Raw genomic sequence first — 55353 nt, forward strand, 5'->3', positions numbered from 1 at the left:
CTCGTGTTACGAAGGAAGCTTCTCCACTCATCGAATATAACGATCTCCAACCAGCACATTCTTTAAAATCTTGGTTGGAATCTCAAACTCTACGGGCCCCATTACACCAGGAGCTACCTCGTATTCATTGAACGAAATCATAAGCTTGTGATCCTTTGTAATATAAAATGATTGATCCGACTTAATCTTCTTAAACGGGTCCATATCTTCATCCGTAATAAAATACATTTTACCAGGCTCTGTTTCCATTTGATGCTTCATTTGCTGGATGATGTTTTGGCTAATCACGTCAACGTACTGATCGTTTTTAAACAAACTTTTCAGCGTAATGAATACCTCATTCTTCTTATCAATTGTATCAAATCGCTTTTGAATGTAGCCGGATGCCTGCGTTTCCTGAATGGTACGCTGTACGGATAGAATCGTATCCGTATTTGTCATAACCTTATACGTGCTGTCAACTGAGTAGTAGCCTTTATTATCCGCTTTGGCTGCATCAGAGCTGGCAAACTTCTCATAAAGCTTTTTCGATTCCGCCGCGTACTTACTATTTAAACTGTTTTGGAGATCTTTATTTTTTAACCCTGAAATAGACGGCGTTTTAGCGTCTATGCTTGCATGGTGACGCTCTTCCTTCACTTCTGTAAACGTAACGATGTCGACAATTTTATCTACGACTGGAATTTTCGACATCGCATGAGCCGCCTGTGGGCTGACATTTACCGTTCCAATAAATAAGACAGCAGCGGCCGCAACCGAAGCAGGCCAAATATAAAACCGCTTCTTTCTTACTGGCTTAGGCTTTTGCTGAAGTGCTTTTTCAATCACATCATCTAACTCTTTTGGGATCGGTACGCTTTTGTAAGCTTCCCTTAACGTTTCTAACTTTTTATCCATTCTCATTGTTCCTCCTCGGTCATGTTAATACGTAATAACTTTAATCCACGATATAATCTTGTTTTGACCGTACTTAAATGTTCATCCATAATATCCGCAATTTCTTCTAGCTTTAAATCCTCAAAGTAACGCAGCACGATAATGGTTCTATACGTAAGCGGCAACTCATCAAGCGCCTCATGAAGATCCATATCCGTGTACGTGTCTTCTTGTCCCGATGATAAAAATTCAAGCGTTTCATCATCCGTTACGCTCACTCGCTTATGCTTTCGTAGAAAATCGATGGAGGTGCGGACAATAATTTTATACATCCAGCTTTTAATCGACCCGGGATCTTGAATTCGATCGAGTGATACAAGCGCTTTTTGAATAGATTCTTGAATAATATCCAGCGCGTCCTCTTGATTTTTGACGTAGCTATACGCCAGTCGATAAAAATCTTCTTTATGTTCAGTTATGCACGTGACTAATATGGCCTGTAAATCTTTGTTTTTCATTGCATTAAAGAGCTCCTTTAAAATAGTAAAATACGTATTTTTACTTGTTACATAGGATAGACGTGGTAGAAATTCAAATAGTTTGCGCTTTAATGATTTTTTTACATCATTCAACGAAAAAAAACTTGAGGAACTCCCTCAAGCTTTTTTCTATGGCTTATACAAATCTTGACGATTTACCGTTTGTGGAGGTTGCTCCATCCAGCCACGCTTGATGATAATTTCAAGCCCTTCCCCACCATAACTCATAATCTCAGTCAGCAAAATGGAGTAGTGTACCGCTAAATCTTTGCGAAGCGATGTAGAAAGAGCGTAGGACAGCATGTAAATTCCCGTTGTCGTTGTAGCAGAAATCAAAAACATAATGAGCCGGTCCGAAAATGGTGACGTAGTCGAAGAAGTTACTTCCATACTCACTGGAATATTTCCTAGCTGCTCTTCTTTTCGTAAAATTTTATTAAACGTATCAATCTGCTTTTCAGACAGCCTCTTTCCTTTTAATAGATACGCTCTAATTTCTTGGTCTTTTGTTACTTGGATGAGCCCCATCATTAACAAAAGCCCTATGTAATTTCGCTCGATAGTCGAAAAGATTTCACTCAGCTCCATTGAATTGAGCGGTCTTTTCTCCCCAAAAAACGCGCCGAACAACGTTTGCTGCTTTTCCATGTATTCCACTTCTTTTGGATACATCATTTTCGGTGGACGATCATAAATTCCTTTCGACAGCATGAGTTCCAACGATTTTTTATACAACGCCTTACTAGACATTAATCCCTCGTCATAGTATGCCACAACATCTTCTCTCGCTACCTTCGTGAGCACCGTGGCATAGTACGGGACGGTCATCTGTCCCACACGGTACACAAAGCTCAGCGCAAATAAATCCGTAAACAGTGCAGGCGCGGTTAAATCCACGTCTTTATCTGTGAACGCCTTCGGGATAGGAAATGATTCTGTTACAAAAATTTGTTCAATTTTTTGCAAATAGGACGTCTCGAGTGCAAGCATTTCCTCAACAATTGGCTTAATCTCCTGATCTTTTAAGTGCTGTAAAAAATGCTTATAAAAGCAGGTAGTTGCGCTGTGCTGTAAATAACTCGTCCATAAAGCAGCAATTTCTGGGCTTGTAAGTGGTATGTTATGTTCTTGTTCTGTCATCCGTCTGCTCCCTACCAAACCATTGATTTGGTCATAGCTTTTGTTGAATGGCTCACACTTATTCTTTGTCTTGCAAAAATGATATACAGAGTATTGATTTTACGCCCTCTATTTAATCCGGAAAATGGTATTAGCAGGAATATTGAATGTACAATACGAGTTCTTTCCTCTATCTCTTTATTTTAATACGTGATGGAAAAACTCTTTTAAGATCGCCAACTAATCATAAAAAAGCTTTCGAAATATGATGCCAAGCAAAAAAATAGCCAATTTCATTGAAATTAGCTAAATTAAATCCCCTTGATAAGGAATGCGGGGCATTTTCATAAAATTATAAGTCGCAAGCTCTTCAACCCGAGTAAAATAGGCGTAAGCACTCTCTACAAGCATTAAGTTCGGAACGCTTTCTTTCTCCTTAACCAAAATAATTGGCTTTTGAAACGCATACGCATATCCCACTTCAAACGCCGTTCCACTATCAACGGACATTCCTTCATAATCGTGAATCACAACCACAACATCCGCTCTGCGCAAAAAGCGAAGATCATTATTAAAGACGACTTTTCGCCACTGCTCGGAGGCAAAGGGAAGCTCTTTATGCTGATGAAGACGAGCTGAGAAAATATCGGCGACATACGGGTTCTGACTTAGTGCATTCTCTAATCGCTTCACCCGATCAAGCTGTTCCTCATCAAAAAAAGGACTTGCAATAAATACACGTATAACCCCTACTGCTGCTGCATCCATCTGATCATTCCTTTCTGACACCCAATACTAGTGTATTTTGATGGACAAACGAATTATGACTGAGAGACAAAAACGACCAAGTTCCTTTCAAAATGGGAACTTGGCCGTTACATCTGATGCAGTCGCTTTAGGTTGTTTGAAACGGAAGGTGCGAGACTCCTGCGGGATTAACGTGACAGGTGAGACCCCCCAGAGGAGTGAGGAGGCTCACCGCACGACCCGCGGAAAGCGAAGCGACCTGGAGTGGAAATCAACTGAATCCGTTATGAACGCAATCCTCTAAGGACTTTTTCAATGACCTCCAGCACTCTCACACCGTCCCCCTTCATTCATTACTGTAGATTTTTAAATCCGTATTTTTCGAAAATCTTCATCGCTTGATCTGTTTGTAGGTAGCGATAGAATGCTTTCGCTTCTTTTTTGTGTTTACTATCTTTAATCACTCCGACCGGATACACGATCGGATCATGCGTATCATCTGTTGCTGTTGCCGAAATTCGCACCTTTTTCGATGTTAACGCATCGGTTTTATATACGATTCCCGCATCTACATTTCCTGTTTCAACATATGTAAGTACTTGACGCACATCTTTGGCATACACAACGTTTGACTGAACGTTATCCCACAGCTTTAGAGCGGTTAACGTGTCTTTCGCGTATTGCCCTGCAGGAACCGATTCGGGTGTTCCAATGGATAGCTTCTTCGCTTTTGGCAAGTCTTCGAACGTCTGAATATCGCCTTTTGCTTGCTTCGGTTCCACGAGCACGATATCGTTTCCGAGAAGGTTTGTTCCTTCCTTTTTATCAATCTTATTTTGTTTCACTAAGGTTTCATACTTATCCTCTGCTGCTGAGAAGAAAAGATCGGCTGGTGCACCTTGAGAAATTTGCTGCTGAAGAGCACCTGAAGCCCCAAAATTGTAGTTCAGCGTGACATGATTATGTTCTTTTTCATACTCTTTTTTGATCTCCTGTAGCGCATCTTGAAGGCTAGCTGCTGCGGAGATGGTTAAATCAACGTTTTTCGTTTCGTTCCCCTTCTCATTGCTTGATGAGCATCCTGTCATAATGAGAAGGACGCATACTAAAGAGGTAATAATGGCTGTAAGTTGTTTCATTTTTTCTCCTTTTTATAGCTAATTATATTTAGATATAACTAATTATAATCAATTATAACGAATTATGAAATAACAAAATGATTGGTCGATGATTTTTTAATCTTCATAAGCTACAATAAAGAAAGGAGGGGAACAAAATGTCCAACGAACTATCTTATACAATTGAAGAAGTCGCAAAGCTTCTTAAAGTCTCAAAACTGACGGTTTATGACCTCGTAAAAAAAGGTGACCTACCTGTTTTTCGTGTGGGGCGTCAAATGCGAATGACCGCTTCAGATTTAAATGACTACATTCAATCTCAAACTGCACGTCCTACACCTTCTATCTCAGCGGCTGAGCCAATCGCAAAGCCTATTGTTATTAGCGGTCAGGACATGGTGTTGGATATTTTGAGCAATCATATTGAGGAGAACCTGCAGCAGAAAACGCTTCGCTCCTACTCTGGAAGCTTGAATAGCTTAATTGCGATGTACAACGGTGAATGTGATGTGGTTAGTTTACATATGTTTGATGGTGATACAGGAGAATATAATCTACCCTTCACGAAAAAGATTCTCGTTGGTCATCCTCATATCGTCATTCGCCTTTTATCTCGAAGAGCAGGATTTTACGTTCAAAAAGGAAATCCACAAAAGCTTTCGTCTTGGGAAGATTTGGCGAATGCTGAGCTCAGACTTGTCAACCGTGAAAAAGGTTCTGGTGCACGGATCTTACTTGATGAACAGCTCCGTCTTCATCATATTCCTTCACGTACTATAAACGGGTATGACCATGAGGAATCTAGTCATCTAAGCGTCGCATCAGCAGTCGCCTCTCACTCCGCAGATGTGGGAATTGGAATTGAAAAAGCCGCAACGATGGTCGGCATTGATTTTATTCCTCTGATTAACGAATGCTATGACTTAGTCATCTTAAAAAACGCGCAAAATCGCGCGCTCATTGAGTACGTAACAGAGCTCTTATGTACGTCGTCTTTTCAGTCTAAAATTAAAGCACTTGGAAATTATGATGTTTCTGAAATGGGTACCATCGTATATGAATCACACTAAAAAAGCCCGTCTGTTCGAATGGACTAGACGGGCTTTTTACTATGATTATCCGCGACCAGCTTGGAATGATGGATACTGCGTCATTCCGCCGTCTGCAAATAGCGTAATTCCGGTTACATAGCTTGCTTCCGATGATGCGAGCCAAGCCGCAACTGCCGCAATTTCTTCTGGCTTTCCGATATATCCCATTGGAATCATGCTTTCGACATCTGCGCGCTGCTCAGGATCATTAAATTTTTCTGCGTTGATCGGTGTGTCGATGGCACCTGGGCCGATGTTGTTCACACGAATTCCTTTTGGTGCATACTCAAGCGCTAATGTTTCCGTCATCAGCTTCATTCCGCCCTTACTTGCTGCATAATGCACGAATAATGGCCAAGGAATCATCTCATGCACGCTTGACATATTAATAACGGTTCCTTTAATATCATTTTCCACGAAATACTTGATCGCCTCGCGGCTACCTAAAAAGGCACCTGTTAAGTTAATCGTAATAACACGGTTCCAATCCTCAAGGGGCATTTCGTGTGACGCTACAGGATTTTCAAGTCCTGCATTGTTGATCATCACGTCAAGCGTACCAAATTTTTCGATCGCTGATTTCACGAGGTTTTTTACGTCCTCTTCTTTCGAAACGTCACCATGAACGATATAGCCTTCTCCACCTGCTTGTTCAACTTCCTTCAATACTTCTTTTGCTTCATCTTCATTTGAGCGATAGTTAATGACTACCTTTGCTTGTTCTTTTCCAAAACGAACAGCCATGGCACGACCAATTCCTTTTGATGCGCCTGTGATGACCACTACTTTTCCTTTTAGATCTTGATACATCATTCATTCCTCCTCAAATTCTTATGCTTTTGCTTTCCCTAGTAGCACAGCTGCGATGATGATGAGAATAATCCCAATCGCAATTCCGATGAGCTGTTTCTTCGTTTTCTTTTCACCGAGAATAAAAATTCCACCTAGCGTTGAAATAACGATTCCCATTTGTGATAACGAGAAGCTTGTCGCAACCCCAACACGCGGCTGTGAAATGAATAAGAATAGGTTACCTGCTGCCCAAATAAGACCAGGAATAATGTTTCGAATGGCATATTTATTAAATGGTTTGTATTTGGCCGTTAAGATAACACCACCAATTACCATACCCACTGCTTGAGGTAACAATGCGTCCCATCCGCTGACGTTAAAGAAGCGTGCGATCACAACGTAGACAAGATAACCAATCGTTGAAATGATTAAAATAATAATCCCTTTTTTAAAGTCGCCTGACTCCTCTTTTTCACCTGATTTCTTGTCGCGTAATGAGGTGAGAACAATCCCGACAATGATTAAAATAAGCGCGGTTGTTCCTAAAATAATACTTGTCGTTGTTGACCATTCATGAAAGACAATTACTCCAAATAACGTTGTTGCCACGAGCTGCATGCCAGTTGAGATTGGCATCGTTTTTGATACACCCATTAAATCAATACTTTTCAGCTGATTACTTTGTCCAACCGCCCAGAAAATACCGGAAACGGCTCCGACGATAAAAATCGTGGGTGACAGATGGGGATGAACAAATAAGTAGACGACAATCGAGAAGATGAGGGCTCCAATCGTTGTCCCAAGTGTTTGACTATACGGTCCCCCACCTAGCTTTACGTTGAAAAGTACAATACTTCCCCAGAAAATGGCGGGTAAAATCGCTAATAGAATATCCATGATTTCAAAAACCTTTCTCTAGATGATTTAGTTGAGATGAGTTGCTAACCTTGACAAAAACAGTCAGCATCTTCTTTTCAGTTAGTATCTTGCTCAAATTTTAAAATATGTATTAAATTCCTCCGAGGAAGAAAAAACAATTCGTGCAAAATACCGCTTAAAAAGCCGACTTGAGTTAAATACCCCATTCTTTTTTCTTTAATCATGAAATTGCACGCCTTAGAGTTAAAAGTCGTATTAGTCATCTGCCGGTCTTGGTCCTGGATCTCCTCCTAAGCTGTTCGCTGTCATAATGGGTCTAACAATCAAATCGTGGGTGACTCGTATTTGACACGATAGCCGCAAGTTATCGTCAATCCCTCCGTTTATAGAATTAGTCGTCATCATTAAATCATCAAACTCTCCGTCTAAAAGCTCTACTCGACATGATGTACACCTTCCGTGTCCACCACATCGATGCATAATCGGAACACCGTTGTCTTCAAGCGCCAATACAAGCTTTTTTCCATACTCTACTTCAAAAGTGTCATATCCAATCACCGTTACTTCAGGCATTGTATACCCTCCTTTATCTATAAGTAGTTATCTGCAATCGAGTCGATTTATAAACATAAAAAGAGGCTAGCGTCTGCTAACCTCTTTCGATTTATTCCATTTCCTTTTGAATGTCCTTTGTACTTCTTACTGTATCAATCGGTCTAACCATTTTCTCGATTTGCTCACGCTTAGGCTCTAAAAATGGCGGTAGAGACAATTTCTCTCCAAGCGTTTCGTACGGTTCATCTCCCATGAACCCTGGACCGTCTGTCGCAAGCTCAAATAATATTTGTGGTGCGACGCGCGTATAAAGCGATTGGAAGAAGAAGCGATCCACAAAACCTGATGTTTGAAGACCAAATCCTTCAATGCGCGTAATCCATTGATTAAGTACATCCTGATCTTCAACGCGGAACGCCGCATGGTGAACCGTTCCGTATCCTTGTCTTGCCTGTGGGAATACGGTATTATGCTCGACAACCATCTGTGCTCCGTTTCCACCTTCTCCTACTTCAAACAAGTGAAAATCGCCTTCTTGCGCAATTTCCTTAAACTCAAAGACCATTTCTGACACTTGTTTAAAAAAGTCAAATTGTGCGACACGAACAAAAATTGGGCCTAGTCCTGTAATTGCGTATTCTAATGGAATAGGACCGTTCTGCCACGGCGTTCCAGACTGAACCCCTTTGTTATGCTCATCTGAGATAAGCTGATAGTGCTGATCATCAAAATCGACAAACGATAGCGTCTTTTTCCCGAACTGCTCTTGAATGCCAGTATGCGTAACTTCTAGTCGATCAAAGCGCTTTACCCAATAAGCAAGAGCCTCATCTGACGGTACGCGAAATGATGTTTTCGAAATCTCATTTGTTCCGTGTACCCCTTGTGGAATGCCAGGAAAGTCAAAGAACGTCATGTCTGTTCCTGCGCTTCCCTTATCATCGGCAAAAAATAGATGATACGTTTGAATGTCATCTTGGTTTACCGTTTTTTTCACTAGACGCATGCCTAACACATACGTAAAAAATTCATAGTTCTTTTCGGCACTGCTCGTAATAGCGGTTACGTGATGAATCCCTTTTAGTCCTTGCATTGTTTATTCCTCCCTGTTCTCTTCACATTTCATTTTTATTATTGGCTTTTATCATCATCTTTAAATAAAATATCTTGAATTAAAGATATCATACAAAAAAACAATCTGTCAACGTTATTTAGACAGATTGTGCAGTCTTCATTTTTTTCTCTTTGGAATAGTTAGCGTTGTCCAGCTTTTTTGCACTTGCTTTGCTGCATAGACAATTTGTCCAACGTGGTACGAATAGTGATACATTTGCCGCTCAATTGCTTCCATAACGGTGTGGGCTTCACCGCGAATGTAGACAGGTCGTAAAAGGTCGTCTTCTCCTATTCCGTCAAGAGCGTTTAGAAAAACGGTCCATCCTCTATTCCATCGTGCGTCCAATTCTTCTCGCGTTGTGATCGTCCCTTCAAACTCATCATCACGATCCCGATTTGGCTTTTCCCCATCTGAATGAAAGAAATCGGTCCAGCGCGACACCATATTTCCACTCATATGCTTAACGATGATGCCAATGCTGTTTGACTCTTCGTTCGGTGACCACCCAATCATCTCATCGTCTATCTGATCAAACGCCCGCTCAGCGGTTTTTTTCATGTCTAGAAAACGTGCTTTAACAACCCTTATGTACTCAGCAGCAAACTGTGATGAACTCATTGAATTCCTCTCCTTCGAAAAAAACATTGTTATATATATTCGCTAGGGAGATTCGTTATCCTTTTCGTTTCGTGTATCGCTCTACGTTTCTACCATCTGTGCTAATTAGCAACTCGTACTTCACTTACTTATCAAACATAAAACTACACTAAATCATGCCAAAAGAAGAAATTCTCTTATGAATTTCTTCTTTTTATATAAAAAAACATTGAAAAAACTTATAAAATAAATTAATATACATAAATACTTAATAAAAAAAGGTGATAAAAGATGGATTCTTTCGATTCGAAGATTATATATTTATTAACGAATGATGCGCGTATGCGCTGGGCAGACCTTGCTTCTCAAATCGGATTGTCTGCGCCTGCGACGGCAGACAGAGTGAATCGCTTGATTGACCAAGGCGTCATCAAAGGATTTCGTGCGAGCATTGAGCCTGAAACAGTCGGCTGTGAATGCACGGCGTTTGTGGCGGTTTCTTTGGATCGACCACAGCACAGGACAGCATTTTTAGAGCTTGTGAACAACAAAAAAGAAATACAGGAATGTCATCATATCGCAGGAGAGGATGATTACTTGTTAAAAATTCGCTGTCGTAATACAAAGGATTTAGACCGGGTGATTAGTCACGAGATTAAAGGTGTAGAAGGCGTCACCAGAACCAAAACAACGATCGTGATGGATACGACAAAAGAATCATCAGAGCTTGCTCTTCAGCCGCACGTCTTTTCTGAGGAGTGACTGCCGTGAACGAATCCTACATTCTAAAAGGCATACTGATCGGGCTGTCCATCGCCGCACCCGTTGGTCCTATTGGATTATTGTGCATACAACGAACGCTCACACAAGGAAAAGCAGTTGGACTCGTATCAGGGCTTGGTGCTGCAACGGCCGATGCGCTGTACGGCACCATTGCAGCTCTTGGACTGACGGCACTCTCGCACTTCCTTCTTGGCCAGCAGCAGTTGTTGCACCTAGTAGGTGGCGTGTTCCTCCCCTATTTAGGGATTAAAACGCTTCGGTCAACCGCTGCAAGCTCTCCGGCAAAGGTAGGCGGAGCAAATATGTGGATGGCCTACACGTCCGTGCTTTTGTTAACCATCACAAATCCTATGACCATCCTTTCTTTTCTAGGTATTTTTTCAGGCGTAGGTGTATCTGTCACTCACGGGGCACAATTAGATGCTTTGTGGCTAGTTGGAGGCGTGTTTGCCGGATCCCTTCTGTGGTGGTTTTTTCTAACATCGATCGTAGGAATGGTTCAAAATCGACTTCCATCCTTAACGTGGATCAATCGCCTATCTGGCGTTATTCTCATCGGCTATAGCATTTGGTCGCTTGGACATTTTATGTGAAAGGAATTTTTTCAACTTATGTTATTACTTAAAAGTTTCATCTTAGGTTTTTCGGTTTCCGCTCCTGTGGGACCGATCGGATTATTATGTATTCAACGAACGCTTTCTCGAGGAAAAACGGCTGGTTTTTTAACAGGGCTTGGGGCATCTACAGCAAACGTGTTATATGCCAGCGTAGCAGCCTTCGGTTTTTCGGTTATTTCTGCTTTCCTTCTGGAACAAGAATTTTACTTAAAACTGCTCGGAGCTATTTTTCTATTTTACCTTGGAATTAAAACATTTTTGAAAAAACCGGCGGATCACGCAGCGAATCTGCAAGGCGAACGTTTACTTACGATGTATTTATCGACGTTTCTATTAATGATTACCAATCCAACTACGATCTTAAACTTCGTCGCGATGTTTGCTGGTTTGGGATTTGAAAAAGGGAGCGGTTCGGCGATAACAGCCGTCTCTCTTATCCTTGGTGTGTTTTTAGGTGCTACGTTCTGGTGGCTGTTACTAAGCTTTGGCGTAAGCGTCTTTCGTGCTAAAATTACCCCTCACCTCGGCCTTGTCAACAAACTTGCCGGCATTTTGATTCTATTATTAGGCATCCTTGCCTTTGTAAGCTAAATCAAATCAAAAAAGCTCAAGAGCTGTCGTCTCTTGAGCTTTTTTCTTACCATGCAACATCGTTAACATTTGGCCACTCGTATATAAGAAGGCTCAGCTCCTTGCCACCTATCGTGATCATTTCTGTTTTAATCAGCTGTGCGCCATAATGCTCATAGAAGTAGCGCGTATGATTATCTTCAAGCACCTCTACAAATACTTGGTTAAAACCTACTCTCTGACATTGCTGAAGAAGTTCTTTTAGCAGTTCCTTTCCGATCCCTTGCCCTTGATGGGGCTCTAATAAATAAATTGACGTCAAATCGCCGGCGTTCTCCACATGGTTACGATCACGCTTTCCACAATCCCCGAATCCTATTACTTCACCGCTCTCATCTACGGCTACAAATGTATAACTATCGTCTTTATTCAAATTGTTTTCCCATAGCGATGTACGCTGATCGTATGACAAACGGTCGAGGAATTCATCTGGAATAATTCCTTTGTACGTCGTGCGCCAGCTGTCAACGTGTACGCTGGCAATGCCTTTTGCATCGGTTTTCTCTGCTCTTCTAATTTGCATGTTCCTCCCCCTCCAGTCGTGATATTAATTGAATAATCTGTAAATAAAATTCGCTATTATGTAGCCTTCATCCTCTTTTTGCTCGAATAAGGTTGGAGATAACATATGCTAGAGTAGCCGCTGCTACCATGACAATTAGTCCTATACTTGGTTGTGTACTGCCAAACACGATGTCAGAACGAACTGCCGTTACTTCTTGATTTGGTGTATACATCATTGTTAGAACTATGCCAGATGCAAGTTGAAATCCGAACAACAAGAGAATAAAGCTGACAATAAAGATCGCGTATCGCTTCATTTTGCTCCCACCCTTCTCTCTGTAATACGTTTTTTCCATAAAAAGGTTTCATCTTTTTACGAATAAGTCCCCGTGACATAATCCTTTTTCATTCGTGCTATACTTGATAATAGATGAAAGGTCGATGAAATCTACTTTCCATGAAAGGTGGTATCTGTGTTGACGTATACGATTAAAGAAATTACGAAAAAAACGGGCTTAACAGCTCCTACGCTTCGTTTTTATGAAAAAGAAGAAGTTCTTCCTTTTGTGCAGCGTGATGTGAATGGCAACCGTGTATATACGGATGAAAACATTAGCTGGATTCATTTCATTTTGGCACTCCGCTCAACAGGTATGCCGATTTCTGAACTTAAGCGTTATGTGAAATTGTATAAGCAAGGAAACGTGACGATTCAAGAGCGCAGAAAAATGATGCTCGATCACAAACAAAAAGTAGAAGAAGATATGCGCCAAACTTATAAACACCTTGAACAAATTAACTACAAGCTCGCATTATATGACGCAATTGAAAACAATTTACAGAACAAAGAGATCCAAATTTAATAAAAAAAGATGCTCGACTGAGTCGGGCATCTTTTTTCATACATCCATTGCACCTATCCCAATTTTCTTTAAAATCTCGATGAGCTGAAGCTTCTCTTCAGATGTCGCAAAGGAAAAGTTTTCGCTAATATACTGGACGTGTTTTGGGAAAAGATCATCAAATAGCTCTTTTCCCTTTTCTGTCAGTACGACAATGGAGCTTCTTCGATCATCAGGACTTGGCTGTCTTTCTACGTATCCAGTCTTTTCTAGCTTGTCTACGACATACGTAATGCTACCACTTGGAATTGAAAATACGTCACTAATCTTTTGAATCGGATGACTTCCTTTGTTATACAAAAGCTCTAAAATCATAAATTGCTCAAACCGAATACCTCGGTCTTGAATATCTTTTTGAATATTATCAAAGACGGTTTTAGAAGCACGGCTCCAAACCCGTAATAGTTTTAAATCAATTTGCTGATCAGACATACTCATTATGTGTCCCCCTACAAACTTTCTCTCTACTAACCATACTCGAGTTCATGCCAGACATCAAGCTTATCCTTTATCGATCACTAGTTGTCGCACTCCATAAAGAAAGCTACCTGATCTCAGGTAGCTTGTTTTCTCATCTAGTCGTCCACTCATAATAAACAAATCGTACATCGTCACTATGAAGATGAAGCGTATCATCTTCTCCCACGTAGCGAAAGCTATTTTTCTCTAGTACCTTTTGTGAACCAATGTTCGTATGCGTTGTTTTCGCTTTAATCTCTTGAACTTCACTGTTTCGCAGCGCTTCTTGTAAAAGCATTCCCACTGAACGGCTAGCCACACCTTTCCCTGTATGAGCTTCACCGATTCGATAGCCAAGATGAGCAGAGCCATCGTGTAGATCAGTCAAATTAACGCGCCCTAAGATGTGCTCCTGCTCGTTTTTAATAAGATAAAAGTACGACTTTCCCTGTCTCTGTTCCTCTAGTAATTCCTGTAGGCTTTCCCAAAAGTTTTTAAAGTAGTAATAATGATCGCCTCGACCTGGAATCATTTTTTCGAAATAGGCCCGGTTGCTCAGCTCAAAAGCAAATAAGTTCTCAGCATCTGACACGCGTAACGGATTTAACGAAAGGTTCATTTACTTCACCTCGTTTATTTTTTTACAGTGACATTGGGCTTTCCCACACGGTAGTAAAATCATCTGCGCGTAGGCGAATACGGCAATCTTTGTCTAAAAAGAACGATAAAACCGCTGGTACTCGCTCTTTAAAATACGTATATTCATGTTTTCCACCTTCAATGATGTCAAACGTCACGTTTTCAACTTTATTTTGCAAACGCGCATAAATAGCTTGGTTACTCTCTAAAAAGAATTGATGCTGCGCTGCATTTTCCCCTTCAAGCGTTCCGCAGTCTAAGTACACTTTTTGAAGAGCAGACAAGTCCGATGATAGAATCAGCTGTTCAAGTGACTCCAACTGATCCAAATATGCTGACACGCAGGCTACTTTCTGAAACACGTGTGGATATCGGCAAGCAGCGTATAACGACAGCAGACCGCCTAGCGAAATACCCGCCATGGAAGTTTGGTCTGGAATCGTACGATATACTTGATCAATGAACGGCTTTAGCTTCTCGACGATAAAATCAATATACGCTTCTCCTTTTCCGTTCCCCCCATCAGCATTCAACCACGGTCTATATTCAGCTCCTCTTTGCTCTGAGGACAAATTTGAATGAATAGCTACGACAATTGCTTCTGTGCCAGAAAGCTCCAAAAATTCGCGAAGTCCAAGTGATCGACCTCCTACCGCATCCGAATCCTCAAACACATTTTGTCCATCGTGCATATAAAGAACGGGATATGATTTATCTTCGTCATGATAGCGACGAGGTAAATAAACGGTAACATCTCTCTCTTGCTCAAATGGTTTTATATACATGCTGAATGTTTGTAACATAGTGTAGCTCCCCTTTGTTTGTAATAATGCGTTCACTGCTTAACGAAGAATGGGTATCGCCTTTCCTTTCAATCGATAATAAACGGCTTTTGTCTAATCGTTAGATTGAACGGCAGGTTATCTTTTGAAAAAAATCGGTGCTCCTTTGTTTCCATTCCTTCTTGTCGAAGCTCCCCTGAATACGAAACGGTTTTAAAAATGACTTGAACACTAAAGACGCGATCCCGATTCGGATACTCAAAAACGTTTTGCTCGCCAGAATATAGGCCGAATAGCTCCAAATGGTCGACCGTTAGACCCGTTTCCTCAAAGACCTCACGACTAGCAGCCTCTGTGAACGTTTCACCAATCTCCATTAACTATCCAGGTATGCACCACGTATCGTCATCCGTTCAGTGCTGCAATAGAATTTGTCTACTATGTTCAATAATAACGCCACATCCAACGGTCAGAAGTGTTTCATGTCCAATAAATTGGCGCATTGTTTCAATATAATTCACCAAACTGGTTCCCCTTTTAAAAAAAGAATTCTATATGTGAAAACATACATGCTATAATTAGTTTACACCTTACATATATTAGGTGACCACTACTTTTTCAGAATATTTCATATTTAGTAGATATGGAGGACATATAATTCATGCCTAGCAAAAGTCTTTTTAACGGTCAATCTATTAAACTAGCGGCTCCGCGTGTAGAAGATGTGGAGACGATGCTTACTTGGGGACAAGATTCTGATTATCTACGAAATCTTGATACGGATATCGCTTTTCCCTACTCACAAGAGCAACTTGAGCTTGAGGGCGAACCACGCTCCAACGAAGCTTATTTTCGAATTCGAACCATTGAAGACGATGAACTAATCGGATTTGTCGTCATTCATAAAATCGAATGGAACAACCGATGCGGACTGCTTGCAATTGGAATTGGCGACCCAAATAATCGAAATAAAGGGTACGGAAAAGAAGCGCTGCAGCTCATTCTTCGCTTTGCCTTTCACGAGCTGAACTTGCATCGCGTAGGTCTTGACTATATTTCCTATAATCCCAGAGCAGCACGCGCTTATGAAGCTGTTGGATTTAAACAAGAAGGCGTAATTCGTGATGCTGTCTATCGTGACGGAGTACATTCCGATCGCATTATGATGGGGATTTTACGAAGTGAGTGGGAAGCGTCTCAGGCATAAAAAAGAGAATGATGGCTCGAGGCCACTGAAAAACTTCGAATTTTTTAGATGATCAGTAGAACATAAGACAAAAAGCTGGATCGATTCTGTTTTCTGGAATCGACCCAGCTTTTTCTTCCTTCTTTTTAGGTTGATGGTGAAAATGGCTATTGTCCCTCTGCATTGCCATGTCAACGAGAACCTTGAATGTGGCTACCTCATACCCGTGTCTATGCTTGCACTATTCTTCGCTTCAATTTTAGACCGTCCCTTTGATTTCTCCTTGAAGTAGGCTCTTCTTTAAAAAGGTGCTTGTTCCGTATGTTTCGTTGACGTTAATGAAACGGAATCATTAAAACCACCCTTTCGAATAAATGAATTTTCTTCATTATAAAGCAAAAAAACAGCCAAGTTCCTTTCAACATGGAAACTTGGCCATTACATCTGATGCAGTCGCTCTAGGTTGTTTGGAACGGAAGGTGCGAGACTCCTGCGGGATTAGCGTGACAGGTGAGACCCCGCAGAGGAGCGAGGAGGCTCACCGCACGCCCCGCGGAAAGCGAAGCGACCTGGAGTGGAAATCAACCGACTCCGTTATGAACGCAATCCTTTAATGGCTTTTTTAGCAGCCTTGAATGGATGCTTCCCTTTTTTTCATTTATGAACGAATCAACTTTTCAATTGCTTGAATATCGTCTGGTTTCGTGCGACAGCAACCACCAATGAGCTGCGCCCCGTGCTCAAACCATTTTTTTGCTTCACATGCGTAATCTCCAGAAGAAGATCCTTCCCACTTTTTGGTGACGGCATTGTATTGTTCACCTGAATTTGGATACACCACAACGGGCTTATCACTTTCACTTTTTATGTGGGTAATAAGAGACGGAATAAAGGCAGGTGGCGTACAGTTAATCCCGATAGCCGCCACCTGATCGTAATCCGTTAAAAAGCGCGCGCATTTAGCAATAGGCGTACCATCACTGATATGATGCTCGTCCTTTGAACTGAACGTGATCCACGCGTAGGCCTGTGGAAATTCACCCAGTACTTCCACAAGTGCCTCCGCTTCTTCTAAGCATGGAATCGTTTCACAGGCTAATATATCGGCACCCGCTTCAATTAATGCCTGAATACGAGGGCGATGAAAAGCTACTAGCTCATCCTTTGAAACCCTATAATCTCCGCGGTACTCAGAGCCGTCCGCTAGAAATGCGCCGTACGGACCAACGGATGCTGCCACAATTGGTTTCGGACGCGCTTGTTGATCAGAAACCGTCTCCCAAAACTCATCACGTGCTTCCACAGCAAGCGTAACGGACTGCTGAATAAGACGATACGCTTCTTCTCGGCTCACTCCCCGTTCGGCAAATCCCTCAAATGTCGTTTGATAACTCGCTGTAATGGCGCAATCAGCCCCTGCTTGAAAATAATCCATGTGTACCTGCTTAATCAGGTCAGGATTTTCCATTAATATTTTTGCAGACCATAATGGATTATTTAAATCACAGCCGTGGCGCTCTAACTCTGTTGCTAGAGCACCGTCTAATATAAGAGCTGGAAAATCAGTTAATATACGTTGAATTGGATTCATCATCTGTTCACACCTTTTTTAAAATACTTCTTTTTACACGAACTTCTATTTTATATGATGGAGTGTGGACTTTTTTACACCCGCACGCTTAGACTTGCTCGTCAAATAATAGACCACATAGCATAGCACGATGAACGGGATCCCGTAATAAAGAGCCGCACGTTGATTTTCGTCAAAGGCAATTCCGACACAGGAAGCGAAACATAATAAAAATGCTGCAATCGGGACAATTGGATAAAGCGGTGTACGATAATGCAACTCTTTTAGGTCGTGCCCCTCTTTTACAAATCGACGTCGAAATAAATATTGTGATGCGGCAATCCCCATCCAAACAACCACAACCGCAAATCCAGAAATAGAGACCAAAATGAGGTAAACCGTATCTGGCGCAACGACGCTAGAAAACAGGGCCAAACATCCTCCTAGCATGCTAAAGACGAGCGCCGGCATTGGTACTCCTCTTCTATTCACTCGTCCGAAATAAGACGGAATCATCTTCTCATTTGAGAGTGACCACAGCATACGTGACGAAGCATAGAGACCTGAATTTGCTGCAGATAGAATGGCAGTGATAATCACAAAGTTCATCATATCAGCGGCGTACGGAATACCAATACGATCAAACACCACGACAAATGGACTTTCAATGACACCTGCTTGCTTCATTGGGATCAGTGCGGATAACACAATAATGGTTCCAACAAAAAAGAGCAGTAGACGCCAAACCGTTGCTTTAATAGCTTTTGGAATACTTTTCTTCGGATCTACGCTCTCTCCAGCGGTCACTCCGATGAGCTCCGTTCCAGAAAATGCAAAGTTGACAGACAGCATGACCATAAAAATAGGCAAGATGCCGTTTGGAAAGAGGCTTCCACTTGATGAGAAGTTTGAAAACATCGGCGCTGCTTCCGTGCCTTTCATTGAAAGAAGGCCAAACATCGCCGCTCCTCCTAGTACGATAAATAAAACAATGGTAATGACCTTAATAGCGGAAAACCAAAATTCCGATTCCGCAAAAAATTTAGTCGACAGTGCGTTCATGACAAAAATAAAGACACCAAAAATGGTACTCCACATCCAAACGGACGTATCTGGAAACCAGCGTTTCATAAACAACCCTGCTGCCGTGAACTCAGATCCTAGAGCGACGACCCACGTTAGCCAATACAGCCAAGCGATTGTGAAACCCGTTCCAGGTCCAATATACTTTGTCGCATACGTATGAAAAGAACCCGTCACTGGCATGGAAACAGATAATTCTCCTAAGCACAGCATAACGAGGTACATAATGAGACCACCTACCAAGTAGGCAATGGTCGTCCCTAAAGGACCTGCTTGATTAATCGTGTACCCTGAGCTTAAAAATAACCCTGTTCCAATAACACCACCTAAGGAAATCATGAGTAAGTGTCGACTCTTCATTGTCCGCTGTAGTTCTTTTGGTCGTTCGTTCGTTTCTTCCATACCTTCATTCCACCCTACGCATTTAGAAGTGAACACTATAACTATAAGACATCCACTTTTTTTATTTCCTACCATAGTAATCAGAATTATCTAAAATGTCAACCTAGTAAAACAAAGAAGAGGAAAACCTATCGCCAGTTTTCCTCTTCTTTTCTATTATTTTAGTAAAAAGTCACCTGATTGAACTCGTACCTTTACTTTATACATGCCATTCCCTATTTTACCGATTATGCGATTGTCTTCTTTTTCCTGATACATAAATCCAGGAAGCTTTAATTCTATATCACCAGCGCGCGTATCTGCATCAACAGCAAGAGAAGCAGGATTTTCTGTATAGTTCATCGTCACATCACCGCTTGTCGTACGTGCACTTACATTTCCTTGCGTCCGCTCATTGTCAATCGTAATATCACCTGACATTGTTTCTGTCGTGACATTACCAGCAATATTCGCTAACTCAATATCACCTGATGTTGTCTCAAAGCTTGATGATTTCGCTTTGACGTCTAATCCGTGCAAGTCGCCGCTTGTTGTTTTTACTTGAAGACTTTCTGCTGTGTTGCTACGAGCCGTTAAATCACCGCTCCTTGCGCTCATTTTAAGTAATTTCCCAATCTCATTGTTCGTTGCGTTTATATCACCTGATGTTGTATGAAGTGACATCGTCTCTGCCTTAATTCCTGTTGCCGTGATGTCACCTGATTGGAGCTGGACCTTCAGCATTTTGTACTGTTTTTTCGGAACGTGTACTTTTACATTCACATCTTCTAAGTTAACTCCCACCATAAACGATGGCATTTTCCGACTTACGGATATCGTTGCTTTGCTGCCATTTTCACGTATGTTTAGCTTATATCTATCTTCATAACGTTTGTTGATTCTTCCAGACGCTTCTACCGTCAATCGATTATCTTCAGCGGGCATAACCTGCACATCATTTGCAGAGACATCTACCTCGATACTTGTAATAGCAGGGTTCGTGATGACTTTCTTTTCATGAATTTCACTTGTCTTAAAGGATAAAATACCACCGTTTAGCTTGAAGGTAGCAGCGGATCCGATTATGCCTATGAAGAGTAGAATGAGACCTGCATACACAAATTTTTTCATCATTAAAATCCACCTTGCTTCACTAATTTAAGATTAAACTGAACATACATTTTTAAAACGCGGTATAAAAACTTCCCAATATAGATCGTTGCAATTAAAAGTAGAATTCCTAACCCAAACAGCGCGGTAAACACGAATATCTGAAAGAGAATGCCCTCGAGTCCAAACATAACGATTGAAAAAATGAGCAATAAAGGGGATAAAAAGACGACGACCGCTGTGACCGCAAAACCAACATAGCTCCCTAAAATTCCTGAAGCTGGACCAACGACAAACACCAGATTGAACAAAATTAATCCAAAAGCAATCATGGTCATTTTAAATGTCGATGGCTTTCTAGTAGGTGCACTAACCCCACCGAACTGCTCTCCAACTAAATCTTTCGCAATAACGTAAGGATCTCCAAGGTCTCGGATGATCTCCGCCTCTGATTTTCCTTCTTCCATTCCCACCTCAAAGTGCTCTTCGTAATCGTATAAAATTTCTTGACGTTCCACTTCTGGTAAATCACGCAACAAATCACGTAACTTCTGTAAAAATTCATTCTTCCCCATGCGCTATGCCCTCCTCAATAAACTGATTTACTGCGCCTGCAAATTGTCTCCATTCGTCAATCAGGGCCTCCATATACTTCTGGCCTGTCGGTGTGAGCGAGTAGTATTTACGCGGTGGTCCTTCAGAGGATTCTGCTAGATACGTTGTTAAATAATCGTCCTTTGTTAGACGCCTTAAAAGCGGATAAAGCGTTCCTTCTGCTACTTCAATTTTACTTGAAATATTCTGTGCTAATTCATATCCATACTGATCTTTGTTCGAAATCAGTATTAACACACACAGCTCAAGGACTCCCTTTTTAAATTGAACATTCAATGGATAACCCCCTATTCAGTACTGTTCACTACTGTATAATATTCAATAGCTATTCAAAAAAATGCGCACGTCTGCCCTTCTGTACAAAATTTTCGTATCTGACGTCCATTCACTACTGTATATTGTTCAGTACTAACGTGTAGAATTGTTCTTGTTATCTACACTATATAATATACTATTGAACATTGCAAGGTAGTGGAACAAAAAAATAATAAATGGGCGTTTTTATGTCATAAATCACACCCATTTACCAATCATGCAGATATAACGCTGCCGAACCAAATTCAAATACGCTGAGAAGGACTGTCACACGAGCTTTCCTCGTACTACTACTTCCCTAACTTTCTCCTCTCGCTTGCTCCCTATCTCTCACTCTACGTATTATGTTTCATCATCCGTCAGCTTCTCTATACTTAACTTAGGCTTGCAAGTAGCACCATCATGCCGTTTGTTGAACCATGGATAATGACCGATGGCCAAATGGAGTTGGTTCGTTCATAGGCTAGCGCAAAAAGAATTCCGCTCACAAAATTAACGGGCATCACGCTGTACGCCGGTATATGAGCCATTGTAAAAATAAGTGCGCTAATGAGCAGGCCACCCGTTACCCCCATTCGCGTGCGAATCCAGCGATATAAAAATCCTCGATAAAACAGCTCCTCGTAAATGGGAGAAATGATCGCAGCCGACACAAAACCAAGAAAAACGGTCCAAAACGTCACATCCTGCTTGAGAGATTCAGTCTTGCTGTTTTCCCATGTACCTCCAATGTAGCTCATTGCGGAAACTAATATAACCGCACTAATCATGACCATAATCGAAAATAGCGCAATCATTTTCCAATCTTTTTTTGCAAACGGAGTAACTCCTACTTCCCTCCATGCAAGGCTTTTTGGTCGTAGAGCAATAAAATAAACTCCGAGCGTTAACACGACTGCTATCGTTAGACCAATCAGCGTACCGGCGTATAATTCATTTTGAAACCACTGCTCATAAAGAGGCTTCAAACCAAATTTTATACCCCCTATTACCCCTACAAACTCAAGCAATAGTAACAACGTAAATTCTTTTATTCCCCAGCGGTCGACTGTTTTCCAGTTTTTATTCATCTATTCAATCCTTCTTTCTTCATATGATATAATTCCACTGTATTAGATGACGTTACGTCACCTGCAAGCTTTTTTTATAGAAGGGGAGATACGATGAAAAAATGGACGACTGGGGAAGTCGCAAAGCAGCGCAATATTTCGCTTCGCACTCTTCGCTATTATGATCAGATTGACTTATTAACACCAAGTCAGCGTGATGAAAGTGGAAAACGTTATTATTCAGAGGAAGATCTGTTTCAGCTTGAAAAAATCCTTATTTTGAAATCGCTTTCGTTACCACTAGAAGATATTCGTAGTCTATTAGCCAAGCTGTCATACAAACAAATATTAGTTTCACACTACAATCACCTTCAAGAACAGCTTTCAGCGCTGCAAGGAAGTATTTCAAATACGGGTTCACTGCTTAACATGCTCGAGGTCGAGGAGTCGCTATCGTGGGAACACGTCGCGACGCTTATTCGAAATTCAGAAACAAGCGCTAAAAAGTGGATGGATTATTTTCAAGAAGACGAAAGGGAGTTTTTGCAACAGCAGCTTCCAAAGCTACATAATAATGATGAAATTACCCATAGATACATCATGATCATAAAAGAAATTGAGCGCTGTCTCGCACATAACATCCCGGCCGAATCCGATGAAGGACGACAAATTGGCCAAACGTTAATACAGCTATCAGAAGAAACGTTTCAAGGAGATCAAGCACTAATGGAGGAATTTTGGAACGTAAGAAAACGACCAGCTGAAGAAACCGGACTATATCCCCTCTCAGATGAAGTATTGTCATACGTTGAGCGTTGCATTGCTTACGCTGACAATGTTTAATGAGCTTTCTCATACTAATTTGTACGGCGTAAATCGGACGGTAAGATGACGAAATGATTCCAAAACAAACAAAGTGCTCCTAGTTAGAAGCACTTTGTTACATTTTATGATCTTCTAAAAGATCCATTCTTGCTTTATTACTCTGCCCGTTAGGCTCCCTCATGCCTTTTTTGCAGAATGGCTAATCGCTGCTCGAGCTGTATAATCATGTAATGACGACGTCTCGCAAAGCGATACACCGAAAATACAATCATGACGATACTGCTCACTAGAATGAACGCGATCAGTTGATACATCATATTTACCATTTTTGAAACCCGTACCCTTCTGTAGGATAGGAATATTATACATGATATTCTATATTTTATCAGTCATTTTTACCATTTTTCCACATTCCTTCCTCTTTCAAGGTCATAAAAAAGGCCTTATCGGCCTTTTTTATCATCCTTTTACAAGCCATTCCCTCATTTTTTCAATATTGTCAATGAGCGGCTTTTTGATCATGCCCCGCTCAAAACGAGACAACGTCGTACGAACAATCCCAATTTGTTCGGCTGCTTCTGTTAGATTCAATCCGCGTTTCTTACGCGTTTCCTTCACCAAATCACCCGTTACTTCGAGATCTTCATTATAAAAGAAATTAATCTGTGAATCTTCGGTACGTTTCCGCTGAACGGGCTCTTTTGTTGGAGAAGCTTCTTGATAGGCTTTTTGAATACCAATTTTCGCTAAGTAGTCAAACGGATCATCGTCACGACCTTCTTCCGTCGTTAAGCTCAAGAAATCAAGCAAGGCTTTTTTATCTGTCACAGAAGATGGGCGCTCTGGGAGTGCTGTTAGTTCATTAGCATCAATACGATAGTGTTCCAAAACAGATTGTGGTGGTTGAATAACGACTTTTTGCTTCAGCCAATAATCGATCCACCCTTTTTTCACACCGACAATGGACTCATCTAATCCACCTTCATACTCCCAGTTCCCAATTACCTCATCATCTTTTAACGTATTTAATACCTTTTCGAATCCGTCCTTTGTTCGTGCTGAATAACGGCGATCCACCTTAAACTCCATGACGCTCAGCAAGCCTTTCTCCCCGCTAATACTGTACGGACGTAGAAAGTCTTTTTTTCGTTTTCGAATGCGCCATTGCCACGACAGATAGCGCGTTAACCGTTTATGATATTTCTCTTTTTCAGGATTATATTCAAGTGCCTTTAACGATAAATAGCCAACAGAATTGGTCGAACCATATAAATAGTTCGCTAAAATTTGCCCTGGTTTTATCGTACATTCATAGATTCCAAGCGGATTATCATGTTTATCGTACAATACGGTGATATTATCCATTAAAAACAAACGTTTAAATTTCCCGCTCTTATAATCACTAAGCTCTGCATGCTTGCGACGATCAACAAATTCGAGTTCATCATTTTCATCTAAGCGAACCCATATCGCAGCAAGAGCAGCTATACGCTTCATAACTTCTTCGCGTTGTTTTTTTCGATATGTAACAGACGAATTTTTACCATTTGATCGTCCTTGAAGCTGACGAAGGCTCAATACGTCATCAGAATGGAAATTAATCATTGCATCTGGGTGATCGGCTTTTTTCATCCAGACGTACGAAATAATATCGAATATGTCGCTTGTCAAATCGTCCATAGATGTGATGGCCTCCCCAATTAAATTTTCCCAGATCCCAAACTCTTCTTTTGATAACCCAAGTTCATCGTTATCGTCTGCACGAAGCTGAGCGATTGCTTTCACGTTTTTATCCATAATGTTCACCGTTGGATACGCAGCATTTAAATTCGTACCCTGTTTAAAGGTATTTTTACTAATCGCTTCTCGTAATTGATAAATAAGGGCATCACTATTGGATTCTATGTAACTTTGATTGAGCAAACTAGAGATCATTTCCTGGTTGGAGCTTCTTGTATTCCCCTGCTTTCGCTTTAGCTTTTTCGATTGCTTCTGAAAACGAGCGAGGTCGTCTTTAATGGATTCCTCTAGAACAATTTCAATCTTATCCCGATAGCGCTCGACAATTTCATCGATGTCACTATGAGTCGCTTTTGTAATTAAATCTATAATGGTATATAACGCCGCAAATGATTTGGATTCAATTTGTAACTGACCATTTTTCTCTTCATAATCCCCTTGAATAGCCTGTTCCCAAATGGCGACTACGTTCGGATTTAATTGATAGAGCCGCTTTGCCGCAAAATATATTTTCATAATTTTTTCTTCTAGAGTGGGTGTCTTCACGTGCTCTCGCCTGCCTTTCTCTTACTCTCTATGAGCGTGCACACTTTGAACTTCTCCACCATTTTACCATTATCTTTGTCCAACGTGGTCGTCTTGTGAAACATTTCCGTGCACTTTTTTCATTTCTCTGCACACGATGCAAGAGGTGCACATTTTCACAAGTGGTTTTGTGTGCACATTTCGGCTGATATTATAAAATCCATAACATTTCTCTATTTATTTTGCACGTTTTAATGTGTAAGCACGTGCAAATAAAGATACTGCGAGCACGTTTTGATTCCTCCTTCTTTCTACCTATGGTGCACCTTATATAAAATTTCACCCTATTATTCTCCCTGTTTTTTACATAGAAAACGTTTTTTCGACATAATTTTTCCAAAAATAAGGCGATACGTTCATCTAAATAACCTTTTTATTTAAAAAGTGCACGCACGGGCGACTCTATACGTCACGATTATTTCTTCGGGCGACTTCTCTTTTCACATCAGCGTGCAAGAGGGCGACTTTTTTTATCACCTTTCACGTTTTGATGTTTTCGTGCACATTTCAAGGTATTACAACGATTTTTGTGCACATTTTGTGCACAAAACAAAATTCATGCACGCACCTTTCGATCGGAAGGCGACACTTACGTTCACCTTTTTTTGCGCACGGGCGACATCAAACCTCACCAAAACAGGAAAAAGCGACACTACCCCTCACCTTCCGATGCACAATATGAGCGACACTTTCACTCACCTTTTTTGTGCACGCGAAAACTTTTATGTGTGCACCTCCCCCAAAATGCTTTTATATCAATACATAGAAGATGATTACGTCTCATAAGGAACGGTGCACAGGGCGACATCTCCGCTCACCATGATCCTTTTATGGGCGACATTTATCCTCACCTTACAAAAGTTTAACCTTTTTTGACCAAATAGATGTATCAAGGGTTGAACAGGTGTGCGCACCGTGCATATTGCCCCTAATTAGGAACGGAAATTTTATGCACACGCGTTTGATATACTATCACAAATACAATGAGCGGATTATGTCGATGATTATGCTCGAATATATACACATAGAAAGGTGGTGAAACTCATGCACATACTCGCTAACCGTAAAGGACTTCAACATGGACAAAAAACCGGACCTATTACGATTAATTATGGATTTATGAAGGCATTATTTAATATTGAGCTTTCCTATGACTCTGGTGAATCGTTCTCCATTACGAAAAACTCTTCTGAAACGGAAGGTCGCTATCGAAAGCTTCATCATTTAGTGCGTGCGGACTTTTATGCAGCTATGCTTCTTCAAGCAGTTTGTCATGCAACCACGTATGATATTAATAACGTGAACTATGCTTCTCTTTATGATGCGCTTTGTATGTGGTATGAGGATCCCATCAGCTTTTATGAGTTTGTCATTTCATTGAAGAAATTTGAGCAGCTTGGGCTCATTACGCTTGTAAATCGAAAAGAGAATGGACGCTTTGATATTCAGCTTCGAATTTTAGAAGAGGATACGTATTTTATCGTTTCTTCTCCAGTGGTGTTTACAAAGGGCTTTACGGATCTTAGCCTGTCACATTGGAAGTTATTTTTTGCTGCCCTTCTTCAAACAGGCACAGGAAAAGAAAAAGTTCTCTTCCGCCAGTTCGATAACGAGCAGCACGATAATATGATGCACAAAGGACTGAAACAATTCCTTCATAAACATCAAGCATCCGATGTAAAACGTTTAATCGAGGAGTTAATCACGATTCCGGTATACAACGAAAAGCCGTTATTTATTCGTCCAAAAGAACAGCTGACATACAAATACGAGGGGCGAAAGCTTTCTGTCGCTTACTTCTCTGTACATCCTAGCTGGATCCTTTCACATAAGAAAGGGCAAAAATATCATTTTCCGATTCAACCCGTCGTGAAATTTTCACGATTTGCATGGTTTATTCAGCATGAGCTAGAGCAACTAGGGTTAACTGAGCACTTCACAAATAACATACCGCTCGTGAATGAGCTGATCAGCACGCTGAAACCGAAAGGCAAAGTACTCTCGCGCCATGTTCTACATAAAATTCGAGAGTACATTCGTGAACAGCACGTTTTGCCTACGTCCCTAACAGCCTTCATCCAAAACGTTTCACGTAGCCGTATGAAGGCGACGATCGAAAATTTAGCACGAACAGAAGGCGTTCATCAATGGATTGCTCCTCATATGAACGGTGAAGTAAAAGAACAGAGAACGGAAGCATTTGTAAGTCGTATGAGCTACTTTGCAACGCCTACACTGCGTAAGCTCTTTAAAAAGGGATATACATATTTACAGCGCTACTACACGCGCCTTGCTCTTTATACATCAAATGATTATAAGCATGTGCAGGAATTTGACCACATGCCGATGATGAAGGAAATTCGTAAAACGGCCGCACGGAAAAAAGTGTGCCCTGCTGCCTATGCCGCGCTTGAAAAAGAAGCGCTTGAAATGTGGGAAGCGAATCCAGATTGGGAACGATGGCAAGTCACGAACGAACTTGGTAAATGGCTCTTAGATCAGCTCGAGCATTTGCCTTCACAGGACACGATGGCCGTACTTCCACCTGGCGTTCAGCTTGAAGACATTTTACTGTCGTTTTCCTGACTTCTTTCATAGCCTAGTCGTACGTAAGCTCTACTCTTTTTTTTAATTAAAAAGAGAGTAGAGCTATTTGTCATTGCGAAAAAAGCATGTGTCCTCCATCTTCTATCCCTCCTACTCCTTTTTGCCCTTTCACGATTCCTCATGATTATACAGCTTTTGTTGCATCTCATAAAAAAGCAAATAAAAATAAGTGGATAGTGTGTAAAATGTGAGAAGTGTGGATGATATGTGGAATCAATAACAAGCTATTTTCTGGATACTCATATAAAAACGAACAAAAATTCGTTGATATTGTGAATGATGTTAGTAGTGTGGACTGTTATGGTTTTTTGGTGAACCATCGCTAAAAGATCAAGTGAAAAATAGAATCGTATAAACATTAACAACAATGATTCAATATTCATTTGTTTTTTTATGCGTAAATCGCTTCAAACACTATTTAAAATGGTTTTTTTATGAAACGTTCAATTGGTATCTGTTTTTTCATTTTTAAAACCCCTCTCCTTCTTACGCAGGTAAGGCATTGTGGATCCTATAAAAGGATTGTTCTTTATACAAGGATTTTATTTATATCTTTATATAAGAGAAAAGCTACTCACGTGCATACACAAAAAAGTCTAGTAATGTGTTCACTACTAGACTTTTTCCACTATATACGCTTAATGGTTCCCTTAAAAAAAGACAGTTCGTGTTTTATTAAAAATCCAGCTCGTTTATATAATTGAATAGCGCGCATATTTTTACTGTTTACACAAAGCTCGATTGTTTGTAACCGGTCAAACGAAAACATCCAGCTTAGCGCTTCATGCAGTAGCTTAATCCCTAACCTATTTCCACGGTATTCATTTTTAACCCCGATAAATTCAATTGCTCCTTCACCAAAATCAGGCTGAACCTCCACATAAACATAGCCAGCTAATGTTGATTGCTCCGTTGCAACGAACACTTTTTGATGCTCATTGATTCTTTGTAAAATTTCACTTCCCTCATAATATGAAGACGGAAATAGATTGTCATGAAGGATTTGAAAATCGTCATAAAGACTTATTGGAAGTTCTAGCGGTTTGCTACTATTCGTAGCAAGCTGTTTTTTTTCATAACCCAATATGCACTCATCGCTTACGTGCTGACAGTGCAGCTCTTCTGCTAATTGTAGCATCGTATGGTTTTCTTTGTTCGGGAACAGATAAAACGTATGAATATCGTCTGGCATGATGGAAAGAAGTTCATTCCACAGCATTCGACTTCGCTCTAAATCATGGTCCTCAACAAATGGGCCCCATATTTCTGCACGTTGATTTTCTAGATCAGCATCAAAACCAGCTACGCCGGCTATATGTCCGTTTTGGTACGCGACAACAAAGCTTTCATCGTAAGGCACATCCGATAATTCATGGCATAAAAAATGCGCTACTTCTTGATCATCCTGTCCGCAATAACCAACATGCATATTCGCTTTCTTATTGAGTCTTGCCATAAAACGTGCTACTTCGTTTAATGTTTTTGAGTTTACCCTCTCCACTGTAAATGTAGAAATTATAACCCCCTCCTTGCCTTAATTTTCTAGACTATCCTTCGACATATGAATGACAAATACCTGTACACATTGAGGATTCTGATTCCTTTGCAATCCTTACACAAGAGGAGTATGATAAGAAATAATACTTCTACTTCAATCTAGCATACACCCCGTCTCTACCCAAGGACTCTCTACGTCTAAAACTTTGATAATCAAACTATTAATTTCGTATACAAAAAGACAAAAAAGCGACTGCTTTTTTGGTAAGAAGGTGATTGTTGTTGTATTGGAAACGAACGTTGCGTATTTTATGGCCGGCAAACTTTCTGCAGGCCGCTGGTATGAGTCTCATCATTCCCTTTCTCCCCCTCTATATTCAGCAACTAGGGATTCATGATCATGATAGCATTGCCCGGTGGACAGGATGGATTTTCTCTGCTCAGTTCATTACGGCTTTTTTGTTTCAGCCGCTTTGGGGATCTCTTGCTGATAAATATGGACGTAAGGTGATGCTTCTAAGATCTTCAATCGGAATGGGCGTTGTGACGATTTTAATGGGACTGGTCACAGGACCTGGTCAACTGCTCACTCTCCGTCTCATTAACGGATTATTTTCTGGATTTATTTCCATGTCCGTTTCGCTTCAAGCATCCGTAACGCCTGATAAAGATTCTGGTCGAGCGCTCGGTACGCTCCAAACGGGTCAAGTGGTAGGGACATTAATTGGTCCCTTGCTCGGAGGGATTTTATCAGAGATTGTCGGATTTAGGGCGGTTTTCTTCGTGACAGGAGCGCTCATTCTTCTCGGAGGCCTTGTGGTCATGTTATTTGTGAAAGAGGATAAACCGAGCCGTCAGCAGGTAGCGAAAAAGCAAAAGGGAGACTGGAAGGCACTGCGCCCTCTTTTACCGGTATTCATCGCCGCAACGATTACACAAATTGCGATGATGAGCATACAGCCCCTTATTACGCTCTATACAAAAACACTCTATACAGGTAGCCATCTAGCGCTGATTGTCGGTCTTGTGAGCGCTGTGACAGGAATTGCTAACCTAATTGGTTCACCTCTCTTAGGCAGACTGGGTGATAAAATTGGTCAGCGCAAAATCTTAATTCTTTCTCTGATCATGTCGATCCTTGCGTTCTTGCCGCAGGTATTCGCTACAAGTATTACCGTCTTGCTTGTTGGTCGATTCTTTCTCGGGTTGTTTATTGGCGGCATGATGCCCTCTCTGAACGTTTTAGTCAAAAAGCTGGCTCCGAAAAATCTCCAAGGGACGGCATTTGGGATCAACTCCTCTGCGCGTTTCCTCGGCAATTTGCTAGGACCACTCATCGGAAGTACCGTAGCAGCTGCTTACAGCATTCAGGACGTGTTTTTCATTACGATGACGTTCCTGTTTGTCAATCTTATTGCAATTGCGTGGAATCGAAAATTGGATGTTCCGATCGTGCAGACAAAAGAAACGTAAAAAGCTTCGTGCGCTTAGGCACGAAGCTTTTTACGTGGTTATTTTTGCACAAATGTATTTGTAAAAATATTCTTGTTGTGCTAAAGTAGGTAGAAATTAGGAGTGAAGACCATGACAGAGGACCAAGTAAACATTCGCATACAACTACATCATCATACAAAATAGCTTTGCTGCAAGATTTTTTAAAAATCTTTTATAGCAAGGCTATTTCTCATGAAACCGCATTGATTAAGTATTTTTAATCAAGAGCGGTTTTTTTATTTGCTGGTGGTCTTTGCCTACTTATTAACATTAGAGGAGGAAACATTATGATGAAAAAGATGGATTATCAAAACGTAAAAGGAACACAGGATTTTTTACCAGAGGCAGAATTGATTCGAAAACGCGTCAAACGAACGCTTGAAGATGTTTTTATGAAGTACGGATGTCTTCCGCTTGAAACCCCTATTTTAAACTATACCGAGCTTATGGCATCTAAATATGGTGGTGGTGCTGAGATTTTAGAAGAGATGTATACACTATCAGATCGCGGTGAGCGTGATCTTGCTTTGCGCTACGACTTAACCATCCCCTTCGCTAAAGTGGTTGCAATGAACCCTGGTCTTAAAATGCCGTTCAAACGATATGAGATCGGCAAGGTGTTTCGCGATGGGCCAATAAAAACGGGCCGATTTCGCGAGTTTACACAATGTGATGTAGATGTTGTCGGGATAGAGTCACAAATGGCAGAAGCAGAGCTGATGGTCATGGCGCTAGATGCGTTTAAGGAATTAAATCTGGACGTGATCATTCAATACAACAATCGGAAGCTTCTAGTAGGGCTATTAGAGGTGCTTTCCGTAGACAAAGCACACGTAAATGATGTCATTTTAACGGTTGATAAGGTTGAAAAAATTGGCGTTGAGGGCGTTATAAAAGAGTTAAAGGACAAGGATGTTCCAATCAGTGCGATTGACGGCATCGAGCGCTTTTTAACGACGTATGAGGATTCCTCCTTTTTTGAGCGCTACAAACACAACTCACTAATTCAAGAAGGTCTTGCTGAATTAGAGGAACTGCAAACGTACTTAGACTACCTTGAGGTCAGCGATCAATGTGTATTTCACCCGTTTTTAGCTCGTGGGTTGGAAATCTATACGGGCACCATTTATGAAATCTTCTTATCTGACCAAACGATTAAATCGAGCATCGGAAGCGGCGGTCGTTATGATAATGCCATTGGTGGTTTAGTTGGTACAAACGAAACGTTCTCAACGGTTGGAATCTCCTTTGGTCTAGACGTCATTTATACCGCTCTTGAACGAATGGATCAACAACCAGCAAACGAAGGCTTGACCGATTATCTAATCGTTCCCCTTAAAACGGAAAAAGAAGCGCTTCTTCTGGCACGAACGCTCCGCGAACAAGGAAAACGTGTTGAAATTGAGATGACGGGTAAAAAAGTGGGAAAAGCGTTAAATCGTGCAAACAAAGAACGCATAAAAAAGGTCATCATACTCGGTGAAAAAGAGATCGAGCAAAATCAGCTTATAGTAAAAGAAATGGCGACAGGAGAGGAAGTACAGATGACCTTCGTGTTTTAGTTATCTCAGACAAAGGAATACATGGAAAAAGCTTGGTTTACCAGCAAACCAAGCTTTTTTTCCTATTGAAAAGGTTCTCCGTCTCTTACAGAAAATACACCAGTCCAGCAAGTCCGAATGAGATCACCCCAACGCCCCCAGAGACAATTGCGATTTTTGTACGGTAGTTTTGATGAGCGTTCGTTTCAGAGTGAAAGTTGGCTCGTTGCTGCTGCCCACCTGTCCAAACTCCGATAAACAGACCGGAAATAACTATTCCGATTCCTCCAATGATGAGTAATACCGTTAGCATCCCCTTCGCCTCCTTCTGTGTTTTAGAGTGAATAAATTAAGACGTTCTCAATTTCCCCGCCCATTTTTTCATAAAAGCGCTGTGCACGCTGGTTGTCTTTGGCCGTTTCCCACGTCATGCGCGCAAAGCCGTTTTGTAAGCTATATTCATGACATGCTTTAAAAAGCGCAGTGGCAGCTCCCCCTCCGCGTGATTCTTCGACTAGGTAGAGATCGTTCATGACCGTAATCTTTTGCGCACTTGTTGTACTATATGTAAAATAAAGCGTCGCAAAACCGATCAAGTGCCCATTTTCTTCGGCAACAAATTGAATGCCCTCTTGCTGACGGAGCATCGTGTGGATAATTCCTTGCACATGCTCAAGAGGTGGTTTTGGACATTGATAAAAATCGACGATGTATTCATACATCAGAATGGTAATATTGTTCACATCTGCTTGCTGTGCTTGTCGCACCGTAAATCCTGCCATCGTTCTCGCTCCTTCTTCGTTAAGCACCTGTTCCTCATAAGCTGACTGACACAAGATGCATAAGCCATAAGGCTGGTTTTTAGTACAGCTTTGTTTTGTATCCCTCTTCAAAATCTGCTTTGAGTCGTTCCGGTGTCATTTCGGGGATTTTAACATGGGTGGATAAAATTTGAGCAGTATTCGGCTTTTCCTCTTCCCGCAACCATGTGGAAGGCTCCCACAAATTTGATCGTTTTAATGCCTTGCCGCAGTGCATGAAGCACTCTTCCACTTCAACTGCAATTCCCATAAGTGGTAGTTTGTCATTTACCTTCATTTTTTCAAGAACGTCCTCATCACAAATAATGCTTGCTTTTCCATTTACACGTAGCGATTCGCTTATTCCTGGAATGAAGAAGATCAGCCCAACGTGTGGGTTTGTCAAAATATTTTTGATGGAGTCACCGCGCTTATTGCCGGGACGTTCGGGAATAACAAGCACATTCTCATCCAATACGTAGACAAATCCAGGCATATCGCCTCTTGGTGAACTGTCACAAATCCCCTTATCGTTAGCCGTCGCAATTGTTAAGAAAGGTGAATGAGCAATAAATTGTTGGCAGCCCTCATCTAAATGATGAATGACTTTTTTTGACGCACGTTCACTCGGCGTACCGATTCGTGCACGTAATTCTTCTTCTGATGTAATAAAATGCTGAAAATATGGCTTCATTTGTTTTTGACATCCTTCCTGCTAGTGCGTACGCTACTACTTTATCATATAAAAACCATTTTTATATTATTTTACTAAAATAGTAAAAAACAAAAAAAGCCGCAAATGCGGCTTTCCCATTACATGCTAATAAATCCGAACTCGACGAAAAATACAAAAGCAAACGTCAGCAATCCACCAATCATAACGGTATTATGGGTATTCTCCTTTGCATGTAGCTTTTTTAAAAAAAGCGTCAGGTTAACAAACCATAGAACGCCAAGAATCGGAATAATAAAAAATAAGACCACTGGAAGCGTCATCTTTTCACCGACTTTCTGAATGGTTATGGTTGAAGAACTTTTCTTGCAACTTCTCGATCATCAAAGTGAATCGTTTGATTATGAAAGATTTGATACGTTTCATGTCCCTTTCCAGCAATTAAGACAATATCGCTTGGTTCAGCAGCTTCAATGGCTTTTTTAATCGCAAATTCGCGCTGCACGACAAGCTCATATTGATCGGTGGAAAAGCTTTTCTCAATATCTTTTAAAATATCAATAGGGTCTTCTGATCGAGGGTTATCAGATGTAACGATGACATAATCGCTGTATCGCTCCGCAATTTCTCCCATAAGCGGACGCTTTGTCACATCACGATCACCGCCACAGCCAAAGACGGTAATGATATTTCCTGTTGAAAACTCTTTTAGGGACGACAGTACGTTTTCAAGAGCATCTGGCGTATGAGCATAATCAACCACAACTAAAAACGGCTGTTTTTTATCAATAATCTCCATTCGACCACCCACATTTGGCATCGTAGCAAGACTTTTTTGAATGCATTCAAGCGGGATATTTTCAATTAGCGCAGCGCTAATCGCAGCAAGCGCATTATATACGTTAAACATACCGATCAACGGAAGTGTAATCTCCGTCTCTCCTTTATATGTAGTGAGATGAAACGAAATTCCTTTTGCGGTAAGCTGAATGTTACGCGCATGAACGTCTGCTTCCTCATTTTTAATTCCATATGTAATAACATCGACAGCGGTGATATCTTCAAAATAGGAAAACGCTTCGTCGTCACGGTTTAATACCGCATGCTTTCGTTTCTCAGGATGAAACGTATTTCCGAGCCTTGAAAAAAGGAGCCCCTTTGTGTTTCGGTATTCCTCAAACGAACCGTGATAGTCGAGGTGATCTTGTGTAAGATTGGTAAAAATGGCGGTTTTAAAATCACAGCCAACGACTCTTCCCATGTCTAGGCCTTGCGAGGTAACTTCCATGATGCAGTAATCGGTGTGATGGTCACGCATCGTACGAAGATTTCGTTGTAACACTGGTGGCTCCTGTGTGTTAATATCGGTTGGATGCATGTTGCCATCAATTTTAATGCCGTTGTTTCCCATCAGCCCTGTCTTCAGTCCATAGTCCGAAAAGATTTTTTCCGTGATAAATGCCGTCGTGGTTTTTCCGTTCGTACCGGTAATTCCAATTAAATTCAATTCCTGTGACGGGTGTTGATAAAAATAAGAAGATAGGACGGCCATCGCATGACGCGCGTCTTTCACAAAAATTTTGGGGACGTCTACCTCTACATCTTGTTCCACAACGACAGCAGACGCCCCGTTTCGCACCGCGTCTTTTGCAAAATCATGGCGGTCTTGTAAAAAGCCATCAATTCCACGTACACAAATAAACGCGTTTCCTTCTTCTACTTTTCGTGAGTCCATTTGTAGCCCAGTAATGACGACGTTGTGATCGCCTTTTATTTTAGCTGTGGGTAATACATGTAGTATGTCTTTGATCTTCATATGTTGTCACTCCTGTTCAATACTTGTTTTGTTAGTGTATTGGATATTCCCTTACTTTTCCAATAACAACATCTACATCATTATAAGCAGTATGACGAGATTAGTAAATCATTCGAACAATGGTTGAAGAAAAAGTGGCTATTTTTAAGGTGGTATTTATCAGGGATCGTACGACGATGATCTTCGTCTATCTACCGAATAGAGTTAGACCTCAAGCGACGATCTCAACTCCTCTATTTTCCGTAATGAATGCATGGGTAATCAATCGATCCATTCATATAAAAAACAGGGGATGTCTCCCCTGCTTACGAATGATGAAACAATCCGGCAATAAAACGAAATAGAAACCGAAATAGGAGCCGAAAAATGAAAAAAATAAGATTTAAAATAAGTTCAAAAATCCCTTCAATAACAACTTCGAAAAAGAAGCGCCCTACGTGATGATACCATCGCTTCTTTTTCTTTATAGACATATTCATGCGCGACTAGCTCCCTATATTCAAACTATAATAGGAAAATTTTAAGATTAAATGATGAAAAAGGAAATAGTTCGATCGGCTTATTTAACAGCCGATCATGAAGGCTATGATTTGTATGTGGGTGATGAATCTGAAAACGGCGGCATTTTTTTAATCACCCAATGACATAGTCCAAAAATAAGGCCAGACATGATAAAAAAGGAATGAAAAAGCATCGCTTCAGGGAGGAACGGCTTCATGTCACCCCAGATGAGCATAATTGCAGCGGTTGGGACGGCAAAGAGCAGCATACATCCAAGTGGATAAAGAAGGTCTTTATAGGAGGTAAATCGCTTATCGATCGCGTAAATAATGCCCCTATATAAAGGCATACAGATCGCTAAAAAGATTAGACTCCCCCAGACTAAAACAGCTGTCCCATCGACTAGCGTTTCGTCATACCCAACCTTTAATATGACAACGTACGTACAAAAGCCACCAACGAAAGCTAAAAGCGGTGAAATAAGGTAGAGAAGAATATCTCTCATCTTCTGTTCTCCTTTTTTTCTTTTATACCATTATATACCAAAAAAATGTTGGCGATACAGATTAAAAAATTGGGGACGCTAGTAGCGAGGTGTTTTATGATAAAACCATTTTTAATTGGCTTGTTGCTATGTCAGCTTTTTGTCCCCGTACATGCAACAGCCCAATCGCAGACGAATGCGGATATTTTTGATATTGAACAAAACAAGATCATTCGGCATGTACCGTTAGATGCTAGCGTACAGAAGGACATTACATTTTCCCTTACACATATAACCGGGGTGTATAAAAAATTTAGGGCGATTCCTACAAGAGGATCAATGGTACGTGTTCCTGTATCCCCTCCTCTACTCGTTCAGAATCAGTGGTTTCATGGACTTGTTGACGAAGTTATCTTTATTTTTCCTCCAAGCGAAGATCCTTATGTATTACTCTTCGATGATGAAAATCGATCATGTTTTTTCACATTTACTGGTGATACGAAGGAATTAAGAAGCAATTGGGGCATTCAATAAAAGAAGCACCGTACAGGGACGATGCTTCTCCTCTTCTATTAACCTCTTCCTGCTTGGAAAGAAGGATATTTAGTCATTGCTCCATCAGCGAATAGTGTAATACCAGTGATGTAGCTTGCTTCAGAAGATGCTAGGAAAGCCGCAACAGAAGCGATTTCTTCTGGTTCACCGATGTAACCCATTGGAATCATGCTTTCAACGTCTGCACGTTGTACAGGGTCTGCGAATTTTTCAGCATTAATTGGTGTATTGATTGCACCAGGTCCAATGTTGTTCACACGAATTCCTCTTGGTGCATATTCAAGTGCTAATGTTTCAGTCATTAACTTCATGCCGCCTTTACTTGCTGCATAGTGAACAAATAATGGCCAAGGAATCATTTCATGTACGCTAGACATGTTAATAACGTTTCCTTTAATATCATTTTCAACGAAATATTTAAGTGCTTCACGGCTACCTAAGAAAGCCCCTGTAAGGTTTGTTTCGATTACTTGGTTCCAGTTTTCTAATGTTAATTCATGAGAAGGAACTGGGTTTTCAACACCAGCGTTGTTGATCATAACGTCTAATGTACCAAACTCTTCAACCGCTGTTTTTACAAGGTTAATAACGTCTTTTTCGACTGTTACATCACCACGTACGACAACTGCTTGTCCGCCTGCTTCTTCTACTTCTGCTTTTGTTGCCATTGCTTCTTGTACGTTGCTACGGTAGTTCACGACTACTTTCGCTTGCTCTTTACCAAAACGTACAGCCATCGCACGGCCAAGACCTGTTGATCCTCCAGTAATGACGACTACTTTTCCTTTTAAATCTGTATACATAATGAAATTCCTCCTGATGCGTTTTATATTCGTTCTCAATGTTTTTTAAAATTTGAGAAGATGTTTGAAGTGTTTATTGAACATCTTGTTACTAATAGTAACTCGGATAAATAAAATAATCAATTACTTTGACTGAAAAATAATTTTACCAACAAAGTAAATGAATTTCCAAATCCTTTTAATAAAGAATATTTAGAGTAAATGACATTCAATATTCCTCTACCTCCCTCTCAGACTTTTCGTAAATGTTGGTTATTTAAAATAACTAATTAGAGACACAAAACCGTTTCTCATGCTTTGATATCTTCTTTTTATCCATACATGTGATTTTGTTTTTCTATAATCTGGATAATGTTAACAACCATGATTTGGAGGAACGAGTATGCGCGAGAACGAAAGGATCGTGTATCATCTCGTCACAAGAACCAAAATGAGTCTTGGACAGGACAGGTCATTCATTTTGATCAACATCAGCACAATACGCTCTACCGCTTTTTCTTTGAGCGAGAACAGCGAAACGATAAAGGAGAAGACGGGATTAATTGACGGTAGGATTGAAGTTGTGGAAATCGTTGATGGTTATACATACTCCTAATAAAAAGAGAAGTATCATAGGCCTACCCGCATAGTTCAACATATTATCCGCTAAACCATGCAGCAAAATAGGCTCAATACCGTGTTCTGATTGATTTAATAAGTAGCAAAAGTTAGAAGCAAATGTGTCTAGACCAATGCGGGCTAACTAGGAACGATTTCTTCAAAGAGCTTTACAGGTTTCCAATACAGCAACACAGCATGAAAGGTATAAGAATATTCATATTTTCCTTCATTTTGCGTTACATATGGCGTGAGAGCTTGTTCGATATCTTTAGTAGAGTAATGGTTCGTTAAAATTTTACTAGAATTCGCTTTGATAAGTTCTTCATACGTATCATAGATAGCTGTCGTAGGTAATTCGATTATTTTACAATTAGCCATGATGCCAAGCTGATACAAGATATTTTGTAAGTGAATGTAGTCCCTTCGCCTAAACTTAATCTCGTAGCCTTTCTCATGGTGTAAATCTAAATAGTGAGGCTTCTCTGGGCCACTTGTCATGCCAGCAATCGCAAGGCGGGATGCTGTGTTATTCATTTTAATCAAAGCGTCTTGGATATCTTGAACGCGATAATAGCAGTTTATCCCAAACACCACATCATAGGGCTGAGGAGGGGCTAAACCTTCCCACTTTTCATGAATAAAGCTCATATTGTTGAGCTGTTTCCTATTGCCTTCTTCTTTTAAAAAGGTGATAACGCTCTTTGAACTATCAATACAGGTGAGATGACGTACATGCTTAGCGGTAGAAAATGTATAGTTTCCCCATCCTGGACCGATTTCTGCGACACGATCATCAGGTTGAAGTAGCGCCAACAGTTCTTGTTGAATTTTAGGCGCATAAGAATTAATGTAACTCTCCCCTTGTTTTTTCTTCTTTTCTAAAAATGATTGCCAAAATGCTTCTTCACATCCATCATCAGTCATTCGATTCGAGATGGTTCCGTCCCACTCTTTCATATTTTCCTGCCATAATTCTGCAAAATTGCAGCCTAATGATACAACAGATTGTTTCATGCTCTTTTTTCCTCCTTATGGTCCGCTATCGTCTTATCCATATGTACGGTTTGCCACAAAGGATCATTTTCGGTCAATTGCCTACTAAAACCTTGACGATGCCAAAATTCTACAGCACCTGGAAGAAACAAATGCGTGTGCAAGTACAGCATTTCATAACCTGATTTAACCGCAAATCTTGTGGCTTCTTTTACTAAGGCGGTTCCTAATCCAATACGACGATAGGAAGGATCCGTATAGCATTTGACGACCTCAGCCGTTTGATATGATTGATCATTATGAAGAAGATGATCAAAACGTCCATCATAGGAACCAAAGCCAATCGTACCTATAATCTTTCGGCTTTGGTTGAAGGCTGCTAAAAAAGCAGCCCTATTGGATTCACTGTAATGCTGTTCAAAGCGACGAAGGTCATTTGGGGTTTTTGAATGATCTAACATTGGAAATAACGTTTTTCGAATCTGCATCACAAATGCTATGGCTTGGTCGTAATCATGTGATTGGACGTGTTCAATTGTATAAGGTACGTTCATGATTTTTCCTCCTAGGCATTTTAGGTATTAGATAAGTGTCTCAAACAATAAGCGGGTATAAGGATGCGTGAATGACTGTGGATACCAATTAGTGATGGTTTCTACTATTTTGCCTTTGTACATGACGATGACACGATCACATAATGACTGAACTGACTTGAGATCGTGGGTAATAAATAGGTATGATAAGTTTTGCTCCTTTTGAATTTGTTTGAGCATCACCATCATTTCCTGTTGAGTAAACGGATCTAAACTAGCGAGAGATTCATCAAATACGATCATTTTAGGCTGAACGGCTAGAGCCTTTGCAATGCATATACGCTGCTTTTGACCGCCACTTAGTTGATAAGGATATTTTAATAAAAACGAATGATCTAGTAGCACTCTTTCTAACAGACCATGAATGGTCATTTCCCATACAGATTTGTCATTCGGAAAATAATTCCGAAGAGGTTCTTCTAGGATTTCTCGTATGGACATGTTGGGATAGAGAGAAGAAGAAGAGTCCTGCAAAACAAGCTGTATTTGTTTATAGAGATGAATATCTTTCATTTTCTTTTGATTAATTGACTGACCATTTACGTAAATACTTCCAGAACTAAGGTCTTCAATGTTCATTATTAATTTGGCTAGCGTACTCTTTCCACATCCGCTTTCTCCTACTAATCCAACAATCTCTCCTTCTTGTATCGTTACATTAATGTGTTCGACAGCATGAAAGGACGGACGTTTTCGAAGTGACCACTGCGTCTCTTCTCGAATCGGATAGGCTTTCGTTACCCCTTGTAATTCAAGAAGCATGTTCTCACCTCTTCTCTTGCTTCCATGTCAATGATGCGGTCTGCAAACGCACTTATTCTCTCGACATCGTGTGAAATCAGCAAGATTGTTAACCCATGTTCTTGCTGCAACTTTTTCAGTAGCGCTAATAGTTTTTCTTTATTAACAGAATCAAGAGCTGTTGTGGGTTCGTCAGCGATTAACAGGGTCGGCTGTAAACTAATCATCATAGCGAGTAAAATTCGTTGACACATTCCTCCACTTAACTGAAACGGATAAGAAGATAAAATTCGTTCAGGATTTGAAAATCCTACTTGACGGAGAAGGTCGCGCAAATAGTTCATTCGTTCTTTTTTTGCGGGTTCTGTCTTCTGTTTTAATGTTCTTAGCATTTGCTTTTTAACACTTTGAAGAGGGTTTAACCCACTTAAAGAGTGCTGAATGAGCAGAGAAATCTCATCACGTCTTAGCGTTTGCCAACTTTTTTCATCATTTTGAGAAAGTGACTGTCCTTTATAATAGATACGTCCGTTTGTTACTTCACACCCATCCTCTAGCAACCCGACAACGGCATTGGCTGTTAGGCTTTTCCCGCAGCCACTAGCACCAGTAAGAGCGACAATTTCGCCAGGGAATATTTGAAACGAAAACTTTTTCATAAGAGGAACTAGCGCTTTAGACGAAATCTCCAATTGATCAACGATTAGTAAAGGATCTACTCTTTTAATCCTACCCTTCTTTTGCAACCGTTCCACTTCCTTTCTTAAGCTGCTCGCTAATAAGCTGACATGTGAAAACAAAAAGCATAATTGCCAAGCCAGGAAAAATCATAATGTGCGGGGCTATCTGGAAATAAGTCGTTGAATCATGTAGCATTACTCCCCACTCTGGTGTAGGAGGTTGTGTCCCCAATCCTAAAAATGAAAGGCCAGCTAGTAAAATAACAATCTTTCCGATATCTAATGCAGCAAAGACAACAAGCGGCGAAAAAATAGTCGGAAGGATATAGCGCCACATAATTCGTACATGCGAATTTCCAGCCATCCTCGCAGATAGAATATAATGCTCTTGGCAACACTTTAAAACGAGACTTCGAATAAATCGAACATAGTTTGCCCATCGAACAAGAATAATAGCTAGAATCATATGCGTAACGCCAGGACCTAGTATGCCGACAATTGCAACCGTAAAGATAATATCAGGTATAGCAAGTGTTCCATCAATGAGCCGCATCAAAAAGCCATCTCTATATCTTCTTTTATAGCCTGTCAAAAGGCCAACAGGTAGGCTAATGAGAAAGGTTAAGAGTAAAATGATAAAAGCACCTATCACACTCACTCTAATTCCGTAGATGAGCCTTGATAGTACACACCGCCCTAAGTGATCTGTTCCAAATGGATACTCCCAACTTGGACTGGCTAATCTGTTTGATAAGTGAACAGATAATGGGTCATGAGGAGATAAGAGCGGGGCAAATATCCCCACCATTATAATGGCTAAAAGGAGACTGACCCCAGTAAACAACCCAACATTTGGCTGATAGAAAATTGGTTTCATAATCGCCTCCCTAATAAATTCGTAATCTTGGATCTAACCATCTATTAACAATATCAACAATCATATGAATCGATACAAATATAAACGATGTCAAAATAACGTAACCTTGTATAACAGGATAGTCACGTCTACCTATGGATTCAATTACGTATTTTCCTAAGCCTGGCCAGGAAAATACCGTTTCTACAATGACGCTTCCCCCTAGCATAAAAGCAAAATTTGTCCCAAATATAGCTAAAATGGGCGAAAAAGCGTGTTTTAATAGTTGAGAGGTCATGATCTCTCTTTGAGACATCCCTCTTGCCTTTGATGCTTTTACAAATGGCTGCTTCATCATCTCTAGCATGTTGGCTCGCAATACCCGTGCGTATATAGCTCCTACTCCTCCACCAAGCGTAATGGCAGGTAAAATGAGGTGCAGAATGGTTCCATGTCCCATTGAGGGAAGCCATCCGTAACGCACGGAGAAAACATAAATTAGTAGAAATCCTAACCAAAAGCCTGGAATGGATGCACCAAATAGAGCTAACATTTTTCCCCATGCATTGACCCATTTTGCTGTATACACAGTCGTCCCAATAGCGATAAAAAAGGTTAGGGAAACCATGACTATAAAACCTGCTCCAGCAAGTTCCAATGTTGCAGGTAATCTAGTTAGCAACTCTGTCATTACAGGCTCTTTTGAGCTAAACGAGACGCCCCACTGTCCAGTGAAAACTCCTTTTATCCATTTTATATATTGCTCCCATAATGAGTCTGTTAGCCCTAATTCTTGTCGTACATGCTGTAAAGCTTCGTGGGAAACAGGGACGTTATTTTTAGCTAACAGAATATGGGCAGGATCTCCTGGTGCGAATCGTACAAGCAAAAACGTAGCAGTCGAAACAAACAGAATCACGATGATAAGCTGACTGAGACGTTCTAAACAAAAGCGCATCATTTCTTTTCCCACCTTACTGTGTGAGGTTCATTTCAGGAGTAACATAGTAATACTCGATTGAATGCGGAACAAATCCTTTAAGGTTTTTCTTTATTGCAAATACAGTTTTAGGGTGAACAATGAATGACTGAGGTACATCATGTTGAATGATTTCTTGTGCACGCATAGCCAATTCATTTCGTTTCGTTTCACGAATCGTTTGATTAAGCTGTTCAATCAGATGATCGAGTGTAGGAGAATCATAATGACTAACATTCGACTGACTTTTAGAATGGTAGAAAATATTTAAGAAATACTGCGGATCTCCTGTGTGTGCTGTTAACATGCTATACATAGACAAATCCCATTTCCCCTTTTCTAGCTCCTCGTCAATATTTTCAACCTGACGAATGTGTACACGAATTCCTTCGTCTAATAGTTTGTTTTGGATAATCTCGGCCATAACCGTCAGCTCAGGACGCTGCGGGAAGGTAAGCATTGTCACGTCAAAGGCTTTTCCTTGCTTTTTCCATCCCCCTTTTTTATCTTTCTCCCAATGGTTTTGCTTCATGACTTGTTCAATCGATTTTTTCGCCTTTTGTTCGTTTTTTTGACCAAAGGCTAAAATGTTTGGAAACGGACTTATTGCCTCTGTCCCTTGCTTCATCATGACGGATTTTACAATTTCCTTCCGTGGAATGATCTGATCCACTATCGTTCGAAAATCAAGTTCATGAAACAACGGAGATTGCATGTTAAATAAAAGCATATGTGTCCGAAGAGAAGGAGCAGTGAGTACCTTAAATTGCGTCATTCTTTCTAACAATTGAATATTATCTACAGGAATATCTGTTGCCCCGTCTATCTCTCCTGATTGAAGAGCCATTAAACGCGTTGTGCCATCAGGGACAAACTTAATGTTAATTTCCGATAAGAGGGCAGGTTTCCCCCAGTAATCCTTATACCTTTCAACAATTAGTTCTTCATCTTTTTTAAATTTTGTTATTTTAAATGCTCCTGTAAGAGCAGGAACATTCGCTTTATCATTCAAACTTGAAACATCTGCAATAATGGTCGATGGATCAGAAAGATGAGAGATGAAGGCAGCATTTGGTTGTGTAGTGACAATGCTTAGTTCACATTCACCTTTTACGTCAATTTCTTTAATTTTTAAGAGATCCTTTACTTTTGGATCTTTTTCAATAGATCGTAATAAGGAGTCTTTAACGCTTTGAGCATCCATTTGTTTTCCATTGTGAAAATGAACGCCATCTACAAGCTTTACTTGCCACGTCGTGTCATCTTCTTGTGACCATTCCTTTGCTAACCACGGGACGGGTTTTAATTCTTCATTTAATTTAACCAGCGTCTCTCCTGTTCCAGAGCGCATAACTTCCCAACTATCACTTCCATGTGGATCAAGGCTTTGAGGACTCCATGGAAAAGCAAGTGTGACGGTTTTATTAGAGGATGCATTCCCACCTGTCGTGCTTGCACAGCCCCCTGCTAGTAGTAGAAGAATACTAGCCAAAACCCCGAAAACGATGCTATAGTAATTCTTTTTCCTGTTCATGCTTTTTCTCCCTTAGTCATTTTGTCAAAATAAAAAAGCATTTCTAACCATTTGAAGAGGTCAGAAATGCTTGGAAATAAACAAGTAAAGAGGTCGACTAAATCTGTATACGTTCTTTAGTGAACATGGGAAGACTTAGGCTAATTATGTTTGAGCACCCTAACCACCTCCCCAATATCCCGTAGGTCTAACAGCGATGTTAAAATAGGCAGGTCTCCTGACTTGGGGACAGTATCTTCTAGCCTTCCCAGGTGAAATCCCAGTGGCATTATTGAAGATAATTTGTCTTTATGACTCATCTCCCTCACAGTGGCGGGTCCGTGTCGGATTCCAACCGACTTCCCTTTTAAGCCGATAAAAGAATAGCTCTTTTATCTAGCACCTATTTCCAAACGATATTTAGTTATGTACGTTCTCTTTCCTATCTAAATCTATCAAAAAATCTCAAATAAAACCAATTTTAATGTTAATTTTAATAAAACTTCTTGTCAACAGGTACTAAAAAGACCTTGCGATGTTTCGCAAGGTCTTCTCCCATTTTAGCTTATATCCAATCGCTTCCATGCTTTCGAATGAATTCAATATCGGTTTGATAGTGCTCATAGTGCCCTTCATCAACCATCTTTTGAAAAGCGGGATCTCCTTCAGCAGCTTTTCGCTTCATGTATTGGCACAGTCCTTCTAAGCGGAGCACGACCATGTCCAAATAACCTTCTTTTAGCCCTTCTATACCATACGCATCAAAAAATAAGTCCACTCGTTCTTTCTTTTCTTTTGCATCCATCATTGGATCGTAGCGAACTTCTTTTCCTTCCTCCGTATGGTAATGCCTGCTGAGTGGCACACACGTATAGAGCGTATAGGCAATATCCCATAATCTTGGCCCAGGCGCGATAAGGTCAAAATCGATTACGCCGACTGGTAGCTGACCGTCAAAAATAAGATTATAAATGGCAAAGTCATTGTGACAAATCACTTCTGCGCTCTGCGGCGCATTGTCCATCGGCTGCCAATCATCTGAAACAGGAAAGTCACTTACCGCATCATGATAGAGGCGAAGCATGTTGGCAATTTCTTTCAGCGCTTCGTTTGACCACATATAAGATTTTAGCGGGTAATTTCCCGCTTCTCCCTTAATAAACGACAGCACTTCTCGGTTTTGGTCATCAATGCCTAAAAACTTTGGAGCATGCATGTAGTTTTTTCGCTCAAGATGCTGTAAAAGCTCATGAACTCTTTTGCTGTTTGGCTTTTGCTCTCGGCGCACCGTATCTCCTGAGCGATAGACGCTTGATACGTTCCCGCCGGCTAATTTTTCTTCGTGTTCCTGCTTATTCATTAAAATTCCCCCTGTGAAGGGATGCGATGACTGTGTCAATAGAGATGTCTTTTTCTCCATAAAAAAAGCGAGATCCACAAAGGTATCCGCTTGGTAATGGGGATTGAATTGTCCACACCATGTATCCCTTGAATGATTGTTAGATCGACAAATAAACGTCCCTTCTATATCAGACGTAGCTTGTCTTTATCTAATTACATAATCATTTCAAGGTCTTCCACATTGGCGTCATTTCCCCTCTCGTTCCATCTCTTATGCGTATTTTACCAAATAAATCAAAATAAGTATAGATCACCCTTTTGTTTTCTTGCTGTAAGAGATTGATAGAGAAAAATAATTTCAGAGGTTCCTTTCGTCGTTAATTCTTGCAAGGAAAACCCTTGCTTTAGTAACAAAGCGACTGTTTTAAAATGGTAATAATATACATATTTTGAAACGGAATCGATTTCTAATTTTCTCTCAAATTTAATTTTTTGTAAAATTAATATGGTATAATTTGTATAAAATGCAAGAGAGGTGTTTAAACCTGCGGACATTAATAAAAGATATGCTTCAGATGAACCTTTCTCACACTGCTGAAAGTTACTGGCCACGGTTTTCACTAGCAGCTTATGCCCTATATGATGACGATACTGTCTATCTTTTTAACCATCCTCTTGTTCAGAAAGAAGTCAATTTTATTTCGTTTCCGTCTACAAAGGAATTTATGGGTGATACGTTAATTTTGTATGAGGGTGTTCCTACTGCCATCGTTCACATGGATCGGTATGAAAGGTTTCAAAGCCTTTATTCCATGGTGATGCATGAGTCCTTTCATGCGTATCAGTACATCCAGGAAGAACATCGATTTCCAGACGAAGTTCAAGGTATGACCTATCCACTGAACGGTGAAAATGCGCAAATTCGTCAGCTTGAGCGTATGGCCTTGCATGATGCTCTTTTTGAAAGAAATACGGAGGAAAAACGAGCTAGATTACAAACGTTTTTTTCGCTTCGTGAACATAGACGGACCGTTATCGGAGATTTTCTAGACTATGAGCTAAAAATTGAAACAATCGAGGGACCCGCGTGGTATGTGGAGCTGAAAGCCTACGCGCATCAAAGCGCATGTTCCTATGAGTCGGTTGTGAAGAAATACAGTGAGCAGCTATTAGATAAAAAGAATTCCATTCACCGGCTAAGAGGAAGTTGCTACAGCTCTGGACTTGCGATTTGTTTGTTATTAGATGAGTTTTCTCCGTCTTGGAAAGAAACATTTTTTACTTCCAACCAAACCGTGTACGATTTGTTGAAGGTAGCTTTTCATTACAATGTGCCGAAACTTCCCTCTATTCCTACTGATACAGAGATAGAGTCGTATATTGCTGAAGCTCACCAGACTCGAATTGCTGAGATTAACTCTTTTTTGAAACAGTCCGGCTACCACATTTTGATTAAAGGGATAACGAAGATAAAAGGATTTGATCCGATGAACGTAGTGATAAGTGCTAATAGACGTCTTCATAAAACCTTTTTGAAAGTTGAGATGAATGATGACATAGTCTTATTTCAACAACCTGTGCTGGTCGAATATGCAGATAATCAAAGCAAAATAGTCGCTTTACATCTTGTTTTAGATCAGCGCCCTATTATACATAATGAGAATACGTTTACGCTCGATGGTATTGGTGTCATCACCGGAATATATGACGACAGTACACATACTCTTACGGTGAAATGAAAGGATGATTACTCTATGCCCTGTCTTGGCTGTCAGCTCGCAAGTAAGGAACTGCCTGTCTACGTTGTATTTGAAGATGAGCATGTTTGCTGCATTTTGGATCACGATCCATTTAACGAAGGTCACGTGATGATTTTGCCCAAGCAGCATATTCACGACGTAGATGAACTGAACGATCAAACGTCCCTTGCCATTATGAAGGCATCTCGTCTTTTATCAAAAGCATTGAAGCGTCTGTTTAATCCAGACGGTATTACCTTTGCTCAAAACGGGGGTATTTTTAATGAACTCTCGCACTATCATATGCACGCCGTTCCTCGTTATAAAGAGCAATCGTTTGCTGATTTTTATGGTGATGAAACCGTTGTAATTGAACAGGAGAGCGCTTTAAAAACGACGCAGCATGCGATGCAGCAAGTGATTCATGAGTTAACGATGGATCACACAATCTAGCGAGGGGGTAAGAAATTTGCTATTGTATTTTTGATGTTGATCGGCTTTTCCTATTAAATGAATGAAACGATTAGGAGCTGATGAACAATGATTTATACTCATTCTTTAGAACACATAACGGCGGATATGCTGACAGGATTTTTTGTCGATTGGCCAAATCCTCCGAGCACGGAAACGCATCTACGTTTATTGAAAAATAGCAGTCACGTCGTACTGGGCATTGATGAAACCACCGGACAGGTAGTAGGCTTTATTACAGCTGTGAGTGACGGCGTATTATCAGCCTATATTCCCCTTCTTGAAGTACTGCCCGCTTATAAAAAGAAAGGAATCGGCAAAGAGCTAGTACGGAAGATGTTTGATCGCCTTTCACACTTATACATGATTGACCTATGCTGTGATGATGATCTTGTTCCGTTTTACAAACAGTTTGGCATGATGAACGGCAAAAGCATGCTGCTGCGAAATTATGAACGGCAGTCTGGAACACCGATGTGAAACAAATAAGAAAGGCGCTGCTTATTTTTCAGCAGCGCCCTTCGTTATCTTAGAGCCGTCCTGTTTTTATCGATGCTGATAGTGAAGCGGTTCAAAGACCGACTCTTCTCCTTTTCGCACCATTGAAAAGTGATCCACATTATAATGACCGTGAAGCACTTTGTTGTGGTGAGCAATAATTTGTTCTGCTTGTAGTACGGTAGAATTACACGTCGAATGACCGTCTTCAATGAGCGTGACGTCAAATCCGTTTACCGTTGCGGTTCTAACAGCTGTATCAATGCAATGTTCGGTTTTACACCCCATGATCACAAGGTGCTCAACGTTTCTTTCTGTAAGGTGTTCAAGAAGCGGCGTGCCGTAAAATGAATTTGTGGCGGCTTTATTAAAGATAGTGGCTGACGTAGGGACATGAATGTTTTCATGAATATGAAAGCCAGGTCCTTTTCCTTCTGCAACATCAACGTCTCGAACGAATACAATGTCAATTTCTTTGGCTAATGCTTTTTCAATAACTGCATTGATCGTATGGATTAGTACGTCTTTTTGATAAACGCCCTCTTCGTGCTCATTTCCTTCCATAAGCTCCTGCTGGGCATCAATAATAAGTAACGTTTGCTTCAAATGGATCACTCCTTTTATGGTAAACTTATACTTTATTCGATTTTACATGCCTTTTTCCTTTAACAGAGATAGAAAAATAGAATGAAAGGGAGTTTTTTAATGAAATATTTCGTATTAACAGATGATGAGTTATGGGACTCTGCAGAAGAATGCATATATGTGTTTGAACAGACGAAAAAAGAGAGATCCTATACTGATATTTATTCTCTAGAAGACTTTGCCGCGAAATGTGAATTTATCGAATGCAGTAATGCACATATTTATTGGTATAAGGGGAAAAACGTTGAAGACTTACCTGCTCATGAATTAGAGAATAAAATAAAGGCAAAACAAAAAACACTGCAAAACATGCCTAACAAGGATTTTTTAGAACTAAAATCTCGTTTTTCAGATACCATTTCTCCTTTTGTCTTTCCTGATAATCCATTAAGATACTCATACGCATATGAACCAGATTGGAATGATATAAGAATCGTGATGGAGTGCGAAGACAAATTTTTTGCTCTTTACTATTGGACAACAGCGTAACGAATAACTAGTTAGGAATGATCGATTCGTCATTCTAAGTAGGATATAATAATTAACCTACTTTTCATAAAGTAACGAGCAAAACAGGGAACGACGTATATGTCGTTCCCTGTTTCGCTACTCTTACTTAAACGTCATCGTATAATCCCTTTGAAACGTTTCGTTTGCTGCTAGACGATTAATGCCGAACTTTTCTTTGAGGTCGCCTGTCGTATTATGCATATCTGCGATACCATACCATGGTTCAATGCAGACAAATGGAGCCATCGTATGGTTTTTATCATCGTATTTTGACCAGATGCCAACGAATGGGAAATGATCAAAGGATACTTCTACCCCGTGCTCTGATTTTTTAGATTGCAGATCAATGCGGCGAATATGACTGTAAATAACCGCGTCATTCACAAAGAGGGAGTCATCAAGCTGAATAGTAGATAGATCAGTGATCGCTCCTTTTTCATGAACGAGCGCATTTTTAAGCTCATATTGCATGACCTTCTCATTTTCTTGTGGCGTAATATGTAGCATATAATCGCTAACCTCTTCGCCTTCTACTAGTGGTAGTTTAAAGGCTGGATGAGCGCCAATGGAGAAGTACATGTCTTCATCATTTTTGTTGATTATTTCCCATTTAACAGAAAGGGAGTTTTCATTTAACGTATAGTGAATAATGGCTGTAAATTCGTACGGATAGATGTTCTTGAACTGCCCGTCTGATTCAAATAAAAAAGAAGCATACCCTTCTTTTTGTTCGTTAACCTCAAACGTTACGTCACGTAAAAAGCCGTGCTGTGTGAGCGAATATGTTTGTCCATTTAGCTTGTATTGATCATCCTTCAAGCGCCCGACAATCGGAAATAAGACAGGAGCGACTCGTCCCCAATACTCGCTATCTCCTGACCACATATAGTCCATTGCATTTTTCTTGTGGGTGACGCTGCGAATTTCTGCGCCCTCTTTTGCAATATGTACCTTGAGCCAATCGTTTTCAATTGTTGTCATGTTATAACCCTCGTTTCTCACGTTTGAACTGCCGTGCTCATTAGTAGTGTAAATCTTTTTTGGCAGAAGTGTCTACTTATGTAGCTTGGTCGTTTTTATTGAGAAATAGACATGTCAAAAAAGGGTTCCGTCATCCTTATGGAAGAATCTCTTTATGTTTGACAGGAGAAGATAAGTTTACAAGAGTAGAAGGCTTTCCGTATTTCATGACTTCATCAATAAACTCCTCGAGCTCTAACACAGAACGAGCGACAAGCTTTACTAAATAACTGTACTGCCCTGCTAGCCGGTGACATTCTACGGCAAGAGGGCTGCTCCTACAAAATTCTCGAAATGCCTTGCAGTTGTGGGTATCTACTAAAATATAGGCCAGCACGGATTTTCCTAATCGTTCTGGATTGATGACTGCGCGGTATCCTTCAATGACGCCGCGTTCTTCTAACTTTTTTACACGTTCCTTTACCGCTGGTGTCGATAAATTAATCATTTTTCCTAAGTCCGTCATCGATATACGCCCATCCTCTTGCAAAATAGAGAGGATTTTTTGGTCTATTTCATCCATTTAATGATCCACCTTTGTTTTTAAAGTAAATACGTGAAAAGAACGAATTTTATAAAGTAAAAAGACAAATGCAACGTAAAAACGTCATATCCACTTTATTATAAACGAACTATGATTAAAGAAGAATAACAATTGGAAAATGGAGGAATGGAAAATGGGATTAGAAATGAGAAAGAAATGTGAACGATGCGATACAAAGCTTTATGATTATTCGGTGGCTTATATTTGTACCCACGAATGTACCTACTGCGAAGACTGCACAAAACAGACCAAACACGTCTGCCCAAACTGTCAGGGAGAGCTTGTAAGAAGACCGATACCATCAGGTGCGTGCCCAATTCAAACCAAAAAGGAAGCGGTGCAATGAATAACCAAACCGCCCTTTTAGTTATTGATGTTCAGCACGCCTTTACTCATAAATCATGGGGAGAGCGAAACAACCATCAGGTGGATGATGCAACAGCTGCGTTTGGCTTAAAGGATCACCATAACCGTTACTATGATCCTGAGATTGTTCATCAGCTTTCGGTTGCCACTTTACACGACGAGTTTGCGACGATTGTGACGACTTCAGAGATGTTAGCATGGTAATATGATAGTAACGTTAAAAAAAGGAAGATGAAAAATGAGAACCTATTCAATGACACCTGAAGATCATGAATTAGTGACAGAAGCAAAAAAGATTATTGTTGCCCGTTATGAGGATGATAAGCATCATGTGGGCGCAGCATTGCGAACAGCGTCCGGTGAGATAGTTTCTGCCGTTCATATCGAAGCATACGTAGGTCGTATTACGGTATGTGCAGAGGCTATTGCAATTGGCAGCGCCATCTCTAGTGGCAAAAAGGATTTTCATACGATCGTCGCTGTGCGGCACCCCTATTCAGATGAAGTGAATCGAGAACTATCCGTTGTAAGCCCCTGTGGCATGTGCCGTGAACTGATCGCAGATTATGCTCCCGAATGTTATGTCATCGTCGAACAAGACGGAGAAATTATTAAAACTCAAATTGGCGAGCTTATTCCGCTAAAGTATACAAGGACGAATTAATGACAAAGGAACAGGTGCTGCCTGTTCCTTTTTTATGGTTTTTCTTTGATGGAATGTTTGAAGCATAGAGGTTTTTTAGAATAAAACCAACTCCCTTTTTGGACAAATCTCACCTTTTCATATCATGTGGTACCTTTTAACAAAATATGAACCTAAATGTTCTCCCTTCTCCTCCCTACACGAGATCATCTTCGGATATCGAAATATTTCATCATTTGGTATATAATTGAAAATGATGGAAAGGAAAGGACGAACAGCATGCAGGATAACCTTGAAAAATATGCAGATCCCAAGCAATATGACTACTTACATCGTGTAGTATTACAAGATGTCGAAACGATAAAAGAATATGCAAGTCATTGTCACGGCCCGATTTTAGAGCTAGCATGCGGAACAGGACGCGCAACAATTCCTCTTGCGAAACAAGGTCATACGGTGATTGGAGTGGATTTACACGCAGGTATGCTTGAGCGAGCGAAGGAAAAAGCAACAAGAGAACGGGTGGACGCGTCGTTTTACCAGCAAGACTGCACGATGCTAAATCTTCCTGTTCAAGCCTCCATGGTGTTTATGATAGGAAATTCATTTCAACACTTTTTAACAAATAAAGATCAAGATCACTTGCTAGCAGGTGTCAAAAATCATTTGAAACCCGGTGGGCTGTTTATCTTTGATACTCGTAATCCAGTGCTTCAGGACTTGGCTGTTCCCGACAGATATGAAGTACGGGACACGAATGTATATAGTCAGGAAATTCTCGAGAAGCACGAGGAAATGTATGATCACGCAACTCAAATACTAACTTGCGAAACCATTCGCTTCGTTTACGAGCAGGATGAAGTCGTAAAAGAAGAAAAAGATCGCATTAAACTACGCTATACTTATCCATTAGAGCTTGAGCGCCTGCTTTCTCAGCATAACTTTCAAATGGTGGAGTGTTACGGCGATTGGATGAAACGTGAATTTACTGCTCAAAGTCCTCAAATGATTGTCGTCTGTAAATTGGGAGAATCGTAGAATGAATGTAGAGTTAACAAGATTTCGTGTGAAAAAGAATAAAACGCAAAAAGTGGATGAATGGCTCGCCTTTTTAAATGATCATTTATTAGATGTGCTCGTTACATTAGAAGGTGAAAAAATGTATGTGGAAACGATTTTTCGTGAAACGCTAGATGGTGAAGAATATCTTTATTGGTATTCGATCCAAGGAACTGGCGGTCAACAGGTCGAAGATTCTGATCATTGGATTGATAAAAAGCATCTTCAGTACTGGGAAGAGTGCATTGATCCTGACTTTTCCCCTGTTGACTTAAGCACAGAGGTAGTCATGATTCCACATAAGATTAAAGAAAGCATGAACAATAGTTAAGGAGATGGAACGATGAACGCACTGCTTGTCATTGACGCCCAGAACACGCTCCTACAATCAGGGGATTTTCGGAAAGAGGTTTCCGTCATTCGAAAGATGGTGAACGACTTCAAATCTAGCGGTTCACCTGTCATTGTGATGCGACATGTGAGCGAGGAAGAACACCATTCGTTCTACAGAGAAGAAGCAGGCTCTCAGCTTCCTCCCGCCTTACAAGAAAGCGCCGACTATATTATCGAAAAGCGCACGCCAAGCGCTTTTTTTCAAACAAGTTTGGATCAGCTTTTGCAGACGTTAGACATTAAACACGTCTTTATTACAGGCTTTAACATTGAATATTGCTGTCTATTTACTGCGGTTGCTGCATTTGATCGTGGCTATGAGGTAACGCTGATTGAAGATGCCACAAGCACGGTCAATACAGACGAGACGTACGAAATGCCTGGCTTAGACATTCGTGATTTTATCAGTAGTATATTAAATCGCTCTGATGTTATTGAGGTAGTCGAGTATGAGAAATATTTGACGGCCCAAACGGATAGGTAAACAAAGCGCCAGTGCGTAAATTGCACCGGCGCTTTTACGTATACTCAAAACAAACAACGGCATTTCCTTATTAAATACGTCCTCGTAATCTGGAAACGGTTTTATGCATGTTTGAGGAATAGACATAAAATCTTCTCCTTTTTTATTACTATCTTATCATGTTTTTCTATTTCGAAAGAAAAGTTTTCAGAAAATAGTTGAATACGGCTTTTTTTAGGTGTAATATTACACTATAAATAACATAAGTAATGTAAGAGGTGCACAATGGATAAGCAGCAAATAGTAGAAACAGTGTCAAAAAAAATACGTCTCGTTCGCCATGAGAAAGGCTTTACTCAGGAACAAATGGCAGAGGTTTTAGGGCTTTCAAAAAAGACGCTCGTTCAAATTGAAAAGGAACGTTCGCTCGCTACATGGACATGTATCGTTGCGGTATGCGCTCTGTTTCGAGAGTCGGAAATTCTTCAAAATGTGCTCGGTGATGACCCATTAGAAGTGATAGAACTTCTAGCACTAGACACGATCGAGATGCCAAAGGAAAAAACGATGGGCGGCAAAGTATGGTGGAAGCTTCTTGAAGAGAACGACCGATTTAAGCTTCAGCAAAATATGGTTAGTCAGCACTATCGAATTATTGATCAAGACCACTACCGCTGGTTTAGCTCTTTTGATCAAGAAGAAGCCTATGCATATTTTAAAAAGCTTTCAG

The 55353-nt window shown here is 40.5% G+C and carries 67 protein-coding genes, 1 pseudogene and 1 riboswitch (1 of these 69 only partly in view); of the genes and pseudogenes, 25 read left to right on the plus strand and 43 right to left on the minus strand.

Features of this window, described 5'->3' with window-relative positions; genetic code table 11:
- Positions 1-27: 27 nt before the first annotated feature.
- The 4 genes from rsiV to AMD01_RS13320 all read right to left on the minus strand — a co-directional run bounded on the left by rsiV (position 28) and on the right by AMD01_RS13320 (position 3302).
- Positions 28-897 carry an anti-sigma-V factor RsiV gene (gene rsiV, locus AMD01_RS13305; RefSeq protein WP_053401919.1) on the minus strand — a complete coding sequence of 290 codons (870 nt, stop codon included), beginning with the start codon at positions 895-897 and terminating at the stop codon, positions 28-30.
- 2 nt (positions 898-899) lie between these two features.
- The gene (locus AMD01_RS13310) at positions 900-1394 is read right to left on the minus strand and encodes an RNA polymerase sigma factor SigV (RefSeq protein WP_053402016.1); all 495 of its coding nucleotides are present in this window, start codon (positions 1392-1394) and stop codon (positions 900-902) included.
- 150 nt (positions 1395-1544) lie between these two features.
- Complete coding sequence (locus AMD01_RS13315) at positions 1545-2555, minus strand: DUF3231 family protein (RefSeq protein ID WP_053401920.1); 1011 nt, start codon at positions 2553-2555, stop codon at positions 1545-1547.
- A gap of 285 nt (positions 2556-2840) precedes the next feature.
- Positions 2841-3302, minus strand: coding sequence for a nucleoside 2-deoxyribosyltransferase (locus AMD01_RS13320; protein ID WP_053401921.1), 462 nt, complete (start codon positions 3300-3302; stop codon positions 2841-2843).
- 55 nt (positions 3303-3357) lie between these two features.
- Here AMD01_RS13320 and AMD01_RS24155 point away from each other — a divergent pair, with 55 nt between their 5' ends.
- Positions 3358-3585 carry a hypothetical protein gene (locus AMD01_RS24155; RefSeq protein ID WP_157052732.1) on the plus strand — a complete coding sequence of 76 codons (228 nt, stop codon included), beginning with the start codon at positions 3358-3360 and terminating at the stop codon, positions 3583-3585.
- 49 nt (positions 3586-3634) lie between these two features.
- Here AMD01_RS24155 and modA read toward each other — a convergent pair whose 3' ends face one another.
- Positions 3635-4420 carry a molybdate ABC transporter substrate-binding protein gene (modA, locus tag AMD01_RS13325; RefSeq protein ID WP_053401922.1) on the minus strand — a complete coding sequence of 262 codons (786 nt, stop codon included), beginning with the start codon at positions 4418-4420 and terminating at the stop codon, positions 3635-3637.
- Positions 4421-4557: 137 nt separating this feature from the next.
- Between modA and AMD01_RS13330 the strand changes: the two genes are divergently transcribed.
- Entirely contained in the window at positions 4558-5469 is a 912-nt protein-coding gene (locus AMD01_RS13330) for a helix-turn-helix transcriptional regulator (RefSeq protein WP_053401923.1), read from the plus strand.
- Positions 5470-5514: 45 nt separating this feature from the next.
- Here AMD01_RS13330 and gdh (AMD01_RS13335) read toward each other — a convergent pair whose 3' ends face one another.
- The 5 genes from gdh (AMD01_RS13335) to AMD01_RS13355 all read right to left on the minus strand — a co-directional run bounded on the left by gdh (AMD01_RS13335) (position 5515) and on the right by AMD01_RS13355 (position 9451).
- Positions 5515-6300, minus strand: a complete 786-nt coding sequence (gdh, locus tag AMD01_RS13335) for a glucose 1-dehydrogenase (RefSeq protein WP_053401924.1) — start codon at positions 6298-6300, stop codon at positions 5515-5517.
- Positions 6301-6321: 21 nt separating this feature from the next.
- Positions 6322-7179: a RhaT/GlcU family sugar-proton symporter gene (locus AMD01_RS13340; protein ID WP_053401925.1), complete on the minus strand. Its 858-nt coding sequence runs from the start codon at positions 7177-7179 to the stop codon at positions 6322-6324.
- A 237-nt stretch (positions 7180-7416) separates the two neighbouring features.
- On the minus strand, positions 7417-7734 hold the full coding sequence (locus AMD01_RS13345) for a 2Fe-2S iron-sulfur cluster-binding protein (protein WP_053401926.1): 318 nt from the start codon (positions 7732-7734) through the stop codon (positions 7417-7419).
- Between the two features lie 91 nt (positions 7735-7825).
- Positions 7826-8809, minus strand: coding sequence for a ring-cleaving dioxygenase (locus AMD01_RS13350; protein ID WP_053401927.1), 984 nt, complete (start codon positions 8807-8809; stop codon positions 7826-7828).
- A 138-nt stretch (positions 8810-8947) separates the two neighbouring features.
- Entirely contained in the window at positions 8948-9451 is a 504-nt protein-coding gene (locus AMD01_RS13355) for a DUF1572 family protein (protein WP_053401928.1), read from the minus strand.
- A gap of 270 nt (positions 9452-9721) precedes the next feature.
- Between AMD01_RS13355 and AMD01_RS13360 the strand changes: the two genes are divergently transcribed.
- The 3 genes from AMD01_RS13360 to AMD01_RS13370 are packed head-to-tail and all read left to right on the plus strand — an operon-like array spanning position 9722 to position 11421.
- The gene (locus tag AMD01_RS13360; protein ID WP_053401929.1) at positions 9722-10192 is read left to right on the plus strand and encodes an Lrp/AsnC family transcriptional regulator; all 471 of its coding nucleotides are present in this window, start codon (positions 9722-9724) and stop codon (positions 10190-10192) included.
- Between the two features lie 5 nt (positions 10193-10197).
- A complete protein-coding gene (locus tag AMD01_RS13365; RefSeq protein WP_053401930.1) occupies positions 10198-10806 on the plus strand; it encodes a LysE family translocator in 609 nt (202 codons plus the stop codon).
- Between the two features lie 18 nt (positions 10807-10824).
- A complete protein-coding gene (locus tag AMD01_RS13370) occupies positions 10825-11421 on the plus strand; it encodes a LysE family translocator (RefSeq protein ID WP_053401931.1) in 597 nt (198 codons plus the stop codon).
- A gap of 46 nt (positions 11422-11467) precedes the next feature.
- Here AMD01_RS13370 and AMD01_RS13375 read toward each other — a convergent pair whose 3' ends face one another.
- Together AMD01_RS13375 and AMD01_RS13380 are read right to left on the minus strand one after the other, a co-directional pair.
- Positions 11468-11983, minus strand: a complete 516-nt coding sequence (locus tag AMD01_RS13375) for a GNAT family N-acetyltransferase (protein WP_053401932.1) — start codon at positions 11981-11983, stop codon at positions 11468-11470.
- Between the two features lie 67 nt (positions 11984-12050).
- A complete protein-coding gene (locus AMD01_RS13380; RefSeq protein ID WP_053401933.1) occupies positions 12051-12281 on the minus strand; it encodes a hypothetical protein in 231 nt (76 codons plus the stop codon).
- A gap of 159 nt (positions 12282-12440) precedes the next feature.
- Here AMD01_RS13380 and AMD01_RS13385 point away from each other — a divergent pair, with 159 nt between their 5' ends.
- A complete protein-coding gene (locus AMD01_RS13385; protein WP_053401934.1) occupies positions 12441-12827 on the plus strand; it encodes a MerR family transcriptional regulator in 387 nt (128 codons plus the stop codon).
- Positions 12828-12863: 36 nt separating this feature from the next.
- On the opposite strand, the gene AMD01_RS13390 is transcribed toward AMD01_RS13385, so the two are convergent.
- From AMD01_RS13390 to AMD01_RS13405, 4 genes are all read right to left on the minus strand, one after another.
- Positions 12864-13304 (minus strand): MarR family winged helix-turn-helix transcriptional regulator, encoded by a 441-nt coding sequence (locus AMD01_RS13390; RefSeq protein ID WP_053401935.1) that lies wholly within the window; start codon positions 13302-13304, stop codon positions 12864-12866.
- 133 nt (positions 13305-13437) lie between these two features.
- On the minus strand, positions 13438-13944 hold the full coding sequence (locus AMD01_RS13395) for a GNAT family N-acetyltransferase (protein WP_053401936.1): 507 nt from the start codon (positions 13942-13944) through the stop codon (positions 13438-13440).
- A 22-nt stretch (positions 13945-13966) separates the two neighbouring features.
- Positions 13967-14803: an alpha/beta hydrolase gene (locus AMD01_RS13400; protein ID WP_245638944.1), complete on the minus strand. Its 837-nt coding sequence runs from the start codon at positions 14801-14803 to the stop codon at positions 13967-13969.
- A 32-nt stretch (positions 14804-14835) separates the two neighbouring features.
- The gene (locus AMD01_RS13405; RefSeq protein ID WP_245638945.1) at positions 14836-15123 is read right to left on the minus strand and encodes an NUDIX domain-containing protein; all 288 of its coding nucleotides are present in this window, start codon (positions 15121-15123) and stop codon (positions 14836-14838) included.
- 284 nt (positions 15124-15407) lie between these two features.
- On the opposite strand from AMD01_RS13405, the gene AMD01_RS13410 reads away from it, so the two are divergent.
- Together AMD01_RS13410 and AMD01_RS24160 are read left to right on the plus strand one after the other, a co-directional pair.
- Positions 15408-15953 carry a GNAT family N-acetyltransferase gene (locus AMD01_RS13410; protein ID WP_053401938.1) on the plus strand — a complete coding sequence of 182 codons (546 nt, stop codon included), beginning with the start codon at positions 15408-15410 and terminating at the stop codon, positions 15951-15953.
- Positions 15954-16306: 353 nt separating this feature from the next.
- The gene (locus AMD01_RS24160) at positions 16307-16546 is read left to right on the plus strand and encodes a hypothetical protein (protein ID WP_157052733.1); all 240 of its coding nucleotides are present in this window, start codon (positions 16307-16309) and stop codon (positions 16544-16546) included.
- A 44-nt stretch (positions 16547-16590) separates the two neighbouring features.
- On the opposite strand, the gene mmuM is transcribed toward AMD01_RS24160, so the two are convergent.
- From mmuM to AMD01_RS13440, 6 genes are all read right to left on the minus strand, one after another.
- Positions 16591-17523 (minus strand): homocysteine S-methyltransferase, encoded by a 933-nt coding sequence (gene mmuM / locus AMD01_RS13415; protein WP_053402017.1) that lies wholly within the window; start codon positions 17521-17523, stop codon positions 16591-16593.
- Positions 17524-17568: 45 nt separating this feature from the next.
- Positions 17569-18987: an amino acid permease gene (locus AMD01_RS13420; protein ID WP_053401939.1), complete on the minus strand. Its 1419-nt coding sequence runs from the start codon at positions 18985-18987 to the stop codon at positions 17569-17571.
- 156 nt (positions 18988-19143) lie between these two features.
- Positions 19144-20100, minus strand: coding sequence for a DUF4097 family beta strand repeat-containing protein (locus tag AMD01_RS13425; protein WP_053401940.1), 957 nt, complete (start codon positions 20098-20100; stop codon positions 19144-19146).
- Positions 20100-20651 (minus strand): HAAS signaling domain-containing protein, encoded by a 552-nt coding sequence (locus AMD01_RS13430; protein WP_053401941.1) that lies wholly within the window; start codon positions 20649-20651, stop codon positions 20100-20102. The genes AMD01_RS13425 and AMD01_RS13430 overlap by 1 nt, the downstream gene beginning before the upstream one ends.
- The gene (locus AMD01_RS13435) at positions 20638-20967 is read right to left on the minus strand and encodes a PadR family transcriptional regulator (RefSeq protein WP_053401942.1); all 330 of its coding nucleotides are present in this window, start codon (positions 20965-20967) and stop codon (positions 20638-20640) included. The genes AMD01_RS13430 and AMD01_RS13435 overlap by 14 nt, the downstream gene beginning before the upstream one ends.
- 413 nt (positions 20968-21380) lie before the next feature.
- Complete coding sequence (locus AMD01_RS13440) at positions 21381-22076, minus strand: CPBP family intramembrane glutamic endopeptidase (RefSeq protein ID WP_053401943.1); 696 nt, start codon at positions 22074-22076, stop codon at positions 21381-21383.
- A 93-nt stretch (positions 22077-22169) separates the two neighbouring features.
- Here AMD01_RS13440 and AMD01_RS13445 point away from each other — a divergent pair, with 93 nt between their 5' ends.
- On the plus strand, positions 22170-22898 hold the full coding sequence (locus AMD01_RS13445; protein ID WP_053401944.1) for a MerR family transcriptional regulator: 729 nt from the start codon (positions 22170-22172) through the stop codon (positions 22896-22898).
- Between the two features lie 149 nt (positions 22899-23047).
- Here AMD01_RS13445 and AMD01_RS24165 read toward each other — a convergent pair whose 3' ends face one another.
- Complete coding sequence (locus tag AMD01_RS24165) at positions 23048-23197, minus strand: hypothetical protein (RefSeq protein WP_169775967.1); 150 nt, start codon at positions 23195-23197, stop codon at positions 23048-23050.
- A 142-nt stretch (positions 23198-23339) separates the two neighbouring features.
- On the minus strand, positions 23340-25136 hold the full coding sequence (locus AMD01_RS13450; RefSeq protein WP_053401945.1) for a helix-turn-helix domain-containing protein: 1797 nt from the start codon (positions 25134-25136) through the stop codon (positions 23340-23342).
- Positions 25137-26249: 1113 nt separating this feature from the next.
- On the opposite strand from AMD01_RS13450, the gene AMD01_RS13455 reads away from it, so the two are divergent.
- Complete coding sequence (locus AMD01_RS13455) at positions 26250-27791, plus strand: hypothetical protein (RefSeq protein ID WP_053401946.1); 1542 nt, start codon at positions 26250-26252, stop codon at positions 27789-27791.
- Positions 27792-28440: 649 nt separating this feature from the next.
- Here AMD01_RS13455 and AMD01_RS13460 read toward each other — a convergent pair.
- Complete coding sequence (locus tag AMD01_RS13460; protein ID WP_053401947.1) at positions 28441-29313, minus strand: GNAT family N-acetyltransferase; 873 nt, start codon at positions 29311-29313, stop codon at positions 28441-28443.
- A 275-nt stretch (positions 29314-29588) separates the two neighbouring features.
- Between AMD01_RS13460 and AMD01_RS13465 the strand changes: the two genes are divergently transcribed.
- Together AMD01_RS13465 and AMD01_RS13470 are read left to right on the plus strand one after the other, a co-directional pair.
- Positions 29589-30782 (plus strand): MFS transporter, encoded by a 1194-nt coding sequence (locus AMD01_RS13465; protein ID WP_157052738.1) that lies wholly within the window; start codon positions 29589-29591, stop codon positions 30780-30782.
- A gap of 311 nt (positions 30783-31093) precedes the next feature.
- A complete protein-coding gene (locus AMD01_RS13470) occupies positions 31094-32365 on the plus strand; it encodes a histidine--tRNA ligase (RefSeq protein ID WP_053402018.1) in 1272 nt (423 codons plus the stop codon).
- Positions 32366-32450: 85 nt separating this feature from the next.
- On the opposite strand, the gene AMD01_RS13475 is transcribed toward AMD01_RS13470, so the two are convergent.
- The 6 genes from AMD01_RS13475 to AMD01_RS13500 form a co-directional block, all read right to left on the minus strand.
- The gene (locus AMD01_RS13475) at positions 32451-32657 is read right to left on the minus strand and encodes a DUF5316 family protein (protein WP_053401949.1); all 207 of its coding nucleotides are present in this window, start codon (positions 32655-32657) and stop codon (positions 32451-32453) included.
- A 22-nt stretch (positions 32658-32679) separates the two neighbouring features.
- On the minus strand, positions 32680-33153 hold the full coding sequence (locus AMD01_RS13480; protein ID WP_342666992.1) for a GNAT family N-acetyltransferase: 474 nt from the start codon (positions 33151-33153) through the stop codon (positions 32680-32682).
- A gap of 52 nt (positions 33154-33205) precedes the next feature.
- Positions 33206-33838: a pyridoxamine 5'-phosphate oxidase family protein gene (locus AMD01_RS13485; RefSeq protein WP_053401950.1), complete on the minus strand. Its 633-nt coding sequence runs from the start codon at positions 33836-33838 to the stop codon at positions 33206-33208.
- A gap of 119 nt (positions 33839-33957) precedes the next feature.
- Positions 33958-34140, minus strand: coding sequence for a hypothetical protein (locus AMD01_RS13490; RefSeq protein ID WP_053401951.1), 183 nt, complete (start codon positions 34138-34140; stop codon positions 33958-33960).
- Positions 34141-34163: 23 nt separating this feature from the next.
- Complete coding sequence (locus tag AMD01_RS13495; RefSeq protein ID WP_053401952.1) at positions 34164-35633, minus strand: UDP-N-acetylmuramoyl-L-alanyl-D-glutamate--2,6-diaminopimelate ligase; 1470 nt, start codon at positions 35631-35633, stop codon at positions 34164-34166.
- A 583-nt stretch (positions 35634-36216) separates the two neighbouring features.
- Positions 36217-36639: a hypothetical protein gene (locus tag AMD01_RS13500; RefSeq protein ID WP_053401953.1), complete on the minus strand. Its 423-nt coding sequence runs from the start codon at positions 36637-36639 to the stop codon at positions 36217-36219.
- Positions 36640-36735: 96 nt separating this feature from the next.
- Here AMD01_RS13500 and AMD01_RS13505 point away from each other — a divergent pair, with 96 nt between their 5' ends.
- Complete coding sequence (locus AMD01_RS13505) at positions 36736-37152, plus strand: hypothetical protein (protein WP_053401954.1); 417 nt, start codon at positions 36736-36738, stop codon at positions 37150-37152.
- 38 nt (positions 37153-37190) lie between these two features.
- On the opposite strand, the gene gdh (AMD01_RS13510) is transcribed toward AMD01_RS13505, so the two are convergent.
- Positions 37191-37976 carry a glucose 1-dehydrogenase gene (gene gdh / locus AMD01_RS13510; protein ID WP_053401955.1) on the minus strand — a complete coding sequence of 262 codons (786 nt, stop codon included), beginning with the start codon at positions 37974-37976 and terminating at the stop codon, positions 37191-37193.
- Between the two features lie 382 nt (positions 37977-38358).
- Between gdh (AMD01_RS13510) and AMD01_RS24170 the strand changes: the two are divergent.
- Positions 38359-38516 (plus strand): annotated as a pseudogene (locus AMD01_RS24170) (DUF2441 domain-containing protein); the annotation flags it as partial.
- A 198-nt stretch (positions 38517-38714) separates the two neighbouring features.
- Here the strand turns inward: AMD01_RS24170 and AMD01_RS13520 are convergent.
- The 8 genes from AMD01_RS13520 to AMD01_RS13555 all read right to left on the minus strand — a co-directional run bounded on the left by AMD01_RS13520 (position 38715) and on the right by AMD01_RS13555 (position 46291).
- Entirely contained in the window at positions 38715-39590 is an 876-nt protein-coding gene (locus tag AMD01_RS13520; protein ID WP_053401957.1) for a class I SAM-dependent methyltransferase, read from the minus strand.
- A complete protein-coding gene (locus tag AMD01_RS13525) occupies positions 39587-40123 on the minus strand; it encodes a GNAT family N-acetyltransferase (RefSeq protein ID WP_053401958.1) in 537 nt (178 codons plus the stop codon). Before AMD01_RS13525 ends, AMD01_RS13520 begins: the two co-directional genes overlap by 4 nt.
- 27 nt (positions 40124-40150) lie before the next feature.
- A complete protein-coding gene (locus tag AMD01_RS13530) occupies positions 40151-40924 on the minus strand; it encodes an ABC transporter ATP-binding protein (RefSeq protein ID WP_053401959.1) in 774 nt (257 codons plus the stop codon).
- Positions 40900-41649, minus strand: a complete 750-nt coding sequence (locus AMD01_RS13535) for an ATP-binding cassette domain-containing protein (protein WP_245638946.1) — start codon at positions 41647-41649, stop codon at positions 40900-40902. Before AMD01_RS13535 ends, AMD01_RS13530 begins: the two co-directional genes overlap by 25 nt.
- A complete protein-coding gene (locus tag AMD01_RS13540; RefSeq protein WP_053401960.1) occupies positions 41633-42460 on the minus strand; it encodes an ABC transporter permease in 828 nt (275 codons plus the stop codon). Before AMD01_RS13540 ends, AMD01_RS13535 begins: the two co-directional genes overlap by 17 nt.
- Positions 42461-42470: 10 nt before the next feature.
- On the minus strand, positions 42471-43400 hold the full coding sequence (gene nikB / locus AMD01_RS13545; protein ID WP_053401961.1) for a nickel ABC transporter permease: 930 nt from the start codon (positions 43398-43400) through the stop codon (positions 42471-42473).
- A 13-nt stretch (positions 43401-43413) separates the two neighbouring features.
- Positions 43414-44952, minus strand: coding sequence for an ABC transporter substrate-binding protein (locus AMD01_RS13550; protein ID WP_053401962.1), 1539 nt, complete (start codon positions 44950-44952; stop codon positions 43414-43416).
- Positions 44953-45142: 190 nt separating this feature from the next.
- Positions 45143-45353, minus strand: a riboswitch (cobalamin riboswitch).
- Positions 45354-45496: 143 nt separating this feature from the next.
- Positions 45497-46291 carry a phosphotransferase gene (locus tag AMD01_RS13555; RefSeq protein WP_053401963.1) on the minus strand — a complete coding sequence of 265 codons (795 nt, stop codon included), beginning with the start codon at positions 46289-46291 and terminating at the stop codon, positions 45497-45499.
- Between the two features lie 547 nt (positions 46292-46838).
- On the opposite strand from AMD01_RS13555, the gene AMD01_RS13565 reads away from it, so the two are divergent.
- From AMD01_RS13565 to AMD01_RS13575, 3 genes are all read left to right on the plus strand, one after another.
- Positions 46839-48011, plus strand: a complete 1173-nt coding sequence (locus tag AMD01_RS13565; protein WP_053401965.1) for a hypothetical protein — start codon at positions 46839-46841, stop codon at positions 48009-48011.
- 15 nt (positions 48012-48026) lie between these two features.
- Entirely contained in the window at positions 48027-48464 is a 438-nt protein-coding gene (locus AMD01_RS13570; RefSeq protein ID WP_053401966.1) for an HIT family protein, read from the plus strand.
- 87 nt (positions 48465-48551) lie between these two features.
- Complete coding sequence (locus tag AMD01_RS13575; RefSeq protein ID WP_053401967.1) at positions 48552-48962, plus strand: GNAT family N-acetyltransferase; 411 nt, start codon at positions 48552-48554, stop codon at positions 48960-48962.
- A 66-nt stretch (positions 48963-49028) separates the two neighbouring features.
- Here AMD01_RS13575 and AMD01_RS13580 read toward each other — a convergent pair whose 3' ends face one another.
- Positions 49029-49586, minus strand: a complete 558-nt coding sequence (locus AMD01_RS13580; protein WP_053401968.1) for an isochorismatase family protein — start codon at positions 49584-49586, stop codon at positions 49029-49031.
- A gap of 99 nt (positions 49587-49685) precedes the next feature.
- Between AMD01_RS13580 and AMD01_RS13585 the strand changes: the two genes are divergently transcribed.
- Complete coding sequence (locus tag AMD01_RS13585) at positions 49686-50114, plus strand: hypothetical protein (RefSeq protein ID WP_053401969.1); 429 nt, start codon at positions 49686-49688, stop codon at positions 50112-50114.
- A gap of 123 nt (positions 50115-50237) precedes the next feature.
- Here the strand turns inward: AMD01_RS13585 and AMD01_RS13590 are convergent, their stop codons facing one another.
- Positions 50238-51116: an aldose 1-epimerase family protein gene (locus tag AMD01_RS13590; RefSeq protein WP_053401970.1), complete on the minus strand. Its 879-nt coding sequence runs from the start codon at positions 51114-51116 to the stop codon at positions 50238-50240.
- Positions 51117-51252: 136 nt separating this feature from the next.
- A complete protein-coding gene (locus AMD01_RS13595; RefSeq protein ID WP_053401971.1) occupies positions 51253-51678 on the minus strand; it encodes an Lrp/AsnC family transcriptional regulator in 426 nt (141 codons plus the stop codon).
- A 154-nt stretch (positions 51679-51832) separates the two neighbouring features.
- Here AMD01_RS13595 and AMD01_RS13600 point away from each other — a divergent pair, with 154 nt between their 5' ends.
- The 7 genes from AMD01_RS13600 to AMD01_RS13630 all read left to right on the plus strand — a co-directional run.
- The gene (locus tag AMD01_RS13600) at positions 51833-52045 is read left to right on the plus strand and encodes a DUF1272 domain-containing protein (RefSeq protein WP_053401972.1); all 213 of its coding nucleotides are present in this window, start codon (positions 51833-51835) and stop codon (positions 52043-52045) included.
- Positions 52042-52269 (plus strand): hypothetical protein, encoded by a 228-nt coding sequence (locus AMD01_RS13605; protein ID WP_053401973.1) that lies wholly within the window; start codon positions 52042-52044, stop codon positions 52267-52269. The genes AMD01_RS13600 and AMD01_RS13605 overlap by 4 nt, the downstream gene beginning before the upstream one ends.
- Positions 52270-52303: 34 nt before the next feature.
- On the plus strand, positions 52304-52729 hold the full coding sequence (locus tag AMD01_RS13610; protein ID WP_053401974.1) for a cytidine deaminase: 426 nt from the start codon (positions 52304-52306) through the stop codon (positions 52727-52729).
- A 258-nt stretch (positions 52730-52987) separates the two neighbouring features.
- A complete protein-coding gene (locus AMD01_RS13615; protein WP_053401975.1) occupies positions 52988-53746 on the plus strand; it encodes a class I SAM-dependent methyltransferase in 759 nt (252 codons plus the stop codon).
- Between the two features lies 1 nt (position 53747).
- Entirely contained in the window at positions 53748-54098 is a 351-nt protein-coding gene (locus AMD01_RS13620; protein ID WP_053401976.1) for a DUF6176 family protein, read from the plus strand.
- A 12-nt stretch (positions 54099-54110) separates the two neighbouring features.
- A complete protein-coding gene (locus tag AMD01_RS13625; protein ID WP_053401977.1) occupies positions 54111-54644 on the plus strand; it encodes a cysteine hydrolase family protein in 534 nt (177 codons plus the stop codon).
- Positions 54645-54908: 264 nt separating this feature from the next.
- Positions 54909-55353: the 5' portion of a helix-turn-helix domain-containing protein gene (locus AMD01_RS13630; RefSeq protein ID WP_053401978.1), read on the plus strand. 5 nt of this gene lie beyond the right edge of the window; only the first 445 of its 450 coding nucleotides appear in the window; the start codon lies at positions 54909-54911; its stop codon lies beyond the right edge, outside the window.

The sequence above is a fragment of the Priestia koreensis genome (genome assembly GCF_001274935.1).
Lineage (GTDB): Bacteria > Bacillota > Bacilli > Bacillales > Bacillaceae_H > Bacillus_AG > Bacillus_AG koreensis.

Coding starts and splice junctions, on each gene's coding strand:
- rsiV (WP_053401919.1), bottom strand. CDS start 897: ATGGATAAAAAGTTAGAAACGTTAAGGGAAGCTTACAAAAGCGTACCG.
- AMD01_RS13310 (WP_053402016.1), bottom strand. CDS start 1,394: ATGAAAAACAAAGATTTACAGGCCATATTAGTCACGTGCATAACTGAA.
- AMD01_RS13315 (WP_053401920.1), bottom strand. CDS start 2,555: ATGACAGAACAAGAACATAACATACCACTTACAAGCCCAGAAATTGCT.
- AMD01_RS13320 (WP_053401921.1), bottom strand. CDS start 3,302: ATGGATGCAGCAGCAGTAGGGGTTATACGTGTATTTATTGCAAGTCCT.
- AMD01_RS24155 (WP_157052732.1), top strand. CDS start 3,358: ATGACTGAGAGACAAAAACGACCAAGTTCCTTTCAAAATGGGAACTTG.
- modA (WP_053401922.1), bottom strand. CDS start 4,420: ATGAAACAACTTACAGCCATTATTACCTCTTTAGTATGCGTCCTTCTC.
- AMD01_RS13330 (WP_053401923.1), top strand. CDS start 4,558: ATGTCCAACGAACTATCTTATACAATTGAAGAAGTCGCAAAGCTTCTT.
- gdh (WP_053401924.1), bottom strand. CDS start 6,300: ATGTATCAAGATCTAAAAGGAAAAGTAGTGGTCATCACAGGCGCATCA.
- AMD01_RS13340 (WP_053401925.1), bottom strand. CDS start 7,179: ATGGATATTCTATTAGCGATTTTACCCGCCATTTTCTGGGGAAGTATT.
- AMD01_RS13345 (WP_053401926.1), bottom strand. CDS start 7,734: ATGCCTGAAGTAACGGTGATTGGATATGACACTTTTGAAGTAGAGTAT.
- AMD01_RS13350 (WP_053401927.1), bottom strand. CDS start 8,809: ATGCAAGGACTAAAAGGGATTCATCACGTAACCGCTATTACGAGCAGT.
- AMD01_RS13355 (WP_053401928.1), bottom strand. CDS start 9,451: ATGAGTTCATCACAGTTTGCTGCTGAGTACATAAGGGTTGTTAAAGCA.
- AMD01_RS13360 (WP_053401929.1), top strand. CDS start 9,722: ATGGATTCTTTCGATTCGAAGATTATATATTTATTAACGAATGATGCG.
- AMD01_RS13370 (WP_053401931.1), top strand. CDS start 10,825: ATGTTATTACTTAAAAGTTTCATCTTAGGTTTTTCGGTTTCCGCTCCT.
- AMD01_RS13375 (WP_053401932.1), bottom strand. CDS start 11,983: ATGCAAATTAGAAGAGCAGAGAAAACCGATGCAAAAGGCATTGCCAGC.
- AMD01_RS13380 (WP_053401933.1), bottom strand. CDS start 12,281: ATGAAGCGATACGCGATCTTTATTGTCAGCTTTATTCTCTTGTTGTTC.
- AMD01_RS13390 (WP_053401935.1), bottom strand. CDS start 13,304: ATGAGTATGTCTGATCAGCAAATTGATTTAAAACTATTACGGGTTTGG.
- AMD01_RS13395 (WP_053401936.1), bottom strand. CDS start 13,944: ATGAACCTTTCGTTAAATCCGTTACGCGTGTCAGATGCTGAGAACTTA.
- AMD01_RS13405 (WP_245638945.1), bottom strand. CDS start 15,123: ATGGAGATTGGTGAAACGTTCACAGAGGCTGCTAGTCGTGAGGTCTTT.
- AMD01_RS13410 (WP_053401938.1), top strand. CDS start 15,408: ATGCCTAGCAAAAGTCTTTTTAACGGTCAATCTATTAAACTAGCGGCT.
- AMD01_RS24160 (WP_157052733.1), top strand. CDS start 16,307: ATGAATTTTCTTCATTATAAAGCAAAAAAACAGCCAAGTTCCTTTCAA.
- mmuM (WP_053402017.1), bottom strand. CDS start 17,523: ATGAATCCAATTCAACGTATATTAACTGATTTTCCAGCTCTTATATTA.
- AMD01_RS13420 (WP_053401939.1), bottom strand. CDS start 18,987: ATGGAAGAAACGAACGAACGACCAAAAGAACTACAGCGGACAATGAAG.
- AMD01_RS13425 (WP_053401940.1), bottom strand. CDS start 20,100: ATGATGAAAAAATTTGTGTATGCAGGTCTCATTCTACTCTTCATAGGC.
- AMD01_RS13430 (WP_053401941.1), bottom strand. CDS start 20,651: ATGGGGAAGAATGAATTTTTACAGAAGTTACGTGATTTGTTGCGTGAT.
- AMD01_RS13440 (WP_053401943.1), bottom strand. CDS start 22,076: ATGAATAAAAACTGGAAAACAGTCGACCGCTGGGGAATAAAAGAATTT.
- AMD01_RS13445 (WP_053401944.1), top strand. CDS start 22,170: ATGAAAAAATGGACGACTGGGGAAGTCGCAAAGCAGCGCAATATTTCG.
- AMD01_RS24165 (WP_169775967.1), bottom strand. CDS start 23,197: ATGATGTATCAACTGATCGCGTTCATTCTAGTGAGCAGTATCGTCATG.
- AMD01_RS13450 (WP_053401945.1), bottom strand. CDS start 25,136: ATGAAAATATATTTTGCGGCAAAGCGGCTCTATCAATTAAATCCGAAC.
- AMD01_RS13455 (WP_053401946.1), top strand. CDS start 26,250: ATGCACATACTCGCTAACCGTAAAGGACTTCAACATGGACAAAAAACC.
- AMD01_RS13470 (WP_053402018.1), top strand. CDS start 31,094: ATGAAAAAGATGGATTATCAAAACGTAAAAGGAACACAGGATTTTTTA.
- AMD01_RS13475 (WP_053401949.1), bottom strand. CDS start 32,657: ATGCTAACGGTATTACTCATCATTGGAGGAATCGGAATAGTTATTTCC.
- AMD01_RS13485 (WP_053401950.1), bottom strand. CDS start 33,838: ATGAAGCCATATTTTCAGCATTTTATTACATCAGAAGAAGAATTACGT.
- AMD01_RS13490 (WP_053401951.1), bottom strand. CDS start 34,140: ATGACGCTTCCAGTGGTCTTATTTTTTATTATTCCGATTCTTGGCGTT.
- AMD01_RS13495 (WP_053401952.1), bottom strand. CDS start 35,633: ATGAAGATCAAAGACATACTACATGTATTACCCACAGCTAAAATAAAA.
- AMD01_RS13500 (WP_053401953.1), bottom strand. CDS start 36,639: ATGAGAGATATTCTTCTCTACCTTATTTCACCGCTTTTAGCTTTCGTT.
- AMD01_RS13505 (WP_053401954.1), top strand. CDS start 36,736: ATGATAAAACCATTTTTAATTGGCTTGTTGCTATGTCAGCTTTTTGTC.
- gdh (WP_053401955.1), bottom strand. CDS start 37,976: ATGTATACAGATTTAAAAGGAAAAGTAGTCGTCATTACTGGAGGATCA.
- AMD01_RS13520 (WP_053401957.1), bottom strand. CDS start 39,590: ATGAAACAATCTGTTGTATCATTAGGCTGCAATTTTGCAGAATTATGG.
- AMD01_RS13525 (WP_053401958.1), bottom strand. CDS start 40,123: ATGAACGTACCTTATACAATTGAACACGTCCAATCACATGATTACGAC.
- AMD01_RS13530 (WP_053401959.1), bottom strand. CDS start 40,924: ATGCTTCTTGAATTACAAGGGGTAACGAAAGCCTATCCGATTCGAGAA.
- AMD01_RS13540 (WP_053401960.1), bottom strand. CDS start 42,460: ATGAAACCAATTTTCTATCAGCCAAATGTTGGGTTGTTTACTGGGGTC.
- nikB (WP_053401961.1), bottom strand. CDS start 43,400: ATGATGCGCTTTTGTTTAGAACGTCTCAGTCAGCTTATCATCGTGATT.
- AMD01_RS13550 (WP_053401962.1), bottom strand. CDS start 44,952: ATGAACAGGAAAAAGAATTACTATAGCATCGTTTTCGGGGTTTTGGCT.
- AMD01_RS13555 (WP_053401963.1), bottom strand. CDS start 46,291: ATGAATAAGCAGGAACACGAAGAAAAATTAGCCGGCGGGAACGTATCA.
- AMD01_RS13565 (WP_053401965.1), top strand. CDS start 46,839: ATGCTTCAGATGAACCTTTCTCACACTGCTGAAAGTTACTGGCCACGG.
- AMD01_RS13570 (WP_053401966.1), top strand. CDS start 48,027: ATGCCCTGTCTTGGCTGTCAGCTCGCAAGTAAGGAACTGCCTGTCTAC.
- AMD01_RS13575 (WP_053401967.1), top strand. CDS start 48,552: ATGATTTATACTCATTCTTTAGAACACATAACGGCGGATATGCTGACA.
- AMD01_RS13585 (WP_053401969.1), top strand. CDS start 49,686: ATGAAATATTTCGTATTAACAGATGATGAGTTATGGGACTCTGCAGAA.
- AMD01_RS13590 (WP_053401970.1), bottom strand. CDS start 51,116: ATGACAACAATTGAAAACGATTGGCTCAAGGTACATATTGCAAAAGAG.
- AMD01_RS13595 (WP_053401971.1), bottom strand. CDS start 51,678: ATGGATGAAATAGACCAAAAAATCCTCTCTATTTTGCAAGAGGATGGG.
- AMD01_RS13600 (WP_053401972.1), top strand. CDS start 51,833: ATGGGATTAGAAATGAGAAAGAAATGTGAACGATGCGATACAAAGCTT.
- AMD01_RS13605 (WP_053401973.1), top strand. CDS start 52,042: ATGAATAACCAAACCGCCCTTTTAGTTATTGATGTTCAGCACGCCTTT.
- AMD01_RS13610 (WP_053401974.1), top strand. CDS start 52,304: ATGAGAACCTATTCAATGACACCTGAAGATCATGAATTAGTGACAGAA.
- AMD01_RS13615 (WP_053401975.1), top strand. CDS start 52,988: ATGCAGGATAACCTTGAAAAATATGCAGATCCCAAGCAATATGACTAC.
- AMD01_RS13620 (WP_053401976.1), top strand. CDS start 53,748: ATGAATGTAGAGTTAACAAGATTTCGTGTGAAAAAGAATAAAACGCAA.
- AMD01_RS13625 (WP_053401977.1), top strand. CDS start 54,111: ATGAACGCACTGCTTGTCATTGACGCCCAGAACACGCTCCTACAATCA.